Genomic DNA, 57,671 nt, shown 5'->3' with positions numbered 1-57,671 from the left:
CTGTAGTATTTAGGTAAAGGTTTTTTAGTAACACTATCCAGCGTCTTTAGATAAAATGGAATCCAGGGCTTGAACCTACCGGTATGACTGAGTGCCCGTATGATTGGAATATTTCCTTTATTTGTATTCTTTAAATCGGGAATTAATTTTTTCAATGGATCTTCAAGGGTAAAAAGACCCTGATCGTGCTGTTGCATCAACATTGGTAGCGTGGCTAAAATCTTAGTGAGCGAAGCAAGATCATATATATCATCTTTGCGAACCATGCTTTTCTTTGCGTAGGTATGATAACCAAAGGATTTATGATACACTACTTTGCCTTTCTTGGCGATTAGTAATTGAGCTCCCGGAGTCATTTTTTTGGCGATTGCCATATTTACTACGGAATCAATTTTACTAAGTTTAGCCGAATTTAATCCAACCTGCTCAGGAATACCATAAGAAAGTCTCCCATTGGCGCGTGTAATATAGCTTGTCCCCGCAGGGAATTCATCTCCAATCGATACCGGAAGAATGCCCTTAGCCTCTATTCCACCAAAAATTGCCTGTGCTGTAAGCTGCTGGGCGATGAGACTGTTTTGATATCCAATGATAATCCCATTTAAATTCGTTGTGGTTTTGAGATCAAGCATAGCATAAGGTCGCGTAAATACACTTAGAATTGTTGCGTTTAACCGTGAAATCTCATAGAGCCAGACCAATTCTTTATTAGTGAATTTAAAGTCTTTCCAGGGGTGGTCATTTGATTTATGCAGTCCCACAATTACCTGCGTGTAGTCTTTGAGCTTAGCGGTAAGTTCATTTAATTTATCTGCTTTGATCCAATCAACCCCAGCATATTTGTTTAGTTCTGTAAAAAAAGGAGCCCCTTCGTCATCCCCCATGCTTACATAGGCTATTTTTTGTTTATCTAATCTTTTAATGGGTAGAATACCATTATTATTTTTGAGTACCGTGATAGCGTTCTCCATGATATCACGATAAATGATGTCATTTTGAGTCGTATTGAGCTCTTCATAGAGGTTTTCTATATCTACGGGTTGGTAGTCATGCAGTCCAACCTTATACTTTGCCATTAAAATTTTCTTGACTGATCGGGCCAAACGATCTTCTGTAATGATACCTGTACCAACGGCTGTTTTTATTTTCTCGATGCCTACAGGAATATTTTCAGAAATTAATATTACATCATTCCCCGCCATGAAAGCTGATAAATCGGCCTCTCCCGGTCCTTTCACGTCAGCAATTCCTTTCATTTCCATCGCATCTGTAAAGACCAACCCTTTAAAGTTTAATTTATCCTGAAGCAATCGAGTAACAATCCGTGGTGAAATTGAAGAAGGGTTTTGAGCTCCTGCTCCCAACGCCGGAATATTTAAATGCGCTACCATGACACTGCTCACTCCTGCCTCTATTAACTTTCTGTATGGGTATAATTCTACGCTATCTATACGATCTGCCGTAAAGTCAATGATGGGTAACGTTAAATGAGAATCGCTGCTGGTATCGCCATGTCCTGGGAAGTGCTTTGCACTACTCAGCACGCCTTGGCTGTGCATGCCCTGCATAAAGGCTAGGGCTTTATTCGTTACGTTCTCTTTTTCTTCGCCAAAAGAACGGTTCCCAATAATGGGATTTAGAGGGTTGGTATTAATATCCACCACAGGGCCAAAATTCATGTGCATCCCTATGCGTTTGACATGTTTACCTATCTGCTCCCCGGCTCTTTTGATCAAGGTGTCATTGCGAACGGCTCCCATGGTCATATTCCACGGGAAAGCAAACGTACTATCCAAACGCATGCTTAATCCCCACTCGGCGTCCATCGCCATCATCAAGGGTATGTCTGCAGTTTCTTGCAGTCTGTTATTCATTTTAGCCTGGCGAACAGGCCCTCCCTTTGAAAATATGATTCCGCCAATATGATACTTTTGTACCAGTTGTTTAATGTTTTGCTCATGACTGCGTCCTTCATTTGAAAAACCTTGCGCCATAAAAAGCTGCCCAACTTTTTGATCAACACTCATTGCGGCGTATAGGCTATCTACCCATCGTATTTGAGCAATGGAGTCTGTCGTTTTAAGCGGATGAATTTGAGCGTAGCTATAAGAGCAACAACTACTTAATACGAGTAGCGTAAGATAAAAGCGTTGAAACATAAAACGGCCGAAAATTTTTATTGAATATACAAGAATCAAACCATTACCAACCGCAAGAAAAAAAGAAATAATCAAGGGGTTATTAACGGAGTGAAATTGAAGATGAAGATGAAGTTGAAGACGATATTAAACTTGAAAACGTCATTATCAACTAAATGCTTTAAAGTTATTTGTTATTACGTTATTAGGTGATTGGTTGTTACATACTGAGGACTGCAACTAAAGACTTAAGACTGTCCTTCGACTGCGCTCAGGGTGACAAGTTATTCGTGATTAAGTTTTTATTATTGCCTACTTAGAACTTCTCTTCAGCAAGCCCAAAATTTAGTTAATTGAAAGACTACGCTAAAAACTACTAACTACTATCTACTTCTTCTTTCGGCGGTTAAAATTCTTATCTCCTTTGGTCTTTGGTTTCTTATACTTCTCCTTGACTTTTCTGCGATAAGAGCCTCCCTTATTGGTTTTTTGATTTTTGGCTTTCTTCTCGTGAAAACTTGCTCCTACCTCGTCTTCATTTCGTTTATGAGGATTATCGCGCTCTTTGATTCTGGTGCGTTCTGAAGGTAATAGCTGAGTGGAGATTTCAACTTCTTCAGGAAATGCAAGCTTTTCAATCTGCATATCCATCAATGTTTCAATGGCTTCTTTGGCTTCGATTTCCTTTCGGGTGAACATAAGGATCGAAGTTCCCGGCTGCTCTGCCCTACCCGTTCTCCCGATACGGTGCATATAATTTTCCGCGAAAGCTGGCGTATTTATATTAATCACATGAGAGATCTTATCCAAATCCAGTCCCCTTGCCATAATATCTGTAGTTACTAAGATGCGGTGCTCTCCTTGTTCAAACTCTTCAATTGATCTTAAGCGGTAATTCTGGGTTTTATTTGAATGAATTACAGATACATCATTAACAAACTGCCCGTCCAACGCATCAAACACGCGATCAGCATTGCGTTTATTATCTACAAACACCAATACCTTAGTATATTCATTTTTATCTTGAAGTAAATGACCCAGCAGGTTCACTTTGGTATAAAAGTTTTGAACCCTGTAGCAGTATTGGGTGATATTATCCAGCGGAGTTCCACTACTAGCGATCGAAATGGTGGTGGTGCCTCTAAAGAAATCCTGAATGAGTTCATCAATCTCTTCAGTCATGGTAGCCGAAAACATAATATGTTGACGACGCTCTGGTAGCAACTCAAAAATATTGACCAACTGAAACCTAAATCCCAAATCAAGCATTACATCTACTTCGTCAATCACTACTTTCTTGACCGATTTAAGCTGAAGGGCTCTGCTAATCACCAAATCGTACAACCGCCCCGGAGTAGCCACAATAATGTCTGCACCTTGCGCTACCGCTTCTTTATGTCGATTAAGATTGACTCCGCCAAAAACACCTACCGTACGCACATTTTGATATTTAGTAAATTTTTCGATCTCCTCTACTACCTGCACCACCAATTCACGAGTTGGTACCAGCACCAAGATTCTGGGATTGATTTGTTTTGAATACGAAAGATTTTGAAGTAACGGCAGCATATACGCCAGCGTTTTACCTGTACCGGTTTGTGAAATACCAATGACATCCTTACCTGAAGCAACTACAGGAAACGCCTGTACCTGGATAGGAGTTGGTATCGTAAAACCAAGATCATCCAGGGCATACTGAAGCTGTTTGGAAATAGGAAAATCCTGGAATGAAGCCATAAGTGAAATTTAAAGGTGCGAACGAAGAACGCCGGGTTGTTAATTTGAGAAAGTAAAGGTAAACTTTAACACACGCATATATTGGAGTCTCCTTTTACTGGTAATTGTGACTACTCCCTGTTTGCTAAAATACTACTTCACAAACCGGCTATGCCAGCTTTCACTTGCGGGTACTTCCCAATGATCTAAGTATTCTTCTTTAGTATTCACAAGATTATTGAAAACGATCGTTTTACCGGACACAGACTTACTTTGCGCCATTTTTTTGAAGTCAAGAAGTGGTTTATGCGCGATAAATTCACCTGTTTTGTAGGTGACGTTCATTTTATCCAACAAATCCACGTTGTACTCTTTCTCTAATTGTTGAATAAATCGCACAGAGGCGTCAATGGAACATCCACTGGCACTCGCGTGTTGCTGATCGATGGCCAGCACAATAAATCGACGATATTTTAGCTCAAAACTTCCCTTTAATTCGGCGCCATGGGCTGTCCACTGCTGCATAAAGTCGGCAACTTTTTGTTCTACTTCTTTTGCTTCAGCTTCGGTAAAGGGGCGATTGGATTGGTAGATCCAAACACGCGCAGAATTTGGTAAGCTTTCAAAGGGGACCAACATGCTTATAAATCTTCCGCGTTAGCAATTAATTCAGCTACATCCAGCACCTCAATGCTATCTTCTTTCTCTTTATTTTTGACTCCGTCGCTCATCATGGTATTACAAAACGGGCAGGCCGCAGCAATGATATTGGGTTTTGTCTCCAAGGCTTGCTCTGTACGCAGGATATTGACATCCATATTGCCGGGCTCTGGTTCTTTGAACATTTGAGCACCACCAGCGCCACAGCAAAGTCCTTGTTTTTTGCATTTACGCATTTCGACTACCTCGGCTTCCAATTTTTCCAGTAACTCACGCGGAGCTTCATAAATGTTATTGGCTCTGGCCAAGTAGCACGGATCGTGGTAGGTAATGCGTTTTCCTTTGAATTTACCGCCTTCAACAGTGAGTCGCCCTTCTTCTAAGAGCGCTTTTAGAAAGTTCGTGTGGTGCATAACCTCATAGTCGCCACCTAGACCCGGATATTCGTTTTTGATGGTATTAAAGCAATGCGGACAGGTAGTGACAATTTTCTTCACTCCGTAACCGTTCATAACTTCAATATTTGTTACGGCCTGCATTTGAAATAAAAATTCGTTCCCGGCGCGTTTTGCCGGGTCCCCGGTACAGCTTTCTTCGGTTCCCAGCACCGCAAAGTCAACGTTTGCTTTATGTAAAAGTTTTACAAAGGCTTTAGTGATCTTTTTTGCTCTATCGTCAAAACTACCGGCGCATCCTACCCAAAAAAGAACTTCAGGCATTTTATCCTGCGCCATATATTCTGCCATGGTAGGCACTTTAACTGCTTCTGTCATATTAAACTGTCTTATTAAAACACCCCTCTTTATCTCCCCTCAAGGGGAGAAATGAAGGAAGACTTTTATTTTCTTTTCTTGATACTAGTTGACTTCGCTGGTCCTGGTAAGTTTATTAGATAGTGACTTCGACAGGCTCAGTCACCAAAACGAAAGGCTCAGTCACAAGTATTACTCGTCTTTAAAGACTTCTATTTTTACTTCTTTTTCAATTAAATCTGTAAAATTACCTTTATAACGTGTTGCGCGTACCATATGGTTATCAATCCAATGATAATTTCCGCCGCGTGGTTTTCCCATCAACAAACTGTGGTAATTGAATCCGTGCTCTGCTAACCACTTTTCAGTCACTGCTCTGTGTTCTTCGGTTCTTGACGTAAAAAAACAGATCACATGCCCTTCACTATACCATTTGTTTAGTATTTCCAGTGCATCAGGAAAAGGCTTACAGGTCGCCATACGCTCTGGCTCTTCATTAGGAACATCTTCAGTAATGGTTCCGTCAATATCTATAAGGTAGTTTTTTACATGATCAGGTAATATAGGACTGAGTGTAACCCCCGTCTCATCCTTTATTTGTAGAAATTCTCTGGTTTTTTCAGCTTTGGTCATTCTTTTATTCTTGAAGCGTTTTTATAGTAGATGACTAATGGAATTATGCATTTTCTTTAGCCCAATTCAAGCGGTCCATTTGATTAAACGGCCAGGGTGCCCCATTATTCTCTATATTGGTCATGGCATTATTTAAATCTGTAGGAGCAGCGCTCTGCTCCATCACTAAATATTGACGCATATCCAAAATAATTGATAATGGATTAATGCTTACCGGGCAAGCTTCAACACAAGCGTTACAGGTTGTACACGCCCATAGTTCTTCTTTAGTAATGTAGTCGTCCAGTAATTGTTTGCCATCATCGACAAACTTTCCATTCTTATTGATATTCTCTCCCACTTCTTCTAATCGATCGCGGGTATCCATCATTATTTTACGTGGAGAAAGCTTTTTTCCGGTTTGGTTTGCCGGACATTCACTGGTACAACGTCCACACTCGGTGCAGGTATATGCACCTAGTAAATTTTTCCAGGAAAGATCCATGACATCACTGGCGCCAAATTTTGCAGGCTCTTCTTCGGCTTGACCTGCATCTGGAGCAGCAAAAGGATCTGCGCTTGGATCCATCATAAGCTTGACTTCATTCGTCACAGACTCCAAATTATCTAACTGACCTTGTGGAGTTAAATCACCATAATAGGTATTTGGAAAAGCAAGCAAGATGTGCAAATGCTTAGACCAGTACAGGTAATTAAGAAATATCAAAATTCCTACAATGTGTAACCACCAAGCCAAACGTTCAATAATTATAAGTGAACTGTTGCTCATGCCGTCAAAAATAGGAAGTAAGAATTGGCTAACAGGGAAAGAGCCCATTATTCCTGCTTCATTAGCATAGTGATCAGCTCCATTGAGTTGAAGTTGGTGATCTGTCGCATTCATAGTTAAAAATAAAACCATCAATACAACCTCAAAATAAAGAATGAAATTAGCGTCATTCTTTGGCCAGCCCTTAAGTTCTGGCATTTTAAATCTGCGAATATCAAGACCGTTTCTTCGTATCCAAAAGATCACTACAGTAATAAGTACTAAAAGTGCCAGTATTTCAAAAGACCCGATTAAGAAATCGTACACAGGACCTAAAAAACTAAAAATACGGTGTGTTCCTGCTAATCCATCAATAATGATTTCTAACACCTCTATGTTGATAATTACAAAACCTATGTAAACGATAACGTGAAGTGCTCCGGCAATGGGGCGTTTTACCATTTTTGATTGACCTAAGGCGATCATCGCCATGTTCTTCCAACGCTGTGACGGGTTATCAGATCGATCTTCATCCCGACCCAAATTAATATTACGCTTAATACGCATAACGTTTCTGGAAAAATATCCGATACCCGCAATGAGAACCACGGCAAATGCTATTTGAGCAATAATTTGCATACCTTCTACTTTTTACTTTAGTGAATCGTTAGGTTGTATGTACGGTTTATTTTTCTTGCCAAAGACAGAAACATTAATGTAGCGCGTAGGGTTTAACTTCAAATCCTGCAGCAATGCCGCCATTTGTTTAGTCGCAATATCGAGGTTATTATATAATTCTGGATCGTTCATGAGTTTCCCCATGGTTCCCTTTTCAGAATTTAATTTACCCGAAATTTCTTTAAAATCTGCAAGTGTTCCTTCAATATTACTAATCAATGCTTTTATATCTACCTCTTTTAAATTTGCGGTAATCGCGGTAAGATCCTCTGAAGATTGTTCAAAATTGGCAACGGTGGTTTTAAGTTTACCAGAATTATCATCCATAATACGATTGATCTTACGCATGGTTAGAGTAAAATCTTTCATAATTTGATTGGTAGAAGCAATGGTTTCCCTAAGATTTGCCTGTGTATCCTCATCTAAGATATTGTTGACGGATTTAACGAGTGTATCTGCATCTACTAAAACACGATCAAGTTTGCGTTGTGTTGGTGTGAATTGATCGATCAAACCTTGTTCAATTTGTGATGAAATGGTATCCCCGGTTTCAATGACTTTGCCCTCAAATTCAGGGTAAATAGTGACGTATTTTGCTCCTATCAAATCCCCACCAATCTCTGCAATACTCTTATTTGAAAAACCTAAATCAGTATCAATATTCATTTTGATCAGTAACTCGCCTGAACCACTTATAAATTTAATATCAGTCACGGATCCTACTTGAAGACCATTTATAAAAACCCCTGATGATTTAATTAGTCCTCCTACGTTTTCGTATTTAGCATAAATGATCTTTGAATTTTCAAGGATGTTTTTGCCTTTTAGAAAACTGTAACCAAAAATAAGTAGGATTACGGCTACAATAGCCAAGAGTGCGGTTTTAACTTCTTTTGTAATTTTCAATGAGGTTGATTTAGTTATTTGAACAAAAATAGGAATAAATAAGGTACGAAAAGAGCTATTTCAATTGAGAATTTCTAGCCTCACTAATTTGTACGCGTTCTCCATTTTTATACGCGACTATATAACTAGATGGAAACCCTTTTGATTTTACCAGTTTAAGTAGCTTATTCGCTTTGTTATAACTTGTAGTTTCTCCCACATAATAACGATAAAGTGATCCGTCACTTTCTCTATTAACCCCTTTAATTCCTTTGAAATTATATGATTTGGGCTCTAGTTTAGTTCCGCTTGCCGCGATTTGTACGCGATAAAAAACATTAGCATCGTTGTCCAAACTGGCGATACCCTCTGGATCTTCATTACTTATGGTAATACCGTTCTCATCTGTAGGAACAACTACTTTAGTCGTATTTGTGGTAGTGACAGTAGCGTTTGTATCATAATCTGAATAGATTGTGATATTTTCTTGGTTTACCAGGTTAAGAGATTCCTTATATTTTATAATGGCACTAGTGATAGACTTAGCCATATCATTTTGTCCCTTTGAACTATTGAGGTATTTTCCTTCTTTATTGTTCGTTAAAAAACCTACTTCTATTAATACGCTGGGCATAACGGTTTGGTATAAAACAATGAATCCCGCTTGTTTAACGCCGCGATTGACGCGTGCCAGTTTTTTTGTAAACTGTTTCTGCACAAAATCAGCCAGCATGATACTTTGATCCAGATATTCTTCCTGCATCAAGGTAAGACCTATCGTACTCTCTGGAGAGTTGGGATCAAATCCTTCGTATTTCTCTTCGTAATTGTCTTCCAGAAAGATTACTGAATTTTCCTTCTTGGCTATTTCAAAATTGGTATTGTTACGGTGAGTACCCAGCACAAATGTTTCGGTACCTTGAGCCTGAGAATTATGTGCGTTGCAGTGAACCGAAACAAACAAGTCTGCATTGGCAGCATTGGCAATATTTCCGCGTTCTTTCAAATCAACAAAAACATCTTTGTCGCGGGTGTAGATGACTTCTACGTTTTCCATTTTTTTAAGGGCAGCACCGACCTTTAGAATAATATTGAGAGCTATTGACTTTTCCTTATATCCATTTCCCAAATTTCCATGATCTTTTCCGCCATGACCTGCATCCAACACAACGATAAATTTTTTAGGCGGATTAGGCATTTGATTTGAGGCAAAAGAAAGTGATGCTCCTGCACAAATAATAAGTAATAAAAAAATTAAAACAACTCTGTTCATCCTTCGTTTTCTATTTGGCGTAATTTTTGGTTATTGCAACCTTTTAAAATGCGTAAGGTTAAAAATTATTGTAGTTTTGAGCCTTCAAAGCACGCCACTGTTACAAAAATAGCATTAATAGTATTGCGAACCTACCACCTACATATCCTTTGTTGCTTAGTTTTCACCACGTTATTCACATCTGTTTTGACGGCTCAAGAATTAAAAACGGGACGCGAATTAAGCATTGAGGCAAAAAAGGATAGTATTGCTTCTTCCTCACAAACACCTATTCCTGCTACTGTTCAAGACTCAATCAAAAAGGATACCATAACTGAACAAAAGACTACGTTTCTCACCGATCAGGTGGTATACAAGGCTAAGGATTATATGCGCCTTTCCCGAAAAGAGAATCGCATGTACCTCTACAATGAAGCCGAAATCACTTACGGCGATGTGAACATCAAGGCGGGGCTTATTATCCTCGACAACGAAAAGAATGAAATTTATGCTTATGGCATAAGGGACACAGCAGATGTTTACACGCAATCGCCTGTATTTACTCAGGCTAATAGTGTAGTGGAACCTGATTCCATTAGATTTAATTTTGATACCGAAAAAGCGCTGGTCTACAACTCACGAACGAATGAGGGCGGATTTAATGTTAAAGGAGCAGTGACTAAGCGAGAAAACGACTCTGTATATTACATGCGAAATGTCAAGTTTACTACTGCCGAAGATGTTGATGACCCCGAGTATTATTTCTTCGCACGCCGCATCAAATTCGTTCCCGAAAAAAAAATCGTCACCGGTTTGGTCAATATGTACATTGAAGATGTACCAACGCCGCTGGGACTACCTTTTGGATATTTCCCGTTGACTGATGAGGAAGTTTCTGGTTTTATCATTCCGTCCTATGGAGAACGCCGAAACCGTGGTTACTTTCTTCAAAACGGGGGATATTATTTTGCCCTGAGCGAGTATGTAAACCTTACCGTTTTAGGAGATTATTATACCAACGGAAGCTATGGAATACGCACCCAGTCAGAATACGGAGTAAGATATCGCTTTCGCGGAAATGTAAACTTGAGGTACGAACGACTGGTAGAGGGAGAACGAGGTTTCCCGGGATTCTCTGAAGGAGATACCTACAATATCCAATGGTCACATTCTCAAGATGCTAAAGCTAATCCAACGTCCAGGTTTTCGGCTTCAGTGAATTTAGGAAGCAGTAGATTCTTCCAACAATCACTAAACCAAAGTAATACTGCTAATTTCTTAAACAACAACTTAAGCTCATCAATTTCCTATCAAAAGACCTTTGATGTAGAACCCCAAATCAATATTGCACTTACGGCAACGCACTCGCAAAACTCCAACACCGAAGAAATTAACATGACGTTACCTACGCTACAAGCAAATATCGCCAGGTTATTTCCATTTGCACCAAAAAACGGCACAAAAAAAGGACTGATTCAAAATATCAATCTCCAATATAATCTAAGGGCAGAGAATAGATTTAGCACCACCGACTCTCTTTTTTTTAAAGAAGAGATGTTCGATGATGCCATCTACGGTGCGCAGCATACTATCCCGGTAAGCACTAATTTTAAAGTAGCTAAGTACTTAAGTGTAACCGCCGGTACAAATTTTAGAGAAAACTGGGTATTTAGGACATTTAGGCAATCGTATGATGATATAAATAATGAAGTAGTGACAGATACTGTCGCTGGTTTTGAGTCTTGGCGAACCTACAACTTTAGCACCAACGTTGGTACAACCTTATACGGTAGAGTTGATTTTGACAAGAAAAATAAGATTCAGGCGCTCAGGCATGTAATCAGACCCTCCATAAGTTATACACTAACCCCCGGATTTGATCAATATTATGATGAATACGTAATTCCTGCGAATGATATACGACCAGAAGAGGAGCGCGTAAGTTATACAAGATTTCAAGGAACCCTATACGGTACTCCTAATGAAAACATGTCTAGCAACATAGGATTCTCAATAACCAATGACATTGAAGCTAAAATACGACCAAAGGATACGCTGGATGTTGAAGCCGAACCCAGAAAAATCAAACTAATCAGTAATCTGGGCTTTAGTACGTCCTATAATATAGCAGCAGATTCACTTAACCTCGCCCCTATTACCTTTAGAGGAAACATCCCCGTAGTTCAAAATAAACTAGATATCAACTTTACAGGACAGATGGATCCTTACGCGCTCAATAGTTCAAATCAACGTATTGATAAGTTAAACATCAACAATGGTGGAAGCCTGTTTAGACTAACCCGTGGTAACGTTAGTTTTGGGTATAATTTTTCCAGCAGAGATTTTGAACGAGGGGCTGTAAAAGACGAAGATCCAAATCTGGGAATAGATGAAGTCGACCAGGCCATACTAAATGGATCCCGCCCAGATGATCTTTTAGGACAAACTAGAACTTTGAACGATCGTGGACTACCAAAATCTGTTTCTGATCCTAATCTTAATAGAGATGGTAATAATGAGGATAATGATTACTATAATTACAAGATTCCTTGGAATTTGCGCATGAGTTACTCGATGAACTACACCAATAATGCCCGTCAAAATGAAATCACTGCACACTCAGTTGACTTTTCTGGCGATGTGGAGCTCTCACCCATGTGGTCTCTTGGATTTAGTTCTAGTTATGATCTCACTGATAATAGTTTTAGACCTCCTCAACTCAATTTTAGACGAGAACTTAAAAGTTGGTATATGACGTTTAACTGGACGCCGTACGGTAATCGTGCGCAATGGTTTTTCTTTATTGGGATCAAAGCCGGGGCTTTAAGAGATATTAAATACGATAAAAACAGAGAGCCGGATCGTAGGCTCTAGAGTTGAATTATTATTAAGTTAGTTATTATTGAGTTATTCGTTTTAATTGTTCAAAATGTATATGAATATCCGTAATTTGACATAAAACGAAAACTGTCACATTCAGGGAAGTCGAAATGTATTGAAAATTAACGATTTAAAATTTTCGGATGCGCTCAAATTAACAGAGGATTGTACTATATGTCAATATGCGTATTTTCAGTAAATATTTGATTGATGTACTTTTCTTTAAATTAAGATTTCAATTTGATATTAGCCTGCACACTTAGATTGAAGACTAAGAACTTTATACCAGCCCTACTTCATTAAACCACATTCATTATTAAAAACAATTTTCAGTTTGAGAATTAAGATTATCTTTCAGCTTTAAATAATAACTCTGGTTACTATGAAAAAAATCGTTGAAACCTCAAACGCTCCTGCTCCAATCGGTCCATATAATCAAGCCATACGTGCGGGAAACATGTTATTTACTTCAGGACAAATAGCTATAGATCCTAAAACAGGAGAGCTGGTTACTTCATCTATCGAAGCCGAAGCTAACCTTGTTATGAAAAATCTAAAAGCAGTCTTAGATGAAGCCGGCTTTACTTTTGAAAATGTAGTCAAATCATCTATTTTTCTTAGTAGGATGGAGCTATTCAATAAGGTAAATGAGATTTACGGCGCTTATTTTGATCCTAAAACGGCTCCAGCGCGTGAAACAGTTGCGGTACAAACCTTACCCAAACATGTTAACGTAGAGATAAGCGTGATTGCAATAAAATCATAATACGTTTACGTCTCATTAACTAAAGACCTTATGATTCTCGATACCATAGACTGGGCAATCATTATCGCATTTTTTATAGTTTCACTTGTAATAGGAATTTTAGTTTCGCGCCAAAGTAGTAAAGATGTTTCTAACTTCTTTTTATCAGGTAGAAATATGCCTTGGTGGCTCTTAGGAGTTTCTATGGTTGCCACCACGTTTGCTGCAGATACACCCAATTTTGTCGCAGGAGTAATTAGAGAAGACGGAGTTTACGGAAACTGGATTTGGTGGAGTTTTCTTCTCACCGGGATGCTCACCGTTTTCTTTTATGCCAAACTATGGCGTAAAAGTGGAATTACCACCGATCTGGAGTTTTACGAATTGAGATACGAAGGAAAAAGCGCTGCATTTTTAAGAGGTTTTAGAGCTATTTATTTAGGAGTCTTTTTCAATATAATCATCATGGCAAATGTTTGCCTTGCGGCTATCAAAATCGGGCATGTAATGTTTGGCTTTTCTGAAGGTCAAACTCTTATTATCGCTTCAATGGTAACCGTTACTTATTCTATGCTGGGCGGATTACGTGGAGTACTCATTACAGATTTTATCCAGTTTATTATTGCTATGGTAGGAAGCATATGGGCGGCGGTACATATCACTAATTTACCACAAGTGGGTGGGCTCTCTGCAATGCTACGTAATGATTTGGTGCAATCAAAAACAGCCATGTTTCCTGACTTTACAAACATGGAAATCTTAATCCCATTACTTATCATCCCTTTAGCCGTACAATGGTGGAGCGTGTGGTATCCCGGTGCAGAACCAGGTGGTGGTGGTTATATCGCTCAACGTATGTTAGCAGCAAAGAATGAAAAACATGCTACAGCGGCTACCTTATTTTTTAACGTAGCACACTACGCGTTAAGACCCTGGCCCTGGATCATTATAGGCCTAGCATCGCTCATAATGTACCCATCTTTAGAAAGTCTAAGGGCTGCATTTCCAGAATTGAATCCCAATTTTGTAAAAAATGACCTCTCTTATCCCGCGATGCTAACCTTTTTACCCGCGGGATTACTGGGGATTGTTGTTACATCCTTGATTGCCGCATTTATGAGTACTATTTCCACACATCTTAACTGGGGAAGCAGTTACGTTGTAAATGATTTTTATGTACGTTTTATCAATCCTAAAGCTTCAGAAAAGGCTAAAGTAGGAATAGGAAGAGTAGCTACTTTACTCATGATGATTTGCGCGGGCTTACTCGCACTGATTTTAGAAGAAGCGAGAGATGCTTTTAATTTATTGTTGCAAATTGGAGCAGGCACAGGACTTCTATTTATTTTACGTTGGTTTTGGCATAGAATTAATCCTTATAGTGAAATTACGGCCATGTTAGTGTCGTTTTTAATTGCGATACTCTTTTTTATTAATGATAAACAAGAAATTCCCTGGATTAGTATAGCTGGACATTGGCAACTGGTTCTTGGGGTTGTGATTACCACAATTTCCTGGATTGTTGTGAGCTTGCTTACTACTCCCATTTCACGTCAAAAAAGAGATGAATTTAATGCGCTTATTTTTGATGGGAAATCTAAGTTTAAGCACATTGGCGCCAAGGTCATTTCCTTCTTTTGTGGTGTTATTGGAGTATATTGCTTATTATTTGGAACCGGATACTACCTGTACAGTTCTTATGCATATGCCTGGATAAGTTTAACCATATCAGGACTTTGCGCCTACATTATTTATCGCCTATGGAACAAGATTATCTAATGTTTTCATCTCCTGGAAAACGTATATAGTCTGGCACCAGATTTTTTTGTTCTAATGTTTGCTGTGTCTCTTGAACACTGTTTAGTTCTTTTTTGAGAATTTTAGTTAAAAATTCTTCGAAGGTATTGAAGTCAACAGAATAAGACAATCCTGAACCTTGGGTAAAACCAAGCTGTTCTCCTATGTATTGAATATTATTCTCCCTATTGAATAAGGTAAACTGTAATGTACCTGATTCATTAAGTAAAAAAGCAATTTCAACATCTCCCACCACAGAGGTTTGTTGTATACCACCAACTGGCACACCTACTTTTCCATTAATAAGAATACGGTTATTGATCTGTGTGGATAACGTGAGTCCAAATCTATCGTCTGTACGTTGGTCCTGTGTCGTTACGCCCTGCTGATAATTTAGGCCTACTTTGAACTTTCCATCCTCATCTGCAAAAATACCGTCTACTAAACTGGAGGCACGCTCTAATAAATTTCCTACTAACGGGTTATTACCAATATTTTGTAATCCCATATAAAAATCTCCCTGAGTAATAATAGAAAGAGCCTGAATTTCTTTGGTTTCATTATCGTTAATCCTATAATCCAACTCTGATTGTACTACAGAGCTTAAATTAGGATAACGCAGATCAAAATTTATATTTGGCTGGATTAGATCTCCCTGCAAATTGATAATTACATCCACAGGTATTTGGCGATTAAAGGATGGGTTTTCAAGTAATAATGCCGGGTTAACCTGTTCTTTATATATGGCACTTACATTGAGGTCTGCACGTAAGGGACTACCGTCCCAATTTATCGTTCCGCCATTTTCAACTTGAAATACCTTATTAACTAGTTGACCATACTTGAAATTATATGTCCCATCCAGCACAATAAAATCTCCCCACATATTAAATTTACCAGTAGTACTAATTTCAATTAACAAGGTTCCTGCTCCGCGACCTTTTAGCGTGCTTCCGCTTTCTACATCTACTACTACTTCTACTTCGGCATCATCATCGATGTCTAAATCAAAGTTTAAGTCGAGTCCTTTCAAATCCTCAAATTGAACCTCTCCAGTTATTGCTCGCAGTTCTTTTTCTTCGGGACTTAAAAAATAAATAAAAGAATTATCTCCAAAAGATGCGGTATCGTCTAAAGGAATTTTAAATACTGTACCAGGCTCAGTCTCTGCAATAACGTTAATAGTGAGGTTGTCAGTTGGGCCCACAATATTAGCTTCTCCTGCGATAAAGGCGGTGCCGTAATATAATTCCCCGGGGTTGTATTCAGTATCCAGCACTACCAAACGATCCGTATCTAAATCCAGATCTAATTGCCAGTTAGAAAAATTTGTATGCGTAATGGTCCCATCAAGTACTCCCCGAGTTTTATATTTTACATCTGTAATATTAATATTGTTGAAATAAAATTGCTGATTGGTTAAATCTACTCTTGCCCGTTGTTCAAAATCAAGATCTACATTGAGATAAGGTATTTTCAATCCGCCATTATTAATGAGCAACTGCCCTGTCATGCTGGGACTTTTAGCATTACCAGTGATCTTAGCTCTGCCTGATACCAGTCCTCTAATATCAGTCAACACATCGCCCCCTAATGCACTAAAGGCTGAAAGGTCTAATTTATTGAGTGAAGCGTCCAAATCAAAAATAGCATCATCTCCCTCAATCATTATTTCCCCATTTGCACTCAAGGCGTTTATTTTTTCCTCTCTTAGAATAGCATCTACGTCAAATTTGGTGAGATCACTATTTCCGGCTATATCTAAGGCGAGTTTACCGTATTGAAAATCATTTATTTTTACATCTTCAATGGTAAGATTTGCAGTGGGAGTGTATACTCCTTCCTGCTGTATGATGTTCAATCGACCGTTCACTAAACCATCCAGCGCCAGGCTATCGATACTAGGTGTTATTTTCTTTAAATCAACTTGATCAAAGGTTAATTCAAAATCTTTGTTATTAGCATCTTTCATAGAACCATTGAGAAAGATTTTCTCGTTCTCATGGCTGATTAGTATAGAATCAATTTTTAGTTTAGTGAGTTTGCGATCGAATAGGATTTTGTTTTGTTCAGGGTTTTTTTCCTCATTGATGTACCAGGTATTATTCTTAAAATTCACGGTAGATTTTCTCAATCCTATGACGGATCTGCTGGTAGAATCAATGGTATGATAAAATGTTATGTCATAATCATCTCGATCTTCCTTGCCTCCATTAAATTCTGCCTGCACAAATAAGGTATCTCTTAGTGTTACATTAATAAGGTTAAAATTAGAAATGTTGTAAATAGAATTTTCTAACTTTTTTACATCAATAAAAGTATTAAAGAGCGGATTTGTATTATCAACCTGCACATTTACCCCATCAAACGTATTGTCCTCAATAGTGAGGGAGGGAGATTTGAAACTCAGGTTAAATTCTGAAACATCAGATTCAACACTACCGCGAATAAATGTATTGGCGGCTATTTCTACATTAGGTAGAAATGCTTCTACAATTTTGCTGTAAATATCAAAGTCAAATTGCAGGTATTGATTTTCTGTAGTAGTGTTTGGTCGATAATTAGTGTATAAACTACCAACTGCATTTTCAAAAAGTGCCGGGAGTTCTCTAATTTGATACACTCCCGTAAGCTTTCCATCAATTACATCTGGAGAACTTATTTCCAGCGTGTGTACATTCCCTTGATAGGAAGAAATAATAGAAAGATCTGCAAATTCGTATTGATCCTGTTCATTCTCATAGACAGCATTTTGAATTACGACAGCGCCTTCGGCATTGTCAATATTGCTGCCGGTGATGTCCATGATTAAATCTCCGCTAAAAATTGAAATGCTATCACGAAGATTGAGATTTAGCGCGACCAAGTTTAATCTTTTAATACGTGCTGTAAAATCGAAATCACTTTTTTCTTCGGAAACATCCACAAAACCTTCAAAATCTAAGTTTGCATTGACATCTTTACTATTTAGATATCCATTAAAAATAGGGTATGTTAACCTTCCTGAAGCAGTTATACCTTGATACGTATAATCATTATACTCAAGTGATTGTATCTCGCCTTTTATATTTGTATTGAGTGTTTCGGCTAATAGACCACTTCCATCCACATTTAAATTAAATGTAGTGATACCCAACGAATTTCGATCCAAAAACTGACCAAGGTTAAACTCTGTGGCGGCAAGTTTACCCGTATACGTTGCATCCTGAATATTATTGATCTCATTAATTTCAATATCTGCCAATAGATCTCCTAGCTGACTATTTAAAGCTCCATCTACAGTTAATCGCTTTTGGGTTACACTGGTTTGCCCTGTAAATTTAACGTTTCCAAAAGAAATCAAATTCTTAGGCAGACTCTCTCGCAAAATATTTGGTAATAAATTCACCAGGTCGTAATAATTTGTAGTAAGATTGGAGAGGTTTCCGGTGAGTTTGAAATTATTTTTATCCTTGGCAAATGATTCTTCAATCCTAATATCGCCATAGATCACACTGCGATTCATTCCGCGTAAGCGAACATTCATTAAATCAAAATCGTTTAGTGTCCCTGTAAGTTTCGTAGTAAAGTTGATGGATTCTCCTGTCCCAAATTCTTTATAAAAGCCTTTAAGATCAGTAGTTGACAGGGAGGAATCTTCAAAATTTGCCTCTACCCTAACCTTATTAAGAAAATCCTGAAAATCTTCAAGCTCATACAAAAAATTAATTTCACCCTTAAGGTTAGAGTGTGGTGTCTCCAAACTAAGATTTTTTAGGCTCATGCGCTGGGGAGAATAGTAAAACTCTGTAGCTAAACTATTTATAGTAATTCCACGACCCTCTTTACCGGCAAGTCTTTCGACATCTACACTTACTTCTTTTCCTAACACCAAAAGATCTGACGCATTAATCGCTAAATCATCAATAAGAACGACTTGCGGAGTCTCAAGGTTCTCATCTATGTATTCATAATGACTATTGGTAAATATAATGTTCTTAGAGGTGAGCTTGAATGGTTTAGTGCTGGTAGATTCTTTTGAAGAAAGTTTATCTATAAAAATGGAAAAATTATCGGTTTCTTCGTCTTTATACCGCTTCATGTTAAACAATAGTCCGTCTGCATAGACATCACCAAGAGCAGGTTTATTATTGTAAGCACCTTTTAGGCTGAGTAATGATGTATTAAGTTCTTTGGCATAAATGAGCGTATCCCCGTGATGATCTTTTATCAAAATTCCTTTTAATTCTGCTTCTCCAAGGTAGCTAATGCCTACACGATCCACTGTAATATCAACACCTGTTCGCGTTTTTAAATCCTTAGTTAATTTACGCGCGACACCTGTTTGAACAGCTGGGATAGAAAATATAATGAAAATAAGAAGGAACAGTAATAGCAAAGCTATTAAGATTCGTTTCAATATTTTCCAAAATCGTCTAATGGCGTTAGGCTTAAATGTTAGTGATCGGTTTATTTGAGATAGGGTAAAATTAATTAATATTTAGAATAATCTTACCTTTGTAAAAGAGGTTATGCTGGTACTTGTTAACTAACATTTTTCTCTTTTTTTAGCTTAATTAGAATACAATTGTTATGCCTAATTCATCCTAATGCAAGATAAACCTATATACATCCTGGCAATCGAATCTTCATGCGATGATACCGCCGCAGCCGTTTTAAAAAACGATTTTGTTTTGAGCAATGTGATCGCCACCCAAAAAATTCACGAGAACTATGGTGGAGTTGTACCAGAACTAGCATCAAGAGCTCACCAACAAAATATTGTTCCTGTCATTCATGAGGCCTTGTCAAAGGCTCAAATTTCAAAGGAACAGTTAGATGCCATCGCTTTCACCCGAGGTCCCGGGTTAATGGGTTCACTTTTAGTGGGGACATCATTTGCAAAATCCCTGTCGCTTGGTCTTTCCATTCCGCTAATCGAAGTTAACCACATGCAAGGCCATATTTTGGCTCATTTTATTGCTGAAGAAAATTTTGAAAAGCCCACCTTTCCTTTTATTGCTATGACTATTAGTGGAGGGCATACACAGATTATTCTTATCAACGATTATTTTGATATGGATGTGATAGGCGAGACCTTGGATGATGCTATTGGTGAAGCGTATGATAAATGTGGAAAAATGATGGGATTACCTTATCCCGCCGGACCGCATTTGGATAAACTTGCTCAAAAAGGCGATCCGGATCGTTTTGCATTTCCTGTTCCAAATGTAAGCGGATTGGATTTTAGTTTTAGCGGATTAAAAACTGCGGTGCGGTATTTTATACAAAAACAAGAAAAAACTGAAGCTGGTTTTGTCGAAAAAAATCTTGAGGATATTTGCGCTTCCTTTCAAAAAACGGTGATTACAATTGTCATGAATAAGCTAAAGAAAGCTGTAAAAGAAACCGGAGTATCGCGCGTGGCAATTGGCGGAGGGGTTTCTGCCAATAGCGGAATCAGAGGCGCACTACGACAGGCCGAAGCTAATTACGGTTGGAAAACATTTATACCAAAGTTTGAATATACAACAGATAATGCTGCAATGATCGGAATAACAGGTTACTATAAGTTTTTAGAGAATGATATTACTAGTATAGATGTGAGCTCTAAGTCGAGATATACGTTCTAACATGCAGCTATTTTACCAGCCCGATACGACCGCGCAAGATCAAATTGTCAAATTTGATAGGGAAGAGAGTAAACACATTGCTAAAGTACTTAGAAAAAACAGTGGTGATCATGTTTACGTTACCAATGGAAAAGGAAAATTATTTCAAGTTGAGATAACATTTTCAACTTTAAATCGTGTGGAGGGAAAAATTATTTCGACTCAATCAGAACCACAGCGTACTGTTAAACTTCATCTCGCTGTTGCTCCAACAAAGAGTAATGACAGGTTCGAGTGGTTTTTAGAAAAAGCGGTTGAAATTGGCATTGATGAAATTACTCCTATCATTTGTGAACGCAGTGAACGAAAGCATATTAAAAAAACTCGATTTGAACGGATCATTCAAAGCGCAATGAAACAATCTTTACGACTATCTCTACCTAAAATAAATGACGCTGTTAGTTTTAAAGATTTTATCCCACAAGCAGATACATCAATTGGATTTAAGGGAATTGCACATTGCGAAGAATTCACTAAAACACCGCTGAAGGAAATTGCTGCCGGAAAGACTGATTTTATATTACTGATTGGCCCCGAAGGTGATTTCTCTATTTCAGAAATTGAACTAGCTAAACATCACGGTTTTCATGAAATTTCTTTATCTGGTAGCAGATTAAGAACAGAGACTGCTGCTATTGTAGCTTGCCACACGGTAAGCCTTTTAGCTTGAATTTAAGAAGGAATTGTTATATTAGCTATTGGCTGTTCCTCTTTCGCGGCTTCAATGAAATCTTCAACCGTATCTTTTTCATCCTCTTGCAGTTCTTTTGAATTGTCGACATACATTTCTGTATTGATTCCAATTTGATAAAACATTGCGAAGTGATCTGACCCGTAATAAGGCAAACTTTTTATTTTATGTGTAGAGCAATCCTTAGAGTGAAATAAATGATCTAACGGAAAACGCAAAAACCAATATTTAGCATGAAACGTAGGATAAAACCCTCTACCCTCCCTGGGATCAATTAAATTGGTGAGCTTTTTAAATAATCGCGTTGTTTTTGACCACACCACATCATTCATATCACCACAAACTACGATAGTGTCATTTGTATCTCTTAACTCCTTGCCCTTTATCATTAATTCTGCATCACGCGGTTTAGAGTTTTCATGTTCAGATGGACTGGGTGGTTCGGGATGTAAGCATACGAGGCGTAATTTATGACCTGAAGGTAAATTTACTTTAGTATCTATAGAGGGTATTCCTTCTTTAACGATATAATAAACATCGTGATTATCTAATTCATGCTTAGAATATAGGTGTATACCATAGTAATTTTCTAACGCATGATTTATTTGGTGAGGATAGGATGAATTAAAATAGGTCAACGCATTTTCCCAGGTCTGATCAGATTCCATCGTCACGAAAACATCTGGATTATATTTGTGTACTAAGGCTAAAAAATCTTCTTTGCGGTTGTTATCTTGAAAGACATTTGCTGTGAGTAAAGTAAAACCATCGTGAACTTTTTCTAATTTATCTTTTCTTGAAGATAGTACAGTATAAGGGAAAATAAACCACGCCTGATAAATCATTGATACGAATAGAAAGCCAAGAGAAAGTTGATTTATCAAAACTCCCAAATCCAGAATAAATAATCCTGCTATTAGAAGTATAGTCTGTATAATAAATGTTTGAACACGAACAAAATCCCACCAGCGTATTATCCAGTGTTGATTTGGTAACGCAGGTAAGTAAGATACCAATGCAAAAAAAAGTATAGCGTAAACCATATAATTAAAATTAATCAAAAAAGCCTGTGTGACCACAGGCTTAACGTTATCTTTAGATTAAGCTACATCATTGTGAATCCTTCTTCATGAAAATAATCAACATTGGAGGTATCTGCATCATACCTTCCCTCATCCACGAGTTGTACCTTATTATGATTTTCAACAACAACCATAAAAATATACTTGTCTTGTTTTAATTCAAAGCTATCTAGTGGAAATTTTTTATAACGAAGAACGATAAAATAATCAGTTTCATTGTCATTTTTATTATCAACGAGGATAACTTTAGTAATCGCAGGGTCGTCAAGACCATTTTTTGATAAATTTTATTGATATCCTCTTGAGCTAATTTGACCTTTCTCTTTGGATTTTAATAAACTAAGTGTATGGATCTTACTTTCTCCCCATCGGTATATGTAAATAACTGTTTAGTAACCCTTGTTCTATATTTATAATGTCGGTCTGAGCGTTTGTTGATACACAAATGTTGCTAACATTAAAAGCAAGAACTTCTTTTTCATTAAATTCACATTATTTAAATAATTTTCTGTAGATATAGTGAACAGCAAGTTTCTTAGTAAGTCCACTTAACAAATTCATTGTTGCACTTCCCAAAGCTGAACTGCCAGAAGTATTATTATAATGAAACTTAATTTCTTCAAAAGCAATCTCTTTTTCGAGTTTAAGCTTTCTTAAGTCTCTCTTGACTTCTAAAAGTGTAGTGTAATGATTAATGTCCATCTTTAAAAAATGATTTTGAAAATTTTTCTACCACTTTTCGCTCTACAGTATGACGAAATGCATAGCTAATAATGGCGATTATGACATAAACAATTCCAGTAATGATATAACCCAAAAATTTGTGATCTAGCCATTGATTTAATCCGAGACTAAGCGCTATAGACAAAAATAAAATCGCTACAAATATACATATACCTATCGATAAAGATTTAATTAAGACAATAGCACTACTGGTAACGTGATAAAAGATTTTGAGCTTCGTATAATCAATTTGTTTCTCAAGATAAATTTTGGAACTATCCTTAATATTGGTCGCTCTTTCTTCTAGATTTTCAAACATTCTATACTTTTTGAGTCTTTGCAGCAATATTATCACCTGCTGTTTTAGTCACAACGACATCTTTGGTTTTAGTATGAAACTTTTTATTCTTTAGCCTCAATTCTTCTAATTTTTTTTCTAAGGTCAATATGACATCATCTGCTTTTTCACTTACATTTTGTACGACATCATCCAAATTCGATTTAAAATCTTGTTTTTTTGAAGAATATTTCTGCGAAACTTCTTGTGAAACATTCTGTGCTCTTGAACTAATCTCATTCGTTAAGTCCTGCGCTTTATGAGCAAGTTCGTCTCTTGCCTCTTCTGCTTTTTTCTTTATCTTCTTCCTCGTTTTATCACCTTTATCTGGAGCATATAATACGCCAAGAGTTAATCCTAATGCTACTCCTGCGATTGCTCCTATGACTGAATTTCCTGCTTTTGACATGTTTTTTTTATTTACGTGTTAGTAATCTATATATTAATCTTCAATTTCATCTGCGGCATCCTCAACACCATCTCCTATATCTTCTGCGGCTTCTTCAACATTCTCACCCGCAGTTTGTTCTCTACATGATGTTGATAATATTGTTCCGCTTAGTGTTAGTACAAATAATAATATGGTTGCAAATTTTTTCATGACTTTGATTTTAAATGGTTACGCTCTCCTAAAAAGAGAAATTATAAATAATACTAGAAATACAAAAAATAGAATTTTAGCTATTAGTGCAGCTGTTCCAGAAATTGCTCCAAAACCTAGTATACCTGCTATAATAGCGATAACTACGAAAATAATGGTCCATTTTAACATGATGTTTAAATTTTAAGGTTGATAATAGTTTAATTTGATTGTTTTTGTTTGTTTTCGGTTTCTTCCGTTTGCTTCATTGTTCCATTTAATGATAACTTATTATCAAATTGTAACGTTCTTATAGGGAACGGTATATTGATATTTTCTCTATCAAACGTTTTTTTCAGTTCTATGATTCCCTTGCTTTTTGCTCTAAATTTCTCTAAGGCATTCTCAGAATCTATCCAGTAGCGTATGGTAAAGTTGATGGAACTTCCACCAAATTCAGTAAAATAAAATTCGACGTCATCTGGAGAATCAATGTGGTCAAACGTGTCCACTATAGTTTGTCTTGAAAGCTTTTCCACCTGTTCTAAATCAGACTCGTACCCTACTCCGCAATCCAAGAGTACACGCATTTTTGTCGTTAATGCATAATTCTTTAATGGATTGTCAATGATCGTTTTGTTGGGAATAATTACAATATTGTTGTCCACCTCTTTGAGAACAAAATTACTTAGATTTATCTCAAGAACTTCTCCGGCAAAGCCTGTCGTTTCCACCCAGTCACCTATGCGTATTCTTTTCCTAAAAGATAATGCAATACCAGAGATTGTATTGGCCAAGGCACCTTGCATCGCTAAACCAATCACTAAACCAGAAATTCCTGCACCTGCCAGTAAAGACTTAATCGTACCACTAAGATTCATGACACTAAGCGCTAGAATAATTCCTGCGATAACAATTATGGTAGACGCTGTTCTTGCAATAAGTCGAGCAATGGATACTTGATCAACTTTCTTTTTTGCCAATTTTAAGACCCCTCGATATATCCATTTTGAAAGAAAATAAGATACAATCAGGAAAATTAGTCCGATAGCAAAGTTTGGTAAATTTGTGACAATAGCATCTATCCATGAATCTATTCTATCAGTGGCCTTTTTTGTTACGCTTGGAACATCAAGGTTCTGTAACATAATCATATAGATAATATTTTAGTTTATTTTATTAAAGTACCAATCTATTCTAAATTTAACTTTTGTCAATCGTTTTAACAGGGTTTAACTGTGGTTGGGAATTATTAACTTATCAAGATGTTAAAGCAGTTAATTTTTGTTAAGTTATAGTGATCAACTGAGTAAATCATCTTGGAAATATTTAACATTACAGGAATGAAAAAAATCTTTAAAAAAACGTACATCGCGCTTTTCAATAATATTTGGTTCTATCCTTCATTTATTGCGATTTTGGGATTAGTGATTGCTGTTGGGATCTCGTATGCTGAGACTAGGGGCTTGTCTTCGTACGTTATGGAGCGTATCCCGCAAATAATTATTGATAATAAGGATACTTCCCTTACTGTATTGAGTACGCTCATTGGCAGTCTTATTTCTATAATGGTTTTTAGTTTCTCTATGGTTATGATATTACTTAATCAGGCGTCAAGTAATTTTTCTCCACGTCTACTCCCCGGACTGGTATCAGATAGGAAACATCAAATTGTATTAGGGGTCTATTTAGCAACAATTATTTATTGTCTTTTTATAATGGTTTCTATTAAAGATATAAATTCAAAAACAGATCTTCCAGGATTTTCCGTTTTGTTAGCTATTTTCTTTATGATCGTATGTCTTTTCGCATTTATTTATTTCATACATACTATATCCCAAACCATTCAAGTAGGAAATATTTTGGAGAAAGTATTTCATACCGGCTGTTCTCGACTAAATAGTCTAATTGAAAATGAACGAAAACATGATTTCACAAAAGATACTCTTCCACAATTTGACCAATGGAAAACGTATCCTTCGAAGAAATCCGGATATTTCCAGCAACTATTCCTGGAGGATCTTCTTGAGATCCTAAAAGAGCATGATATTCAGCTTAGAATGTTGGCGTTCAAAGGAAAATTTGTTCTGGAGGGATCAAATCTCTTTCAATTATCTAAAGAAGCTTCAGAAGAAATCATCGAGAAAATCTACGCCTCCATGATATATTCTAACAGTGAACTTATAAAAGAGAATTATCTACACTCTTTCAAGCAAATCACCGAAATCGGCATCAAAGCTATGTCGCCAGGAATTAACGATCCAGGTACAATGCTCAACAGTCTTGATTATTTGGCTCAATTATTTGAACGAAGGATGAAAAAAAACGATATTGAAATTCATTTTGAAGAAGAAAATCCACTGATTTTCTACAATAGCATCTCTTTTAACACATTGCTTCACAATATCTTAATTTCAATTAGAACCTATTGTAGTCATGATTTGTTAGTGATTAAAAAAACCAGTAATATGCTGAATGAGCTTTTGACACTCACCTCAGAAAAAGATAGTTATTATAAAGATATTAAAGCTGAAATAGAGTCTCTACGGAAGAATTTTACATTAAACGATAACGTACTGGAAGATGATAAAAATGAACTGGATAATTTAATTTCTATTGATTAAAGATCATCAAGTTTTCTTACTTTCTCCAACATTTCATTGATTATTACCTTTTGATTTTCAAGAATTTTCTGAAGCATCTTGTTAGAATTTTTCTCACTTAGATGTTTCGTGTACTCCACTAAGCTATTATGCTCTCCTTTTAAAAATGATTCGAGAATAACTTCAGATGAAGAAAAAAGTGTCTGTTTATCAATATTCATCCAATACACTGGAGTTAAATTATTTTTGGTCGTGGTGGAAACGCTGGATTTAGATTGTTCAAATTTATACGAACTGCTATTTAATTGGTCTTGCAATTCAATGAGAAATGCACTACGCTGTAAGGCCTGACTCAATAAAAATTTTTTTAAACCTTTATGGGTTGCGAATTGTAATGCATGGCGATATTGATGTTCAATATGCTGATTATTGTCGATTAACGATTGAAGTTGTTCGGAACTCATAAAAAATTTCTTCATTTAAGTAGTTATCAAATTTATATCCCTAAATCATAGCTATTAATATAAATATTTTTTATAACTAAAAAAAATATGTTTAAAGCACATATTAATTTTATGGTTTGAGATATAGCTGTAACTTTAATGTGATAAAATGAGATTATGGAAAAGTCACAGAAATCAATAACGACAAGACTTAAAAAGCTAAGAGAAAATTATCAATTTTCTCAAAAAGAGATAGCCCATAAATTAGACATTACTCAGGGAGCCTACTCCCTTATTGAAAAGGGTCAAAATTCATTGACCACAGAACGTTTAATGCAATTATGTAAAATCTATGATGTTACCCCGGATCATATTCTAATAAGCGAAAATAATTTTGTTCGCCTAAATACTACAAATGGATTTGTACCCCTAATAAAAGTAGATGCGAGAGCCGGTTTTATTGAAAACAGAGATAACTATACGTGGCTAGAAACACAAGAAATGTTTAAAATCCCTGGGTTTGAACCGGCAGAAGGTCAAATGCTATTTGAGGTTGAGGGCGATAGTATGATGCCCACATTGCTCAATGGAGATATTCTCATAACACAGGAAAACACAAATTTGAGTAACATTTTGGACGGTTCTATCGTTGTTGTGGTGACAGAGGATGCAGTGTATACTAAGCGACTAAAAAAAGATCTTAATAATGATGCGGTAATTCTTATAAGTGATAATAGTAAGTACGATAATCAAACCATGACCGTCAATAAAATCCAACGAATTTTGGTTGTTAGAGGAAAGATTACTTCTTCACTAAATGTGGTTGATCTGGATTCAAATATTCGCGTTAGAAAACTAGAATCTGAAGTGGATCACCTCAAAAACAGGCTAAATGAAGTCATTAAGAAGATAGATCAATTATAATTTTTAATTATATCTTTATCTCATAGATAGTCAAATGAAAATAAATTGGTATTTAGTGGCTTTAATAATGATCGGATTTTTTGGTCGGTCACAAGAAATTGCTGTCTTAAAATATAGTGGCGGAGGCGATTGGTATTCTAATCCTACTGCACTCCCAAATCTCATCCAATATTGCAATACACATATACAAACTGCCATAAGCGATAAACCAAAAACAGTAGAACCAGGTAGCACAGATTTATATCAGTATCCCTTTATCCACATGACCGGTCATGGGAATGTCTTTTTTACTGCCCAAGAAGCTGATAACCTTAGGGAATATCTCTTGAGTGGAGGATTCTTACATATCGATGATAATTATGGAATGAATACGTATGTTCGCCGCGAGTTAAAAAAGGTGTTTCCAGATAAAGAATTAGAAGAGTTACCCGCAGACCATCCTATATTTTCAAAAGCATATACCTTTAAACAGGGAATTCCAAAAATTCATGAGCATGATGGTAAACGCCCGCAAGCGTTTGGTATTAACATTAACGACAAACTTGTCCTACTCTTTACCTATGAAGTAGATTTAGGTGACGGGTGGGAAAATCCAGAAGTTCATAATGATCCTCCCCAAGTGCGAGAAAAAGCATTAAAAATGGGAGCAAATATTATCAAATACGCCTTTGAGCTTTGATACTGTAATGAACGATCAGTTGTCCCATAAACAAGTTTTGTTTAAGAAAGTGACTTATTCACTCTCGTTACTTACAGATCGCATTTCAAGCCCTTCAAACCTTGGAGGTATTTTTAGATCTTCAGATGCATTTGGTATTGATAAGCTTTATCTCTTTAGCGAAAACATTAATTTGTCCACACCAAGATTTCTAAAGGCTTCACGAAATACAGAAAGAGCAGTAAATTATCAATGCATTAAGGATCCTCTAATTGTAATCAACGACCATAAAGACGAGGGTTATCTTATTCTGGGACTAGAAATTACACGTAAAAGTATTCCCATTCAAGATTTAACCTTACCACCTAACCAAAAAGTATTGCTTGTTGCAGGGTCAGAACAATATGGTGTTTCACCTGAAATTCTTGCGCTGGTCGATCACACGATCCATATTGAAATGATGGGGCAAAATAGCAGTATGAATGTTACCAATGCACTATCTGTGGCATTTTATTCAATTACTCAAAAATTAGCGTATGAATAGTAAGCAAATAAGTTATGGTATTATAAGAGCGGTACTTATTTTAGGACTCATTGTATTACTTGGATATGTTATTTTTCAAATAAGAGTCATATTTCTATACATTCTATTTTCAAGTGTCATTAGCTTACTGGGTAGACCCCTGGTCATTTTTCTTCGGAATAAATTAAAATTCCCTCGTGATCTGGCTGTGCTTTTCGTATTATCCATCATTTTTGGATTGCTCATTGGACTGTTTTATATCCTAACGCCGCTGATCGTTGAACAAGGCAAACAACTTACAGAGATTGATGTCGAGACCTATAAATATAATCTTCAAAATTTTGTCTTGGAAATCGGTGAATTTTTCGGCGTAAGCAAATTAGAAATGTATAATTACATTTCAGAATCTGAATACGTTAAAGAATTCGATATGAATGTCATCTACAAGTTTATAAGAAATGTATTTGGATCTATTGGTAATCTACTCATTGGTTTTTTCTCTGTCTTATTTATATCGTTCTTTCTATTAAGGGATAGCTCCATACTGATCAATAGTATTTTGGTATTTGTTAATAAAGGAGAAGAAGTTAAAGTGAGACTAGTATTTGACCGAATCAAAAATCTACTCTCTCGCTATTTTTTAGGAGTCTTTACGCAGTTGGGAATTATTTTTTCACTTAACAGCATTCTATTGCTTTTCATTGGTGTTGACAATGCAGTAACGATTGCGCTCATTTGTGCTATTCTTAATATTATACCCTATCTAGGACCGATTATGGGATACAGTTTAATGGTCCTTTTTGTTATATCAAATAATTTAGGACTAAATTTTAGTATAATAGTTTTTCCTCAATTGGTAAGCATAACCTTAGGATTTTTGATAATTCAGCTCATTGATAATCTCCTAAATCAACCCATCATATTTGGTAAAAGTGTGAAAGCACATCCTTTGGAGATTTTCGTCGTAATCATAGCATCAGGCTTTTTGTTTGGTGTTTTAGGAATGATTATCGCTGTTCCTACCTACACTGCAATTAAAGTTATTGCTAGTCAATTTTGGAGTGATTATAAAATTGTAGATCGATTAACCCGAAATTTCAAATCAAATTAACATGAATATGGAGAACCTTCTTGCAAAAGATGTTCAACAATATATCCATGCCAATCGTGAAACAGATATAGTACTATTTAGTCTTAAAAAAAGTCCGTTTGCAAATATCTCCTCAATCGATTTAACCAATCAAATCCAAGGCTGGCAAAAGATCAAAACTAAAGTCCCTTCCTGGTATACAGCCGCTCCTCTGCTCTTTCCTCCTAAATTAAATTTGGAGCAAACCTCTTCGCAAATGTCATCAGAATATAAAGCCCAACTCATCAATGGTAAAACCCTGGTTGATTTAACCGGCGGCTTTGGAGTAGATACGTTTTTCATAGGCAAGTCATTTCAAAAAACCATTCATATTGAACAAAACGAATCACTATCTGCGATTGTCAAACATAATTTTGATATACTGAAGAGAGACGACATTACTTGTATTTCATCCAACAGCATAGCATGGCTCCAAACTAGAAAAGAGCGGTATGATTGGATATATGTGGATCCTGCAAGACGAGGTCGGGATGGTAAAAAATTAGTTCAACTGATCGATTATGAACCCAATCTGACTCAGCAACTACCCCTGCTTTTTGAACATACGAACTGCATAATGATAAAAACCTCGCCTATGTATGATATTAATGCAGGGATCAAAGAGCTAAGTCATGTCTCACAAATTCATATCCTTGCTATAAATAATGAAGTTAAAGAGCTTATTTTTATACTTGAAAAGAATGGTACAGGAACTCCTAAGGTAAAAGCTGTAAATTTCACAAAGCGTACAATGGAGCAGTTTGAGATTACGCTTAACTTGGAAGATGAAGCCCAAGTATCATATGGTGAACCCGAGAAGTATCTCTACGAACCTAATGCGGCAATCATGAAAAGCGGAAGATTCAAAAGTCTTGCTGAAGCTTACCAACTCAAAAAAATACATCCTAATACGCACTTATATACCAATTCTAGTTTGATCAACTTCCCCGGACGAAGATTCAAAATACAAACAGTACTCCCCTATTCCCCTAAAAACATCAAAAAACAACTCGCTGGTCAAAAAGCTAACGTTGCCACTCGTAATTTTCAAAATTCTGTGAAAGAACTAAAACAAAAGTTCTTCATTAAAGATGGCGGGGAGGAATATCTTTTCTTTACAACAACCTTAAATGATCAAAGAATTTTGATCAAAACAATCAAAGCATAAGGTTTTCGTCATTCACCGACAAAATGCATTTTCGTCAAAGAAATACATTCATCAACTCGTTTAACTGTTTATTTAGTTATTATAATGCTGATATCATGATAGTTATAAAACTATTTTAGCGCGATTTACGATCATCTTTAACCCCGCTTGATCATTCTATTTGTTAATTTATTGTTAAATATATATGCATTTTGTCGTTTACATGTGTTCCATGTCGTATGTTTGTCTTGTCAATACGAAATAACAATACCAAAATCCTACTATTATGAAAAAGTTTGTTTACACCTCCGCTCTAGTTTTCGCCTTCGCTCTTGCTCTTGTTGCCTTTAAAGGAAACTCTAACAGTGAAGCTACAACTGCTAACGCCATGCACATGACAAATATCAATAATATGGCCTTATACATGACTATTGAAACAAACTTCTCTCCTATCATCACTGAGGTAGCCTCTGTATCTGCCTATAAAGATTATGATGATAATTCATTCTTTTACTTAGTAGAGGGATTTAAAAACGATACTCCTACTACCTTTATGCTTAAGATTGATGAGCAGGATTATGTAAACCAAACCTATACCTACATCGACTTCTCTAACATAACTATCAACGATAATACCCAATTCTGTACCACAAGAGGTGCGAGCAGTAAGTTCTTACCTGCTAAAGAATGTTCTCCCCAAGATAATACATTAGCTAAAATCTGTGCAGTGTTTCAAGATGGAAACTGCTTGTAATAGAACTGCTGTTGACGCACTAAGTCCCCATTTTAAAATTCCCTTTGTGGGATTTACGGGGCGCTTAACCTACTATTGGGATTAAAAAAACCTTCACATCTTGTGAAGGTTTTTTTTCTTTTATTATGAAGGAGTACCAGTTAAAGCCACGTCTTAAAATGTATTTAAAAACGTCCTAAAGCACGTTAATATTAATCTCCAATATATTTCTTCCTCGTATTTTTAAATAAAAAATCATCCATGACAATATTTGAAGCACTTAGAAAGGACCATGACATTCAAAGAGAACTTTGTGATAAACTAGTCAATACTTCTGGTAAGAATGACCTACGTAAGAACATGTTCCATAAACTTAAACGAGAATTACAGTATCACGCCGATGCCGAAGAGCGCTTTTTTTACGCTCCTCTTATTAAAGAAGACTTAACCCAGGATAAAGCCAGACACAGTATCAGCGAACACAAAGATATTGATGATCTTATTGAAAAGCTGGAGGAAACCGATATGGATAGTTCTGCCTGGCTTACTTACATGAAACAGCTGCAGCATCAGGTTGTTCATCATCTGGATGAAGAAGAACATGAAGTTTTTCAACTTGCGGGAAAAGCCCTCAATGAATCTGAAAAGTCATCGTTATCCAAAAAATACAACACTTACATGGAAGACGTCAGAGATGAGTAGCTTTTTTTCACTAAAAAAGCCTCCAAATCATTCAGATGATGGAGGCTCTTTTTATCGATATTACTGATTAGTTGTTTCCTAAGATAATCGGTAATCCACTATCCCCAGAACCAATCACGATGACCTTAGCATTGGGAGATTCTGCTAACTTCATCGTAGCATCTACTCCTTTATCCTGTAAAATTTTGTCGGTTAGTGATGCGCTTAATATTCGGTTAGCATCTGCTTTACCCTGCGCTTCAATACGTACTTTTTGCGCTTCTTTTTCTGCTGTCACTAGTCTAAACTCATACTCTAATGATTCTTGTTCTTGCTTTAATTTGCGCTCAATAGCCTGCTTGATGGTAGGTGGCAAGGTTACGTCTCTAATTAAAATATCATTTATTTGTATGTATTGAGGTTCAACAATTTTTTTTGTTTCTTCTAAGATTTCATCTTGAATAGCATCCCGTTTACTGGAGTACAATTGCTCTGGTGTATAACGTCCTACGACACTTCTAGCAGCACTTCGAATGGCTGGTTGTAAAACTCTACTGCTGTACTCAAGTCCTTTTTGGTTATGTAATTTCCCTAAGTTTGCATATTCAGGCTCATACAAAACTGATGCATCTAACTTTATATCCAGCCCGTTTGAGGATAATACAGACATTTTCTCTGGCATTTCCTGTTGGCGTGTTTCGTAATCAATTACTCTATTCCATGGTGCGACTAAGTGAAAACCTGGACCCATCGGTCCTTTTTCTGGATCAACACCATCTCCTAAAGTTTCGTATAATACTCCTGCATGACCTGAGTCTATGGTGACCGTAGACTTAGCAAGAATAATCACAAGTATGATAATCCCTATAATAATTGGTAATCCTATTTTTGGTAATCTTTCCATTCTCTTATATTTATATTAAACCGTTATATTTTCTTAAAAACCACTCGATGGAAAATAACGTTACAATCAAAGCAAGTAGATATTTCCAATCGATCAAAGGTACAACCTTATCCTGACCTATTTGTACAGGAGTATATTTCTCATCTGCCATCAGTCTGTTTATCATTTCTTCCACTTGATAGGGATAAAAAACCGTTCCATTCGTATTAGTAGCTAATGCCTTAAGCTTTGTTACATCTGCGCGTAAAAATTGCGCTTCAGCATTAAAAGGAATTAAGGTGAAACTACCTGAAGCTGATATATTCTTATCGGCAACCTTTACTGTAAAATCATACTCTCCAGGTGGCATATCACTCAGTTTTACTTGAAAATTGTTCGCTTTAAGCAACATTGGTCGATTGATCTTTTCATTCGTTTCTTTATGTGAAAGTGAAATTGTTAACGATGCTCCCGGATCAAATTGATAGTTCTTATCTACATAAGTAGCTCCAATGATCAGATTTTCTCCTCCATTATAAAACGAGGTGTAATCTAAACTTAGTCGGCTTCGTTTTTTAGTTGATGATAAAAACTGAACCAAACTATTTACAAACCCGTCAAAAGACTCAAAACTCTCTGTATCCCGATAACTCTTAGCTCTCCATTTCCAACTATTCTCACCCAATAAGAAAACCATACGTCGTGAATTTTCTTCTACAGAAAAAAGCAGCGGATCTGTAGTATTAAAACTACTGATCTGGCGATAAAGTAGCACCTCATGGGGTTTGGTAATCGATATTTTCCCGAAGCTATCGTTTAATGGTGGAAAATCACGAAACCCTATATCTTCAAATTGAAATACTGAATAATTAGGATTGAAAACCGGCAAATAATCTTCGGTTTGCGTTGTGTTTTGTTTTTCAATTCCGTACTCAGTTAACAATGTGTAATCAGTCTGGGTACCCGTGATGACTAAAGAATTTATGCCGATTGCTTTACTCTTATCCAGGTACAACTTGAGTCCAGCATTTGGTTGATAAAATACCAGCATTTGATAATCTTCTACTGAAATATCCCCGGTAGGATTAATTTTAATTTCAGCTTCACGCTGTTCATTCCCTTCTATAGCAGTCTTTATAGCTCCTAAATCAGGATGAACAAAAGAGGAAAGTATAAGCACTTTAGTGCGTTCATCGATCACTTCAATTCCAAAATAAGCCGAATTATTCTCAATATTTTTTTCATCCTGTAATGGACTCAATCCAGCAACATAGGTTTGGACACCAGTCTGAGTTGCCTTTACATTAAAACTAATGATTTGAGTGCTATTCTCATTAGAAAAACGCACCTCTCTCGTATAAACCGTTTGTCCATTTTTACGTAAACTAAAAGTGGTTTCAATATCTCCTTCACCACTATACCCTAAAATTGCTTCAACAGGGAACTCATTGTTCAAATAAGAATAACGATTAACATTAAGGTGTTTTATATACACATCATTATAATGCGTTGTATCCCCAACGATTAAAGGATAAACCACATGCTCTTTTGGTAAATTTACATATTGATAATCGCGTCCGTATGTTTGATTGCCATCAGTGACGACTATTATTGGAGCGGTGGATTCATTATGAATACGAGCAACATCGCTTAAGGCTTTTTCTACATTGGTTTCTCCTTGCGCAAACGAAAGCTTATTTGACAAACTCAATTCTGATCCAAAACGATATTGTTTCACTTCAAACCGTTCATTAATCTCTTCATTTGCGCTTAACGCGGAAACTAATTTCTTTACTTGAGTTGTGTCTGCAATACTGGTGAGAGAGGATGAATCATCCGTCAAAATTGCCAAAACAGGTTTTACAATAGTATAAGTAGTTTGCTTGATACTTGGATTAATCAGAAGAAGCAACAGTAAAAAAACCGAAGCAAATCTTAAACCAAGATACCACCACCGCAGTTTTAGGGCTTTTTTCCTCGCTCCATATTGAAACCATGCTAATCCCGCCGCAAGAATTACAGCAAGTACAATAAGAAAAATGGTCAAAGTGGACATAGATTTCTTCTACATGATAGAATTAATAAACGCGCTGAAATTATCACGTTCAAAACGCTAAACTAAAATTACTATACTTCTCTAGGTTAACATCCCGCCATCCACGTTCAACACCTGTCCTGTTATATAACTACTTAAATCACTAGCTAGAAAAACACATGCATTTGCAATATCTTCAGGTGATCCTCCACGTTTCAATGGAATAGCATCTCTCCAACCTTGCACGGTTTTCTCATCCAGTTTTCCGGTCATCTCGGTTTCAATAAATCCCGGTGCGATCACATTTGTACGAATGTTTCGGGAACCTAATTCCAGTGCAAGCGATTTTGAAAAGCCAATCATCCCTGCCTTAGAAGCGGCATAGTTCGCCTGACCGGCATTTCCTTTTACACCAACCACAGAACTCATGTTCACAATACTACCATGTTTCTGCTTAAGCATGGGACGTAAGATAGCCTTAGACATATTGTAAATGGATTTTAAATTTACCTCTATGACCTTATCAAAATCTTCTTCACTCATGCGCATCAACAAATTGTCTTTGGTTATACCCGCATTATTAATCAGCACATCAATTGACCCAAAATCCTTAAGCACATCTTCAACCAGAGTTTGCGCTTCATCAAAATTAGCTGCATTAGATTGATATCCCCTAGCTTTCACGCCAAGATCTTCAAGCTCTTTTTCCAATTGATCAGCCGCTTCTTTTGAGGAATTATAGGTAAAAGCCACATTAGCGCCATGCTGAGCAAATACCGTTGCAATACCTTTACCTATCCCCCTACTCGCCCCTGTAATGATAGCGTTCTTTCCTTCAAGTAATTTCATATAACTGTAATTTTATAGTCTGTTCTGGTTTCCCTCAAATATAACAAACGCAAATTCGATTTCAATAAAAAACCCCTTGAATAATTAGCGTAGCAAAATTCAAAGGGTTGATATATTGAACTAGGACGATTACCCCATAACTTCTGCTACTTTCTTACCAATTTCTGCTGGAGAGTCCACCACATGGATACCGCAGTCTCTCATGATCGCTTTTTTAGCCTGAGCTGTATCTTCACTACCACCAACAATAGCACCGGCATGACCCATAGTTCGTCCAGCAGGAGCCGTCTCACCTGCAATAAATCCGACTACAGGCTTGGTACCATGTTCTTTCACCCATTTAGCAGCATCTGCTTCTAACTGACCTCCAATTTCACCAATCATCACAATACATTTTGTCTCCTCATCATTCATAAAAAGTTCAACCGCTTCTTTTGTCGTAGTTCCAATGATTGGATCTCCGCCAATACCAATTGCAGTAGAAATTCCTAAGCCTTGTTTTACCACTTGGTCTGCAGCCTCATAGGTTAAGGTTCCAGATTTTGAAACGATCCCGATATTTCCTTTCTTGAAAACAAAGCCGGGCATGATACCCACTTTAGCTTCCTCTGGAGTAATAACTCCGGGACAATTAGGACCGATAAGTCGGCAATCTCTATCCTTTATGTAAGCTGCAGCTTTGACCATATCACCTACAGGAATACCTTCTGTAATAGTTATAATCACTTTTATACCGGCATCTGCTGCTTCCATAATTGCATCACCGGCGAATGCGGGAGGCACAAAAATGATGGTTACATCTGCTCCGGTTTCTTTCACCGCTTCAGAAACTGTATTAAAAACAGGCTTATCCAAATGTTTTTGTCCTCCTTTACCCGGAGTGACACCACCAACTACATTCGTACCGTACTCGATCATCTGGCCGGCGTGAAAGGTTCCTTCACTACCAGTAAAACCTTGAACTATAATTTTTGAATCTTTATTTACTAGAACACTCATGCGTTAAATTTTTCGCCACAAATGTAGGCGTTTATTGGTTAATTATTTGTTGAAATTATGCTTAATTTAAGGAAGGAAGGACCGAATATTTTCAGGTTCGTCGCTATACGGCTGACTGATTTGAAATCCTTTTCTCATTCGATTCTCTTCAATCTCCCAAATGGCGATGTAATGACCAAGAGCAACCTCTTCATCAGGGTTTTCTATCATTCTAACATAATCAGTATATCGAATCGTTACTTTATTTCCTTCCTGAATAAGATGAGATATGTTGGACCGGATTGATTCATAAGATTTTCCCATCTCTTTGACAAGATTTGAAATATCGCTGTACGTTAGTTTGTTAAATCCTTCACTGCTATTCCAGTACAGTTCAAGTTCTGGGTGTAAATATTTTGCCAGAGTATCTATAGAACCAATAAAATCTGATTCATAAAAAGATTTGACCAATTCTTTTGCGTTTGTCATGAGGGATTAACCTTTATGTGTTTTATAACATTGGGCAGCGCTTTAATAGCAGCTGCTTCTTTAAACTTGATTCTAAATTCATCTGCAGGAGAACCAAAATAACGTTGATTACCTGCCAAACTCTTACCTACACCAGATTGTGCCAAAATTACTGACTTTGGTCCAATCGTAATGCCGCTGATCACACCTACCTGCCCCCATATCGTGACTTCATCTTCAATGACAACACATCCTGCGATTCCTGTTTGAGAAGCGATAAGGCATTTTTTTCCTATGACCGTGTCGTGACCTACTTGTACCTGATTGTCAATCTTAGTTCCCTCACCAATCGTTGTATCGCCTGTAACTCCACGATCAATGGTACAGGCAGCTCCTATATCCACATGATCTTTAATCACTACGCGCCCACCGGATTTTAGCTGATCGTATCCCTCTGGTCGATTTTTATAGTAAAAACCAGCAGCACCTAGCACCGTATTGGCATGTATCGTCACATGATCTCCAAGCACGCAGTGGTCATAGATGGTTACATTAGGATGAATGATACAATTTTCGCCAATTATAACATTATTTCCAATAAACGCATTAGGTTGAATGATGGTGCCCTTCCCTATTTTTGCAGAGTCTGCTATTGAGGTCTTCGCCGAAGTAAAAGGTCGAAAGTAAGTGGTAAGTTTATTAAAATCTCTAAAAGGATCATCTGAGATTAACAGTGCTTTTCCCGTAGGACAGTCCACTGTCTTATTGATAAGAACAACCGAAGCTTCACTTTGTAATGCCTTATCATAATATTTAGGATGATCTACAAATACAATATCTCCCGCAGTGACCACATGGATTTCGTTCATTCCAAGAACTTCAAAATCTTTATCTCCTACAAAATCACAATCGATTAGTTCGGCAATTTCTTCAATATTATATGTGCGCGGAAACTTCATTTAGATTCTATTCCTTAACACGTTCCTTATAGGTACCTTTGTCTGTTTCTACTTTAATTTTATCTCCTTCATTAATGAATAAAGGTACATTGACGCGCGCTCCTGTTTCTAGAACAGCAGGCTTTGTCGCATTCGTTGCTGTATTCCCTTTAACACCTGGTTCAGTAGACGTTACTTCAAGCTCAACGGTAGCAGGCATCTCTACAGAAAGTGGCATGTTATCTTCTGTATTGATCAACACGGTAACTACTTCACCTTCTTTTAAAAGGTCTGGCATATCTAACGCCTGCTCCTGTAATACAATTTGCGTGTAATCATCTGTATTCATAAAATGATATCCGGTTGGATCACTGTATAAAAATTGAAATTTATGCGTTTCAACACGCACATCCTCAATTTTATGTCCCGCAGAAAAAGTATTATCAATTACCTTACCCGTAGTTACACTTTTTAATTTAGTTCTTACAAACGCCGGTCCTTTACCCGGTTTTACATGTAAAAACTCAATAATTTTAAATATATCGTGGTTATACTTTATGCATAATCCTTTGCGAATATCGCTTGTACTTGCCATACGTTTTTTCTAATTAATTTGAAAAATATCCTTTCATGATTCCACGTTGTGAGCCTTTGATAAACTCTAAAATGTCATCACGTTCAGGAGTTGCAGCCATTTCAGCTTCGATGATCGAAGCTGCCTGCGAATTATTGTAATTTTGTTGATATAGAATTCTGTAGATGTTTTGAATCTCCCTGATTTTATCGGTGGTGAACCCTCTGCGGCGTAGACCGACAGAATTAATTCCAACATAAGAGAGCGGTTCTCGGCCTGCTTTTACATACGGTGGAACATCTTTACGCACTAAAGAACCTCCCGTCACAAAGGCATGAGATCCTATGCTGCAAAATTGCTGTACTGCAGCCATCCCGGCCAGTACGACGTGATCGCCCACAGTAATATGACCTGCTAAGGTACTGTTGTTAGAAAAAACACAGTTATCACCTACAATACAGTCATGAGCAATATGGCAATACGCCATGATCCAACAGTTCTTGCCGATTTGGGTCTTCATACGATCATTGGTACCTTTATTAACGGTAACGCATTCTCTAAGCGTAGTACCGTCACCAATGATGGTTAAGGTATCCTCATCCTGATACTTAAGATCTTGAGGTACTGCAGAAATTACTGCTCCCGGAAAAATATTTACGTTTTTCCCTATACGTGCCCCTTCCATGATGGTAACATGAGGACCAATCCATGATCCCTCGCCAATCTCAACATTGTTGTGAATGACAGAGAAGGGTTCAATGACCACATTTTTGGCAATTTTTGCCCCGGGATGAACGTATGCTAAGGGTTGATTCATAGACTATTGATCTTTTACTTTTACAATTTGCGCCATTAACTCTGCCTCTGTTGCAAGTTTACCATTGGCGTAGGCGTATGCCTGCATGTGGCAAATCCCCCTGCGAATAGGAGATAATAACTCTGCTTTAAAGATAAGCGTATCCCCGGGAACAACTTGTTGTTTGAACTTAACCTTATCAATTTTCATAAAGTAGGTAAGGTAATTTTCAGGATCAGGGACGGTGCTTAGTACTAATATTCCGCCGGTTTGCGCCATGGCTTCAATCTGTAATACCCCCGGCATAACCGGTGCACCGGGAAAGTGACCTTGAAAAAAGGGCTCATTCATGGTTACATTCTTTACACCTATGACCATTTTTTCAGTTAACTCATAAATCTTATCCAGCAGTAAAAATGGCGGACGGTGAGGCAACATATTCATGATCTGTACCACATCCATTAAAGGGGGTTGATTTAAATCAACCGTAGGAACGTTATTCCTTTTTTCGATCTTAATGATCTTAGCCATTTTTTTGGCAAACTGAGTATTGACAAAATGCCCTGGTTTGTTGGCGATTACTTTTCCGCGAATGCGGGTGCCGATTAATGCTAAATCACCGATTACGTCCAACAGTTTGTGACGTGCAGCTTCATTAGGATGATGCAAGGTAAGGTTGTCTAAAATTCCATTCGGCTTGACCGAAATATTATCCTTATTAAAAGCAACCCTTAGTTTATCCATTGTCTCTGGCGAAAGCTCTTTATCTACATAGACAATAGCATTGTTGAGATCACCGCCTTTAATGAGGCCGTGTTCCAGTAACGCTTCAATTTCATGGAGAAAGCTAAAGGTTCTGGAGTCTGAAATTTCGTCTTTAAACTCTGATAAATGCTTGATAGAGGCATTTTGAGTCCCGAGTACTTTCGTCCCAAAATCTACCATAGTAGTTACCTGGTACTCATTAGAAGGCATCACGATAATTTCACTGCCAGACTCTTCATCTGTGTAAGAAATCACTTCTTTGACCACATATTCTTCGCGATCAACATCTTGTTCTTCTATTCCCGCCTTCTCAAGTGCCTCTACAAAGTACTTGGATGATCCATCCATAATGGGAGGCTCTGCAGCATCTAACTCAAGTAAAATATTATCTACTTCTAATCCTACACAGGCTGCAAGAACATGCTCAGATGTTTGTATGGTGACTCCGCGTTTTTCAAGGTTAGTACCGCGATTGGTATTTACCACATACGTTGCATCTGCCTCTACAATCGGCTGGCCTTCTAAATCTACACGCTTAAAGGCGTATCCATGATTAGGTGGTGCAGGTTTAAAGGTTAAGGTTACTTCTTTGCCGGTATGAAGTCCCACTCCCTTAAGTGTGACTTCTTTTTTTATGGTACGTTGTTTTGTAGATGTTGAAATCATTTCAAATCCATTTTACGTTGTATATCGTTTAATTCTTTGACGGTTTGAGGCAGGTTTTTAAAGAGTACATAGGATTTATTATAATCCCCGTAATTAAGTGCCGGTGAGCCCTGCAGGACTTCATCATCTTTTACATTTCTCCCAATGCCTGATTGTGCCTGGATTTTAACGCGGTTACCTATGGTAATATGCCCAACTATTCCTACCTGACCACCAATAAGACAGTGTTTTCCAATTTTTGTGGAACCCGCAATGCCAGATTGTGCTGCGATTACAGTATGTGCTCCAATTTCAACATTATGAGCAATCTGGATTTGATTATCCAATTTGACTCCTTCTCGTATTATGGTTGATCCCAGCGTTGCTCTGTCAATCGTTGTACCGGCACCCACATCGACGTGATCCTCAATGATCACATTGCCGGTTTGCGGAATTTTCTCGTATTGTCCATTTTCATTAGGCGCAAAACCAAAACCATCTGCGCCAACGATTGCTCCGCTGTGAATGACACAGTTATTTCCAATAATACTTTCTGAATAAATCTTCGCTCCTGCAAAAACGACTACATTATCACCCATCGTTACGTTATCTCCAATGTATACGTTTGGATAAATTTTTACGTCCTTTCCAAGTGTGACATTATCTCCCAAATAACTAAACGCACCTACGTACAGGTCATCCCCGTAGGAAACATTTTCTGATACAAAACTAGGCTGTTCTATTCCAATCTTGTTTAGTTTCACTTTGTTATAGTACTCAAGCAAGGTAGAAAAAGCCGTGTACGCATCTTGAACCTTAATTAAGGTCGTAGTAATATCCTTCTCTGGTATAAAATCATCATTTACAATGCAAACACTGGCATCTGTATCGTAGATAAAGGATGTGTACTTGGGATTAGCGAGAAAAGTTAACGAACCCTTTTTACCCTCTTCAATCTTTGCCAATTGAGAAACCTCTACTTCAGGATTACCTTCTACTTCACCTTGAAGAATTGAGGCAATTTGGGCGGCTGTAAATTTCATCTTGACAAAAATAGAAAAATTGAACTAATCTTTAGGATAGCAAGCGTAATATTTGGTTACGGTAGAACTAAGTGCCTCCAGATTAAGCTGATCTGAAGCTTTAGCCACATCTGTAATTTTTCCGTTTTTACGTAAAATCAAAATGTTCTCTTTATCAGCCTGATATGCGAGGTTAGAAATTTTACCGCTAAAAACAAAATAGTTTGCTTCCGCAGCAGTAATAGTAAGCTGCTTTACTACTGCCTCCTTATGTCGTACTAGCTTTTGTTGATCTATGGGCTTATTTTTTAGCTTGACCTTTAATAAATCACGATGAATGATCATTGCTGAAAGTTTAGATAATACAACATCCTCATGGTGCTGCCAATCTTTCATGGCCATGACCAGATCATAATCATCCAACTGAGAAAATGTGGTTAAGGCTTTCGCCGAAAAATCTTGCTGCCTAACAGAATGCTGTAAAAAATACCATAAGGCTTCACTGCATTTGAGTGATACTCCCTGCGCCACCAATTCCTTGGCTCTTTTAAGCATACGTATGAGTAATTGCTCTGCTACCAAACTTGTTTTATGAAGATACACTTGCCAGTACATGAGCCTTCTTGCAACTAAAAATTTTTCGACCGAATAAATTCCTTTTTCTTCAATCACCAACGTGTCGTCTACTACGTTAAGCATGGTAATGAGACGTTCACTGTTGATATTGCCTTCGGCTACGCCGGTATAAAAACTATCCCGCTTGAGATAATCCAGCCGATCCATATCCAACTGACTTGAAATTAACTGACACATAAATGAACGCTTGTACGAACCTGTGAAAATTTCAATCGCGAGATCTAACTTACCGCCGAATTCTATGTTTAGCTCACGCATGAATTGTAAGGAAATCCACTCATGGGAAATCCCATCCACGATGCTATGCTCCATAGCGTGTGAGAATGGACCGTGGCCTATGTCGTGCAGTAAAATGGCCAGTTGTAACGCCTCGGCTTCAGCTTCAGAAATTTCTACGCCTTTAAATCTCAGTACGCTAATGGCTTTTTGCATGAGATGCATTCCGCCAAGAGCGTGATGAAATCTGGTGTGATGTGCACCGGGATACACCAGGTAAGACATCCCCATTTGTGAGATTCTGCGTAAGCGCTGAAAGTAACGATGCTCAATCACATCAAAAATAAGTTCATTAGGAATAGTAATAAACCCATAAATTGGATCGTTTAATATTTTAAGTTTGTTGCGCTTTCTCACAGATTGCTTTTTCGGAATAATAGTTGAGTAAAAATAGTAAGATTACGATGAATGGATGGTGGGATAGTGTACAATTTATAGGATTCTAGTTTTTTGATTGTGAATGATACGTTAGAAAGTTGAAAGACGAAAGACGAAAACTATTTTCCAAAAAAACTAAGTACTATATACTGATGATTGCAACTTAAGAATCAGGAATCAGTACTCAGGACTAACGACTAGCAGCTAATAACTAAAGACTAAGGACTCCGGAATCAGGAATCAAGACTCAGGACAAGGACTAGCAGCTAAGAGCTAATAACTAACGACTAAAAATAAAGACTAATAGCTAAAAACTAATGACTAAGTACTAATAACAAACAATGAATAACTACTTATGAACAATATTAATATACTTTGGGTCGATGATGAAATTGATTTATTAAAACCACACATTCTTTTCTTAGAAGGTAAAGATTATGCGGTTACCACATGTCAAAGCGGCATGGAAGCGCTTGAAGAGGTCGATCAAAAACGTTTTGATATTGTCTTTTTAGATGAAAACATGCCCGGATTGACGGGATTAGAAACTCTATCAGAACTTAAGGAAAAGCAGGCGAACCTTCCTGTGGTTATGATCACCAAAAGTGAGGAAGAATACATCATGGAAGAGGCCATTGGCTCTAAAATCGCTGACTACCTGATCAAACCGGTAAACCCCAATCAGATTTTACTTAGTTTAAAGAAAAACCTGGATCACTCGCGCTTGATTTCAGAAAAAACTACATCTGATTATCAGCAGGAATTTAGAAAGATTGCCATGGATATGGCAATGATCAATGATATAGAAGGCTGGGTTGAGCTATACCAAAAATTGATTTACTGGGAACTTGCGCTTGAAAGCGTGGAGGACCCCGGAATGTTCGAAATCCTCACCTCACAAAAGTCTGAAGCCAACATGCAGTTTGGAAAGTTTATCGACAAAAACTATCCTGATTGGTTTAATGGCGGTGAAGCCCCGGTGATGTCGCATACGCTGTTGAAAGAGAAGGTTTTTCCACATTTGAAGCAAAAAGATCCTACCCTACTCATTGTGATTGACAATTTGCGTTATGATCAGTGGCGTGCCTTTGAACCTTTGCTAAATCCCTACTATAAAAAAATAGAAGAAGAAGCTTATTTTAGTATTTTACCTACGGCAACGCAGTACGCCCGAAATGCCATTTTTAGTGGATTGATGCCTGCCGATATGGAAAAATTGCATCCTGATCTTTGGCTCAATGATACCGAAGACGGCGGTAAAAATATGCACGAAAATGAATTCTTACAGGCCAACCTTAAACGGTCTGGATTAAACCACCTCAAAACCGAATACCACAAAATCCTCAACGCCAAAAATGGGAAGAAAATGGTAGATCAAATCAGGTCGTTTAAAAATAATGACCTGACTGTTATTGTGTATAATTTTGTAGATATGCTCTCTCATTCCAAGACCGAAATGGATATGATCAAGGAGCTTGCTTCTAATGATAAATCCTATCGTTCACTGGCAGAAAGCTGGTTTAAAAATTCGCCTTTGTTTGAATTGATTCAGCAGGCACAGCAACTCGGGTTTAAATTAATGATTACCACAGATCACGGTACGATCAATGTAAAAAACCCGTCTAAAGTTATTGGTGATCGCAATACCAGCTTGAATTTACGTTATAAAACAGGTAAAAGCTTAACGTACGAAGAAAAAGAAGTGCTGGCTGCCACAAACCCTAAGAAAATTCATTTACCCAGCATCAACATGAGCAGCAGTTTTATTTTTGCGAAGAATGATTACTTTTTTGCCTACCCTAATAACTACAATCACTATGTAAGTTATTATAGAAATACATACCAACACGGTGGTGTATCGCTGGAAGAAATGATCATTCCTTTTGTGCGGCTGGAGCCGAAGTAAAGTCCCCTCTTAATCTCCCCTAAGGGGAGAATATACTCATGGATTTGTCATGACTGCGATTTTCATGTCATACCTGCGCAGGCAGGTATCTTAATTGATTATTGGGCTTAAGGCGAAGAAAATTCTTTACTATGAAAAGATGATAAACAACCTCACCCTCTTTCCCTCCCCCAGAGGGAGAGGGAAGCCAGTGATTACAAGTAAAAAAAAAGTATAAGAGTACTCCAAAACACTGTGATATAAGCAAAAAGACTATGGTTAAATCTTAACGCTATTTTTTGGTATATTGCTTGATGATTTATGTGTTTAAATGAATGTTCAGCAAATAAAATATGAAATACAGCATATCATTTCAGGAAAGAGCAGCGCAAGCTATGATGCACTTATCCAAACAATTGCCGGTTACCTTAGAAGAGGCACGAAAGCAAGCCCAATGGCTCAAAAAAAACACCAGTACAAGGCACAGGAAACAAAAGATTTAATTGAGTTCGCCAGGTCGAATAATATTTTAATTGACACTATACCTCTTCATGATTTTGTATCTAGTGGAGCAGAACAAAAAGTTTATATCAAAGATACAGCACATGTTGTTAAATTGAACGATTGTGTATATTATGTTTCTTGGGAAGATTATTTCTATAGTCTTTTGCTTCACAACTATTTCTTTACAGATACTGCTTATGAATTCAAAGGCTTTTATTTACTTGATGACGTTCTGCACGCCGTTGTTCAACAACCTTACGTCAAGGCAAATTAATTAACAAATCTTGATAACGTTAATAAATTCATGATAAATAATGGATTTATTAATACCAGACGTCATGACTATCACCATCCACAACTGGGAATTATTATTGAAGACCTACATGATGAAAATGCTCTTACATCTGATGACTTGTTGTATTTTATTGATACTGTGTTCTATATTCTTCCCGAAGAATTTTGGTGAAATACACTTATATTGCCTCTAGAATATTTTAACCACTACCTAGCTAAGCTGCTGAGCTACTTTAGGTTTATATTCCGATTTAGCTTTTCACCCTTCGTAAGTAATTTAACGTCGACATTGTTAGCTGGCACACCTGCGCAGGCAGGTATCTCATATTGATTATTCCGCTTAGGGCAAAGTAAATTCTTTATAATGAAAGAATGATAAGCACCCTATGTGGAGAAGGAAGCCTACAATGCCTATGTTTGCAATATTCGTGTCCGTCCTACTTCGTCAAGCTCAGCATGAAGGAAGGAAGGAAAGTCTCGTCTAAAAGACAAGGTTGGGAGGTGTTATACATATAACAGTCATTTCGATCCGCCGGCTGGCGGAGAGAGAAGGGCGTACAGCTAAAAAGCCTCACGTAAAATTTCTAAAGATTCCCATATTGCTCCACCGCTAGTCTACTTCGCCAAAGTGGCTATTGCTACGAAGGCCGAGAAGTTATGGCGACACGCGGGCACAGGAATGACAATAAAAATCTAAAATAAGCTTCTCTCCCTTCCTGCCTTCGACGATCCGCCGGCTGGCGGAGAGAGAAAGGCACTATTAAAAGAACTATAAAATTTCCATCATTCTGGCAATCACTAATCTTACGGATTATCTTTACCCAAAAAAAGTGAAACCGCTCTACTCCACTACATACACCTTAAATCAACTTGACCAAGTAGCAGATGATGTTGCACAAATTATTTGCCAGCATAAATCATTAACCACAACCGTACTTTTTCGCGGAGATCTGGGTGCAGGTAAGACCACCTTGATCAAGGCATTATGCCGAAAATTAGGTGTAACCGATCGAATTTCCAGTCCAACATTTTCTCTCGTCAATGAATATAAAGCTGCAAACGGGTTGATTTATCATTTTGACTTTTACCGCATTGAAGATGAAACAGAAGCCTATGACATAGGATTTGAAGAATATGTAGCTACTTCTCATTGGAAATTTATCGAATGGCCGGATCAAATAAAGGGGCTTTTACCGGCAACATCTATCCAACTCGCGCTTAGCGAATTATCGCAGGATAACCGAGAAATTAACCTCTTTATCTAAAATACACCCAAAATCCTTGTTTTTATTGAATATGCAGTAGATTTAGCAATCCTCTACACATAATCAGGCAAAAATTCAATTTCACCAAAAAATCGCTAAAGATACGGCGAAGATAGTTCCTATGCCTAACTATTTTCATAGTAGGTTTGTACCATTAATACGAACAAACAAAACAACCTACGATTATGAAAACCAAGAATTTTATATTTACTTTAGCGGCAGTAGCAACCCTATCTATAACGACTATAAGTTTTGCACAACAACAACCACAGGAAAAATCTGAAACAAAAACCACAAAACAACTCCCAAAAGTTGAGAAAGCGGAAATCAAAATACCTACTAAAGGGTAGCCTGATCTCTTTTTTAATATTAGTTTCTCCATCAATATTTTATTTATATGAGAGTCTTCCGCGTGAAAGCGAATGGAAGACTTTTCTATTTACATATAATAGCGGGTACTTTCAAAATGTTCAGGTCGCATTTTGGACTTATATGAGTAAAATAGTTCCAATATACCTATTAACTATATGGTTTGTTACCTGTCGTAATTGGTGGTACCATGTTATTCTTGTTCCATTAATTATGTTTCTCTTTCAATTGTTTAATGCCATAAATGATGACGTTAGTTACTTTGACGTTATCGAAATTTGGTATATAATACCAGTTATAATAATCATAGTTCCTCTTGTTTATTTCATAAGAGTTAAAGTTTTTAATCCATTAGATAATATGTCATCTGAAGAATTAGAGAAAGAATTATCAGTCAGAAATACTATATGGGATTCGTTTAAAGATTTATTTCGATAGGGTCATTTCGATCCGCCGGATGGCGGAGAGAAATCTTACTGTCGCTAGCACTAATACGCTTGATAGGCATCGTGTAAAATACATTAGGATTTTCCTCTGTCGCTAGCGCTTATACTGTAGATAGGCTATGTGCAAAATACATTAAGATTTCTCTCTCTCCGCCAGCAGGCGGATCGTTCGAAATGACTAATTCTCTTCATTTACAATTAGGACATATGAGCCTCAGTCCCTACTTTTGCACTGCTATGGAAAAACTAAAAGAGCGTTGGGGAATTTCTTCCAATTGGCAATTGGTTATCATCTTTATTGTCTTTGGGATCACAGGATCACTCTCGGCCAAACTAGCTGAGCCACTCACACATCTCATAGGTTTGGATCAAGAACATATTAGCGGTTGGATTTACTGGCCGGTTAGAATACTCCTCATTTTTCCTATTTATCAATTATTATTGGTCTTTTTTGGCTGGATGTTTGGTCAATTCAATTTTTTTTGGACCTTTGAAAAGAAAATGTTTCGCAGACTTGGATTTGCGCGTTTTTTCCCAGATGAAGAACATTAAGATACATATCCTTACCAGTTGGTTGCTTGTTGCGGTATTCGCTTTACCTACGCTTCAGCAGGCACTTCATGCACTTGAGGGTCATACACACACGGTGTGTACAGATGCTTCGGTACATCTTCATCAAGGAGAAGCAGAGTGTGACTTACACGACTTTCAGCTTAATCCTGTCACCTATTTTCCGCAGGAAAATAGTACCATACGGGTAACAGCGCTATTTTCAACTACACACTGGAACTACTTATCAACACGTCTTGTTCCGCCATTCTCCACCAATCCACTTAGAGGTCCACCACAGGCATAATTCTTTAGCCGCCCTTATTTCTAAGTTTCACGTTAATTCACTTTTGTTGAAAAACATTTTGATCATTTGTTGCTGCTTATGCAGTAGCATATTCTATTCACAGTCCTGTTTATTTACGCTACAAGGACAGGTGATTGATTTTCATAATCAAGAACCACTAGCAAATGCACAGGTGTATCTCCCAGTCCTCAATCGTTCTACGATAACAGATCAGAAGGGTGAATTTGTCATTGATAACTTGTGCAATCTTAACATATACCTAGAAATTTATCATATCTCCTGTGAACCTTATCAAAAAGAGATCAGTTTTGAAACCAATAAACCTATCGTGTTCTACATGGAGCACCATTTGGAAGAATTAGAAGAAGTAGCTATGAAAACCAGTACTGTCGCCAGAGAAACCGTGTCTGCTCAAGAACAAACCTTAAGCGCTCAAGAGCTTACAGTGTTGAGCAGCGGCACGCTTGCAGATGCAATTAGTACAATGGGAGGAGTTTCAACCATTAGTACGGGTGGTGGTATTGTCAAACCTGTGATTAGAGGATTGACCGGTAGCCGGATCATTACTATGAACAATGGAGTGCGCATGCAAGATATGGAATGGGGTGATGAACATGCTCCGGCGCTGGATCTTAATAGTGCAACTTCTGTCAAAGTAGTGAAGGGAGCTTCGTCTTTACGCTATGGTAGTGATGCCATAGCAGGTATTATCGTACTAGATGCTAAATTTCCTAAACTTATAGATACGATTTCAGGCAACGTCAATCTAAGTGGTCAAACAAATGGCAGAGGTGGAAGTGTCTCTGCGACTATAGCAAAATCTACTGCCAAAGGATGGTTTTTTAATAGCCAGGGCTCTTACAAACGATTAGGAGATTTTGAAGCACCAGAATATGTATTATCTAATACAGGCTTACGCCAGGTAGGCTTTAATGCTCATGGTGGATTCAATAATTTTGAAAAAGGATTTGAGATACACTATAGTTTCTTTGATACGTCACTAGGTATTTTGCGGGCGGCTCATATTGGTAATAGTGATGATTTGATCACAGCAATCAATTCGCAAGAACCTAATGTAGTAAACCCATTTACCTATGAGATTGATAATCCATTTCAAGAAGTACAGCACCATCTTGTAAAAGCAGAATTTTTCAAACGATTTGCTGGTCTGGGAAAGTTAGATGTTCAATATGATTTTCAATTTAATGATCGCAAGGAGTATGATATTAGACGTGGAGGACGTAGTGAAATCCCTGCGATGGATCTTGATCTAACTACGCATACTGCTACAGCTAATTTTACCTGGGATTCGCTGGATGATTTTGTTATTGAAACCGGACTCTTAGGGAGGTATCAAATAAATTTTCCAAATCCTGATACTGGTGTACGCCGATTTATTCCAGACTACGATAAATATGAAGCAGGAGCATACGCTACGGGAAGAATGGATTTTTCTGAGAAAATATCTGTTGAAGCCGGCCTACGCTATGATCTGCATTATATTAACGCAAAAAAGTTTTATTTAGACACCAGATGGGAAGAAAGAAACTATGATGAGGACTTTTTTGATATTATAGTTGGTGATGACGAATTTGGTATAGAGTTGTTAACCAATCCAGAATTTACGTTCCATAATTGGGCTTTCTCTGGAGGGATGCAGTACCAACCAAATCCCGAAAATTCACTTTCGTTTAATTACAGTCTGGCACAGCGTCCTCCCAATCCGGCAGAATTATTTAGTGATGGCCTGCATCACTCTGCGGCACGAATAGAACTGGGCGATTTACGCAACGGCCAAGAGACTGCTCATCGATTGAGTCTGACGTATGTGTTGAGAAAAGACCGTTTTAAATTAAAAGTGGAACCTTTTTTCAATCCTATTGAAGATTTTATTCAACTTGAAACTGTTGGTTTGCAACTATCGATTAGAGGAGCGTTTCCAGTTTGGGAATATCAACAAGTTGACGCAACGTGGTATGGTGCTGACGTAAGTTCATCTGTACAATGGAATGATCAGCTATCGTCAGATCACATTTTTTCTTTTATTAAAGGATACAATCGTACTGAAGATTTACCACTTTTTGACATTCCTCAAATTAACATAACTCAAACTTTGCGATATAACGTACCATCTATTAATGCCAGTGCATCTATAGGTTCGCGCTTATTTTTGCAACAAAATGAAACACCACCAAACTTTTTTGTGTTTTCACAGTTAGCACAAGAAGAAGTTTTACTGCGAATCAATGATGCCCCTAAAGGATACCATTTACTGGACTTTACTTTTAGTAAGCATTTTACATTATCAAATAGAAATAATCTAATATTAAACGCATTGGGTACAAATGTACTCGATACCGCATTTCGAAACTATACCAGCAGATTAAGATACTTTGCTGATGGGATAGGCCGAAATATTTCACTTCAATTAATTTATAATTTTTAACCTTAATTCAAACACTCATGAAAACGTTCAAACTTTCTTTATTAGTAATCGCTACAGCTTTATTTTTTAGTTGTGATGACGATGATGACAATCCTGTACAAATAAATCCGGAAGAGTTAATAACCAGTGTAACCTTGGTTCTTGAAAGTCCAAGTGGAAATGTCACCCTATCTGCAACTGATGTAGATGGATTCGAAGGGCCCTCTCCTGTAGTTACTACAACGAATGGCGGTAATTTACAGGCAAATACTACCTACACAGTGACATCAATTTCACTTTTAGACAGCTCAGATCCTAATGATATTGAAAATATCACTGATGAGATCGAAGAAGAAGCCGATGAACACCAATTCTTTTATCAGATTAGCGGTCTTGATGCCACTGCATCTTACACAGATAGTGAAGCAGACTATGATGACGATAGCGACAGCGATTTGCCGGTAGGACTTTCTTTTACGTTAGTAACTGGGGATGCTAGTTCTGGCACGTTTACGCTTACATTAAGACATGAACTTGATAAAGAAGCCGCAGGTGTAGATGAAGGTGATATTACCAATGCCGGTGGAGAGACAGATACTTCTGTAACCTGGAATTTAGTAATTGAATAATTACAACGTTCTCAATATTAGCCAAAAAAAGCGCCGATCCCGGCGCTTTTTATATTATCCAACTATTATTTCTTTAGGTTTTTCTTTAGCAAATACATACATGTACAGCCAGGTGATCGTGAATGTGGGTATGATATCTAATCCAGGTAAAGCTTCTTCTACAAAAGCAATTTTACTTGCTATGCTTCCTACTTTGCCTTTATAGAGTTTTGTCATTGCCCAGGCAGAAATAGGTGCCCAGATGATATCAGATAATTCTCCTACAAATGGAATGGTAAAAGACAACATACCAATCGCGTCTAAGATCAATCCAATAAAGAGCTTTGTATATTTTTTTTCTAACATAGTGATGTTAATTAATTCACTATTCTTAAGCAAATAGTATTCCAAAAATACCAATTAATATTCTAATTTTAGGTTAGAGATGCGAAGTTTCATTTACAGAAGGCGAAGCTATAACTTCTTTGCATAGCCTAAGTTATGGCAAGAAGCTACAATGAAGCATCCTTTAAAATGAACAAGTATTCGAGACTAAAATTAGAATATTAATTGGTATTATCTTAAATCAGAACTAATCAGCTTCAGGAATTCTGTGCGGGTCTCCTGGCGTTCAAATTCGCCTCTAAATCCGGAGGTGGTAGTAGTAGAATTCTGCTTTTGCACTCCGCGCATCATCATACACATATGTGAAGCTTCAATCACTACTGCAACTCCTTTAGGCTTTAAGGTATTATTGATACATTCTAAAATATCGTGTGTAAGCCGCTCCTGTACTTGTAATCTTCGGGCAAAAACATTTACTATCCGCGGTAATTTACTCAATCCAACGATATGACCGTTTGGAATATAAGCAATGTGCGCCTTTCCAAAAAAAGGAAGCATATGGTGCTCACATAAGGAATATAACTCTATGTTCTTTACAATAACCATATCATTGTAATCTTCTTTGAACATCGCTCCATTCAAAATTTCTGCGGCATCTATCTCATAACCTGAGGTTAAAAATTGCATTGCTTTTGCGGCACGCTCTGGTGTTTTTAATAAACCTTCACGAGACGAGTCTTCGCCAAGGTCTGCTATGATGGATTTAAATTTATCTTTTACATCGTTCGTAACCTCGATGTTGTACTCTTCAAACTTTCGGTAAGGCATGTAATATGAAATTAATTAACCGGCAATGCGGTTGGATTTAAGCTTGTCGCTAAATGAATTACGCAGCTTTTCTAATTTTGGGTTAATGACAACACGGCAATAGGGTTGATTAGGATTAGACGTGTAAAAATCCTGATGATCTTCTTCGGCTACGTAAAAAACATCCAGTGGAGTTACTTCGGTGACAATAGGATCATCAAAAATTCCACGATCATTTAGTTCTTCTATCTTAGCTTCAGCCAATTGTTTTTGTTCTTCACTAGTATAAAATATAGCCGATCTGTATTGCGTACCACGATCATGCCCCTGTTGATTTAGAGTAGTTGGATCATGCGTTGTAAAAAATATGTCTAATAAGGTATTATAGGAAATAACCTGAGGATCAAACGCAAATTGAATTCCTTCGGCATGACCTGTTCTGCCGGTACAGATTTCGCGATAGGCAGGATTTTTAATTTGTCCACCGGTATAGCCCGATAGAACATTATAAACTCCTTCTACCCGTTCAAAAACTGCTTCTGTACACCAAAAACATCCTGCGGCAAATACGGCGGTCTCTTTAGTTGAACTCATGAATTATCAAACGTTAATTTTGTTTAAGCCAAAGGTAGATAATGTAAAACAAAACAAATTTTCATTTAACGTTTCGTTAGTATGTGCTTTCTAGTGAACAATGTTAGCTTTGCAATCTTACGATGTGGGCTAACTATTTATGACATTTTTACGCATTTGCACTTATTTTATTTTCTTTTCCTGTTTTTTAGGAATAGCCCAAACCACTACTAAACAAAAAGAGCTTAAAGCAACCCGAATCACTAATCCTCCTAAAATCGACGGTATTTTAGATGATGATGTGTGGGATAAGCTTCCCTCCTACGGTGATTTTTTTAATTTTGAACCCGAAAATCAGGGCATGGCGCCAGATACTCATTTATCTGAAGTCAAATTAGGATATGATGACAAGGCCGTGTACATCGCCGCCTATCTATACGATGAAAACCCAGATGAAATCCTGAAGCAATTTAGCCAGCGGGATGAAATTTTTGTACAGGCAGATCATTTTATGGTGGCAATCAATAGCTATAATGATGGAATCAACGAAACGCGCTTTTGGGTAACCAGTGCCGGAACGATTGGAGATAGCAGGGTTACACAAAATGATCAGGACTTTGGATTTAATGTGGTTTTTCAAGCAGAAATCTCTTACGATGAAAAAGGCTGGTATGTAGAATATAAGATCCCGTACAATACCTTACGTTTTCCCGAAATTGACATACAAGACTGGAGCATTAATTTTTACCGTCGTGTAATTCATAAAAATGAAGGTTACAGCTGGAATTATATTGATCGTGAAGTAGGCAGAGAAACCCAATACAACGGGTTGTTGACTAATATTAAGAATGTTGATCCCCCTACCCGACTTTTATTTTTTCCATTTGGTCAGGTCCAAAGCAGATTTTCAAAAGGTGCTGCGCCAGAAACAAGTTTTAGTGCGGGTATGGATATTAAATACGGGTTAAGTGATAGTTTTACCCTTGATGCCCAGCTTATTCCAGACTTTGGCCAGGTGGCCTTTGATGAAGTTGTACTTAACCTTGGACCCTTTGAACAAACTTTTAATGAAAACCGTGCATTTTTTACAGAGGGTATTGACCTGTTTAATCGCGGTAATATTTTTTTCTCCCGAAGAATTGGCGGCGAACCAACCGGCAGCGTGTTCCTTAGGGACAACGAACAAATCATTGAAGTCCCCGGAACCATTAACTTACTCAACAGCATTAAAGTTACCGGAAGAACCAAAGATAACCTGGGTATAGGAATTCTCAATTCTATTACCGAGGATACATTTGCTACTGTAGAAGATACTATCACAGGTAATCGCAGAAAAGAACTTGCAGAACCATTAACAAATTATAATGTGTTTGTTCTAGACCAACAGTTTAATGGTAACTCTTCGATTTCAATTGTTAATAGCAGTGTTATAAGATCTGGAAGTGAGTTTAGAGATGCAAATACCTCTGCCTTTGTGTTTGATGTTGCCGATAAGAAAAATACCATCCGATCTTCAGGTAGAGCCGTTGTGAGTAATGTGCGCGATAATGGATTAACGACCGGTTTGAGAACCGAGTTAGATATTTATAAGATTACCGGGAATTGGCGCTATCGATTTGGTCATGACTTTTCAAACACAGATTATGACATCAATGATCTAGGACTTAACTTTAGGAATAACTTTAATAGTTTTGTGGTAGGCGGTTCCTATCAAATTTTTGAACCTAATAAAATCTTTAATCGTTATCGCATAGAACTTACTGCGCGCCATCGACGATTATATCAACCCGATGTTCAAACCAGTAATCGTTTTTCATTGGATAGTTTCTTTGTTTTACCATCCCGAACCGCATTTGGTGGTGATTTGAATTTTGAAACAGATGAGGATGATTATTTTGAACCCAGGTTAGACGGCCGATTTGTAACCTTTAGCAGTAATCTGGGCGGAAGGACCTGGATATCTACCGATTACAGAAGAAAATTTGCATTTGATGCCGGCATCTCCTACCGTGAATTTTTTGATGATGAAGTAACGCGATACAGTGTAGATTTCTCTCCGCGTTATCGCTTTTCCGATCGATTTTTATTGGTGCTTTCGTCAGAATATGGCCTTCGTGACAACGAATTTGGCTGGGTGGATAATACAGAAACAGATGTATTTTTAGGACAGCGAAATGTAACAACCATAGAAAATTCATTAAATGCCAGTTTTAATTTTGACCCGTTTAAAGCAATCAACCTTCGCTTTAGAAACTTTTGGAGTACCGCAGATTATTCTAATGATGTGTTCTACCTCCTCAATCAAGACGGCACCAGATCCCAGATAGACTTTTATGACTTTGAGAATACAGACCTTAATAACCCTAACCGCAATTTTAATATCTGGAACCTGGACATTAGCTTTCAATGGAGGTTTGCTCCGGGTAGTTTTGCAACTCTACTCTATCGCCACCAACTTTCACAAAACGATAATGAATCTACTCTTGGCTATCAAGAAAGCCTTAATAAATTGTTTGAACAATCATTGCAAAATACCTTGTCTCTGCGAGTAAGTTATTTTATCGATTACAATAATTTATCCGGTTTATTTTCTAAGAAAACCTCTTGAGGTCAACATTGCTCATTAGTTCGTAAAGTAGTATTTTCACACTTTAAACGTATATGATTAAAGCCACCGGTATCCACAAACATTATGGGGATTTACATGTCCTAAAAGGGGTAGATTTACATATTAAACAAGGGGAGATTGTATCCATTGTGGGAGCTTCGGGTGCAGGAAAGACAACACTTCTTCAGATTTTGGGGACATTAGATCATTTTGATCCAATGCCTGATGCTACATTGGAGATAAATCAAACGAATATTGCTTCGCTTTCGCGGAAGATGCTTGCCAGATTTAGAAATCAACACATTGGTTTTATTTTTCAGTTTCATCAATTATTACCAGAGTTTACTGCACTGGAGAACATTTGCATTCCCGCATTTATTGCAAAAACAAGTAAAACCGAAGCCGAAACCAGAGCCAGGGAATTACTTCATTTTTTAGGACTTTCTCAAAGAGAGGATCATAAACCGGCTGAACTCAGTGGCGGAGAGCAACAACGCGTTGCAGTCGCCAGGGCGTTGATTAATAATCCGGCGGTAATATTTGCCGATGAACCTTCGGGCAATTTAGACAGCGAATCTGCTGAAAGTTTGCATAACCTATTTTTTGAATTACGCGAACAGTTTAATCAAACCTTTGTTATCGTTACTCACAACA

At 37.3% G+C, this 57,671-nt stretch carries 52 protein-coding genes and 1 pseudogene (2 of these 53 cut by a window edge); 23 read left to right on the top strand and 30 right to left on the bottom strand.

The features are described 5' to 3' along the window. From ABD000_RS00705 to ABD000_RS00670, 8 genes are all read right to left on the bottom strand, one after another. A protein-coding gene (locus ABD000_RS00705) for a serine hydrolase domain-containing protein (RefSeq protein ID WP_343762524.1) crosses the window boundary here: on the bottom strand, positions 1-2,159 show its 5' portion. The gene continues 760 nt to the left of window position 1, outside the view; 2,159 of the gene's 2,919 nt are visible here — the first part of the coding sequence; its start codon is at positions 2,157-2,159; its stop codon lies off the left edge, out of view. Positions 2,160-2,525: 366 nt separating this feature from the next. Next, entirely contained in the window at positions 2,526-3,875 is a 1,350-nt protein-coding gene (locus ABD000_RS00700; protein ID WP_343762522.1) for a DEAD/DEAH box helicase, read from the bottom strand. Between the two features lie 132 nt (positions 3,876-4,007). Continuing rightward, positions 4,008-4,493: an ABC transporter ATPase gene (locus tag ABD000_RS00695; RefSeq protein ID WP_343762520.1), complete on the bottom strand. Its 486-nt coding sequence runs from the start codon at positions 4,491-4,493 to the stop codon at positions 4,008-4,010. Between the two features lie 2 nt (positions 4,494-4,495). Next, the gene (locus ABD000_RS00690) at positions 4,496-5,287 is read right to left on the bottom strand and encodes a (Fe-S)-binding protein (RefSeq protein ID WP_343762518.1); all 792 of its coding nucleotides are present in this window, start codon (positions 5,285-5,287) and stop codon (positions 4,496-4,498) included. Positions 5,288-5,458: 171 nt separating this feature from the next. Beyond that, positions 5,459-5,899: an LNS2 domain-containing protein gene (locus ABD000_RS00685; RefSeq protein ID WP_343762516.1), complete on the bottom strand. Its 441-nt coding sequence runs from the start codon at positions 5,897-5,899 to the stop codon at positions 5,459-5,461. 43 nt (positions 5,900-5,942) lie between these two features. Next, a complete protein-coding gene (locus ABD000_RS00680) occupies positions 5,943-7,286 on the bottom strand; it encodes a 4Fe-4S dicluster domain-containing protein (RefSeq protein ID WP_343762512.1) in 1,344 nt (447 codons plus the stop codon). Between the two features lie 12 nt (positions 7,287-7,298). After that, positions 7,299-8,231 (bottom strand): MlaD family protein, encoded by a 933-nt coding sequence (locus tag ABD000_RS00675; protein ID WP_343762508.1) that lies wholly within the window; start codon positions 8,229-8,231, stop codon positions 7,299-7,301. A 55-nt stretch (positions 8,232-8,286) separates the two neighbouring features. Beyond that, positions 8,287-9,483 carry an N-acetylmuramoyl-L-alanine amidase gene (locus ABD000_RS00670; RefSeq protein ID WP_343762504.1) on the bottom strand — a complete coding sequence of 399 codons (1,197 nt, stop codon included), beginning with the start codon at positions 9,481-9,483 and terminating at the stop codon, positions 8,287-8,289. A gap of 48 nt (positions 9,484-9,531) precedes the next feature. Here ABD000_RS00670 and ABD000_RS00665 point away from each other — a divergent pair, with 48 nt between their 5' ends. The 3 genes from ABD000_RS00665 to ABD000_RS00655 all read left to right on the top strand — a co-directional run bounded on the left by ABD000_RS00665 (position 9,532) and on the right by ABD000_RS00655 (position 14,866). Then, positions 9,532-12,336, top strand: a complete 2,805-nt coding sequence (locus tag ABD000_RS00665; protein WP_343762500.1) for a putative LPS assembly protein LptD — start codon at positions 9,532-9,534, stop codon at positions 12,334-12,336. A gap of 388 nt (positions 12,337-12,724) precedes the next feature. Then, a complete protein-coding gene (locus ABD000_RS00660) occupies positions 12,725-13,108 on the top strand; it encodes a RidA family protein (RefSeq protein WP_343762498.1) in 384 nt (127 codons plus the stop codon). A gap of 30 nt (positions 13,109-13,138) precedes the next feature. Beyond that, a complete protein-coding gene (locus tag ABD000_RS00655; protein ID WP_343762496.1) occupies positions 13,139-14,866 on the top strand; it encodes a sodium:solute symporter family protein in 1,728 nt (575 codons plus the stop codon). Here the strand turns inward: ABD000_RS00655 and ABD000_RS00650 are convergent. Further along, entirely contained in the window at positions 14,859-19,283 is a 4,425-nt protein-coding gene (locus ABD000_RS00650; protein WP_343762494.1) for a translocation/assembly module TamB domain-containing protein, read from the bottom strand. The genes ABD000_RS00655 and ABD000_RS00650 overlap by 8 nt on opposite strands. Positions 19,284-19,473: 190 nt before the next feature. Between ABD000_RS00650 and tsaD the strand changes: the two genes are divergently transcribed. Both tsaD and ABD000_RS00640 read left to right on the top strand, forming a co-directional pair. Further along, complete coding sequence (tsaD, locus tag ABD000_RS00645) at positions 19,474-20,496, top strand: tRNA (adenosine(37)-N6)-threonylcarbamoyltransferase complex transferase subunit TsaD (RefSeq protein WP_343762492.1); 1,023 nt, start codon at positions 19,474-19,476, stop codon at positions 20,494-20,496. A gap of 1 nt (position 20,497) precedes the next feature. Continuing rightward, positions 20,498-21,205, top strand: coding sequence for a 16S rRNA (uracil(1498)-N(3))-methyltransferase (locus ABD000_RS00640; RefSeq protein WP_343762489.1), 708 nt, complete (start codon positions 20,498-20,500; stop codon positions 21,203-21,205). A 2-nt stretch (positions 21,206-21,207) separates the two neighbouring features. Here ABD000_RS00640 and ABD000_RS00635 read toward each other — a convergent pair whose 3' ends face one another. The 6 genes from ABD000_RS00635 to ABD000_RS00610 all read right to left on the bottom strand — a co-directional run bounded on the left by ABD000_RS00635 (position 21,208) and on the right by ABD000_RS00610 (position 25,102). Continuing rightward, the gene (locus ABD000_RS00635; protein WP_343762487.1) at positions 21,208-22,269 is read right to left on the bottom strand and encodes an endonuclease/exonuclease/phosphatase family protein; all 1,062 of its coding nucleotides are present in this window, start codon (positions 22,267-22,269) and stop codon (positions 21,208-21,210) included. 730 nt (positions 22,270-22,999) lie between these two features. Next, entirely contained in the window at positions 23,000-23,350 is a 351-nt protein-coding gene (locus ABD000_RS00630) for a phage holin family protein (RefSeq protein WP_343762484.1), read from the bottom strand. Position 23,351: 1 nt separating this feature from the next. Next, the gene (locus tag ABD000_RS00625; protein ID WP_343762481.1) at positions 23,352-23,777 is read right to left on the bottom strand and encodes a YtxH domain-containing protein; all 426 of its coding nucleotides are present in this window, start codon (positions 23,775-23,777) and stop codon (positions 23,352-23,354) included. Positions 23,778-23,810: 33 nt separating this feature from the next. Continuing rightward, a complete protein-coding gene (locus ABD000_RS00620; RefSeq protein ID WP_343762477.1) occupies positions 23,811-23,969 on the bottom strand; it encodes a hypothetical protein in 159 nt (52 codons plus the stop codon). A gap of 18 nt (positions 23,970-23,987) precedes the next feature. Continuing rightward, entirely contained in the window at positions 23,988-24,140 is a 153-nt protein-coding gene (locus ABD000_RS00615; protein WP_343762472.1) for a DUF1328 domain-containing protein, read from the bottom strand. 29 nt (positions 24,141-24,169) lie between these two features. Beyond that, the gene (locus ABD000_RS00610) at positions 24,170-25,102 is read right to left on the bottom strand and encodes a mechanosensitive ion channel family protein (protein ID WP_343762467.1); all 933 of its coding nucleotides are present in this window, start codon (positions 25,100-25,102) and stop codon (positions 24,170-24,172) included. Positions 25,103-25,291: 189 nt separating this feature from the next. Between ABD000_RS00610 and ABD000_RS00605 the strand changes: the two genes are divergently transcribed. Beyond that, entirely contained in the window at positions 25,292-26,572 is a 1,281-nt protein-coding gene (locus ABD000_RS00605; RefSeq protein WP_343762463.1) for a DUF2254 domain-containing protein, read from the top strand. On the opposite strand, the gene ABD000_RS00600 is transcribed toward ABD000_RS00605, so the two are convergent. Beyond that, the gene (locus ABD000_RS00600; protein WP_343762460.1) at positions 26,569-27,015 is read right to left on the bottom strand and encodes a DUF2383 domain-containing protein; all 447 of its coding nucleotides are present in this window, start codon (positions 27,013-27,015) and stop codon (positions 26,569-26,571) included. The genes ABD000_RS00605 and ABD000_RS00600 overlap by 4 nt on opposite strands. Before the next feature lie 156 nt (positions 27,016-27,171). Between ABD000_RS00600 and ABD000_RS00595 the strand changes: the two genes are divergently transcribed. From ABD000_RS00595 to ABD000_RS00565, 7 genes are all read left to right on the top strand, one after another. Beyond that, the gene (locus ABD000_RS00595; RefSeq protein ID WP_343762458.1) at positions 27,172-27,918 is read left to right on the top strand and encodes an XRE family transcriptional regulator; all 747 of its coding nucleotides are present in this window, start codon (positions 27,172-27,174) and stop codon (positions 27,916-27,918) included. A gap of 67 nt (positions 27,919-27,985) precedes the next feature. Further along, positions 27,986-28,597, top strand: coding sequence for a DUF4159 domain-containing protein (locus tag ABD000_RS00590; protein WP_425545335.1), 612 nt, complete (start codon positions 27,986-27,988; stop codon positions 28,595-28,597). Further along, a complete protein-coding gene (locus ABD000_RS00585) occupies positions 28,587-29,120 on the top strand; it encodes a TrmH family RNA methyltransferase (protein WP_343762455.1) in 534 nt (177 codons plus the stop codon). The genes ABD000_RS00590 and ABD000_RS00585 overlap by 11 nt, the downstream gene beginning before the upstream one ends. Beyond that, a complete protein-coding gene (locus ABD000_RS00580) occupies positions 29,113-30,210 on the top strand; it encodes an AI-2E family transporter (RefSeq protein WP_343762453.1) in 1,098 nt (365 codons plus the stop codon). Before ABD000_RS00585 ends, ABD000_RS00580 begins: the two co-directional genes overlap by 8 nt. 7 nt (positions 30,211-30,217) lie before the next feature. Beyond that, a complete protein-coding gene (locus ABD000_RS00575) occupies positions 30,218-31,396 on the top strand; it encodes a THUMP-like domain-containing protein (protein ID WP_343762451.1) in 1,179 nt (392 codons plus the stop codon). A gap of 265 nt (positions 31,397-31,661) precedes the next feature. Beyond that, positions 31,662-32,129 (top strand): hypothetical protein, encoded by a 468-nt coding sequence (locus ABD000_RS00570; RefSeq protein WP_343762449.1) that lies wholly within the window; start codon positions 31,662-31,664, stop codon positions 32,127-32,129. A gap of 240 nt (positions 32,130-32,369) precedes the next feature. After that, complete coding sequence (locus tag ABD000_RS00565) at positions 32,370-32,810, top strand: hemerythrin domain-containing protein (protein WP_343762447.1); 441 nt, start codon at positions 32,370-32,372, stop codon at positions 32,808-32,810. 67 nt (positions 32,811-32,877) lie between these two features. On the opposite strand, the gene ABD000_RS00560 is transcribed toward ABD000_RS00565, so the two are convergent. The 11 genes from ABD000_RS00560 to ABD000_RS00510 all read right to left on the bottom strand — a co-directional run bounded on the left by ABD000_RS00560 (position 32,878) and on the right by ABD000_RS00510 (position 44,011). Continuing rightward, positions 32,878-33,693 (bottom strand): prohibitin family protein, encoded by an 816-nt coding sequence (locus ABD000_RS00560; RefSeq protein ID WP_343762445.1) that lies wholly within the window; start codon positions 33,691-33,693, stop codon positions 32,878-32,880. 10 nt (positions 33,694-33,703) lie between these two features. Continuing rightward, positions 33,704-35,728 carry a VWA domain-containing protein gene (locus ABD000_RS00555; RefSeq protein WP_343762443.1) on the bottom strand — a complete coding sequence of 675 codons (2,025 nt, stop codon included), beginning with the start codon at positions 35,726-35,728 and terminating at the stop codon, positions 33,704-33,706. Between the two features lie 81 nt (positions 35,729-35,809). Beyond that, the gene (gene fabG, locus ABD000_RS00550; protein ID WP_343762441.1) at positions 35,810-36,556 is read right to left on the bottom strand and encodes a 3-oxoacyl-[acyl-carrier-protein] reductase; all 747 of its coding nucleotides are present in this window, start codon (positions 36,554-36,556) and stop codon (positions 35,810-35,812) included. Between the two features lie 129 nt (positions 36,557-36,685). Then, positions 36,686-37,555: a succinate--CoA ligase subunit alpha gene (sucD, locus tag ABD000_RS00545; RefSeq protein WP_343762439.1), complete on the bottom strand. Its 870-nt coding sequence runs from the start codon at positions 37,553-37,555 to the stop codon at positions 36,686-36,688. Positions 37,556-37,621: 66 nt separating this feature from the next. Beyond that, complete coding sequence (locus tag ABD000_RS00540) at positions 37,622-38,023, bottom strand: nuclear transport factor 2 family protein (protein WP_343762437.1); 402 nt, start codon at positions 38,021-38,023, stop codon at positions 37,622-37,624. Then, entirely contained in the window at positions 38,020-38,961 is a 942-nt protein-coding gene (locus ABD000_RS00535) for a UDP-3-O-(3-hydroxymyristoyl)glucosamine N-acyltransferase (protein WP_343762435.1), read from the bottom strand. Before ABD000_RS00535 ends, ABD000_RS00540 begins: the two co-directional genes overlap by 4 nt. Before the next feature lie 7 nt (positions 38,962-38,968). Next, positions 38,969-39,535, bottom strand: coding sequence for an elongation factor P (gene efp / locus ABD000_RS00530; RefSeq protein ID WP_343762433.1), 567 nt, complete (start codon positions 39,533-39,535; stop codon positions 38,969-38,971). Positions 39,536-39,548: 13 nt separating this feature from the next. After that, positions 39,549-40,331 (bottom strand): acyl-ACP--UDP-N-acetylglucosamine O-acyltransferase, encoded by a 783-nt coding sequence (lpxA, locus tag ABD000_RS00525; protein WP_343762431.1) that lies wholly within the window; start codon positions 40,329-40,331, stop codon positions 39,549-39,551. A 3-nt stretch (positions 40,332-40,334) separates the two neighbouring features. Then, entirely contained in the window at positions 40,335-41,741 is a 1,407-nt protein-coding gene (locus tag ABD000_RS00520) for a bifunctional UDP-3-O-[3-hydroxymyristoyl] N-acetylglucosamine deacetylase/3-hydroxyacyl-ACP dehydratase (protein WP_343762429.1), read from the bottom strand. Next, positions 41,738-42,763 carry a UDP-3-O-(3-hydroxymyristoyl)glucosamine N-acyltransferase gene (lpxD, locus tag ABD000_RS00515; protein WP_343762427.1) on the bottom strand — a complete coding sequence of 342 codons (1,026 nt, stop codon included), beginning with the start codon at positions 42,761-42,763 and terminating at the stop codon, positions 41,738-41,740. The genes ABD000_RS00520 and lpxD overlap by 4 nt, the downstream gene beginning before the upstream one ends. A gap of 24 nt (positions 42,764-42,787) precedes the next feature. Next, positions 42,788-44,011 carry an HD domain-containing protein gene (locus ABD000_RS00510; protein ID WP_343762425.1) on the bottom strand — a complete coding sequence of 408 codons (1,224 nt, stop codon included), beginning with the start codon at positions 44,009-44,011 and terminating at the stop codon, positions 42,788-42,790. A 376-nt stretch (positions 44,012-44,387) separates the two neighbouring features. Between ABD000_RS00510 and porX the strand changes: the two genes are divergently transcribed. From porX to ABD000_RS00470, 8 genes and pseudogenes are all read left to right on the top strand, one after another. Further along, complete coding sequence (porX, locus tag ABD000_RS00505) at positions 44,388-45,938, top strand: T9SS response regulator signal transducer PorX (RefSeq protein ID WP_343762423.1); 1,551 nt, start codon at positions 44,388-44,390, stop codon at positions 45,936-45,938. Positions 45,939-46,248: 310 nt separating this feature from the next. Further along, a pseudogene (locus ABD000_RS00500) lies at positions 46,249-46,887 on the top strand (putative polyvalent protein kinase domain-containing protein). A 658-nt stretch (positions 46,888-47,545) separates the two neighbouring features. Then, positions 47,546-47,980: a tRNA (adenosine(37)-N6)-threonylcarbamoyltransferase complex ATPase subunit type 1 TsaE gene (gene tsaE / locus ABD000_RS00495; protein WP_343762420.1), complete on the top strand. Its 435-nt coding sequence runs from the start codon at positions 47,546-47,548 to the stop codon at positions 47,978-47,980. 185 nt (positions 47,981-48,165) lie between these two features. Then, positions 48,166-48,330 (top strand): hypothetical protein, encoded by a 165-nt coding sequence (locus tag ABD000_RS00490; RefSeq protein ID WP_343762417.1) that lies wholly within the window; start codon positions 48,166-48,168, stop codon positions 48,328-48,330. A 702-nt stretch (positions 48,331-49,032) separates the two neighbouring features. Further along, a complete protein-coding gene (locus ABD000_RS00485; RefSeq protein WP_343762415.1) occupies positions 49,033-49,347 on the top strand; it encodes a DUF6787 family protein in 315 nt (104 codons plus the stop codon). Beyond that, positions 49,334-49,651, top strand: coding sequence for a hypothetical protein (locus ABD000_RS00480; RefSeq protein WP_343762413.1), 318 nt, complete (start codon positions 49,334-49,336; stop codon positions 49,649-49,651). Before ABD000_RS00485 ends, ABD000_RS00480 begins: the two co-directional genes overlap by 14 nt. A 46-nt stretch (positions 49,652-49,697) precedes the next feature. Further along, entirely contained in the window at positions 49,698-52,097 is a 2,400-nt protein-coding gene (locus tag ABD000_RS00475; protein WP_343762412.1) for a TonB-dependent receptor, read from the top strand. A 17-nt stretch (positions 52,098-52,114) separates the two neighbouring features. Then, positions 52,115-52,705, top strand: a complete 591-nt coding sequence (locus ABD000_RS00470; RefSeq protein ID WP_343762410.1) for a type 1 periplasmic binding fold superfamily protein — start codon at positions 52,115-52,117, stop codon at positions 52,703-52,705. Positions 52,706-52,759: 54 nt separating this feature from the next. Here ABD000_RS00470 and ABD000_RS00465 read toward each other — a convergent pair whose 3' ends face one another. From ABD000_RS00465 to msrA, 3 genes are all read right to left on the bottom strand, one after another. Further along, on the bottom strand, positions 52,760-53,050 hold the full coding sequence (locus ABD000_RS00465; protein ID WP_343762408.1) for a hypothetical protein: 291 nt from the start codon (positions 53,048-53,050) through the stop codon (positions 52,760-52,762). A 210-nt stretch (positions 53,051-53,260) separates the two neighbouring features. Further along, positions 53,261-53,857, bottom strand: coding sequence for a GTP cyclohydrolase I FolE (gene folE / locus ABD000_RS00460; RefSeq protein WP_343762405.1), 597 nt, complete (start codon positions 53,855-53,857; stop codon positions 53,261-53,263). Between the two features lie 15 nt (positions 53,858-53,872). Then, positions 53,873-54,430 carry a peptide-methionine (S)-S-oxide reductase MsrA gene (gene msrA, locus ABD000_RS00455; protein ID WP_343762403.1) on the bottom strand — a complete coding sequence of 186 codons (558 nt, stop codon included), beginning with the start codon at positions 54,428-54,430 and terminating at the stop codon, positions 53,873-53,875. A gap of 139 nt (positions 54,431-54,569) precedes the next feature. Here msrA and ABD000_RS00450 point away from each other — a divergent pair, with 139 nt between their 5' ends. Next, the gene (locus ABD000_RS00450) at positions 54,570-57,017 is read left to right on the top strand and encodes a DUF5916 domain-containing protein (protein ID WP_343762401.1); all 2,448 of its coding nucleotides are present in this window, start codon (positions 54,570-54,572) and stop codon (positions 57,015-57,017) included. 53 nt (positions 57,018-57,070) lie between these two features. Further along, positions 57,071-57,671, top strand: the 5' portion of a protein-coding gene (locus tag ABD000_RS00445) for an ABC transporter ATP-binding protein (protein WP_343762399.1). Its footprint extends 59 nt past the window's final position; only the first 601 of its 660 coding nucleotides appear in the window; it begins with the start codon at positions 57,071-57,073; its stop codon lies beyond the right edge, outside the window.

The organism is Gangjinia marincola (assembly GCF_039523415.1).
Lineage (GTDB): Bacteria > Bacteroidota > Bacteroidia > Flavobacteriales > Flavobacteriaceae > Gangjinia > Gangjinia marincola.
This window is presented reverse-complemented; position numbering and strand designations above follow the sequence as displayed.

Coding starts and splice junctions, on each gene's coding strand:
- ABD000_RS00565 (WP_343762447.1), top strand. CDS start 32,370: ATGACAATATTTGAAGCACTTAGAAAGGACCATGACATTCAAAGAGAA.
- sucD (WP_343762439.1), bottom strand. CDS start 37,555: ATGAGTGTTCTAGTAAATAAAGATTCAAAAATTATAGTTCAAGGTTTT.
- msrA (WP_343762403.1), bottom strand. CDS start 54,430: ATGAGTTCAACTAAAGAGACCGCCGTATTTGCCGCAGGATGTTTTTGG.
- ABD000_RS00575 (WP_343762451.1), top strand. CDS start 30,218: ATGGAGAACCTTCTTGCAAAAGATGTTCAACAATATATCCATGCCAAT.
- ABD000_RS00600 (WP_343762460.1), bottom strand. CDS start 27,015: ATGAGTTCCGAACAACTTCAATCGTTAATCGACAATAATCAGCATATT.
- tsaD (WP_343762492.1), top strand. CDS start 19,474: ATGCAAGATAAACCTATATACATCCTGGCAATCGAATCTTCATGCGAT.
- ABD000_RS00520 (WP_343762429.1), bottom strand. CDS start 41,741: ATGATTTCAACATCTACAAAACAACGTACCATAAAAAAAGAAGTCACA.
- ABD000_RS00590 (WP_425545335.1), top strand. CDS start 27,986: ATGATCGGATTTTTTGGTCGGTCACAAGAAATTGCTGTCTTAAAATAT.
- ABD000_RS00450 (WP_343762401.1), top strand. CDS start 54,570: ATGACATTTTTACGCATTTGCACTTATTTTATTTTCTTTTCCTGTTTT.
- ABD000_RS00615 (WP_343762472.1), bottom strand. CDS start 24,140: ATGTTAAAATGGACCATTATTTTCGTAGTTATCGCTATTATAGCAGGT.
- ABD000_RS00610 (WP_343762467.1), bottom strand. CDS start 25,102: ATGATTATGTTACAGAACCTTGATGTTCCAAGCGTAACAAAAAAGGCC.
- ABD000_RS00695 (WP_343762520.1), bottom strand. CDS start 4,493: ATGTTGGTCCCCTTTGAAAGCTTACCAAATTCTGCGCGTGTTTGGATC.
- ABD000_RS00555 (WP_343762443.1), bottom strand. CDS start 35,728: ATGTCCACTTTGACCATTTTTCTTATTGTACTTGCTGTAATTCTTGCG.
- ABD000_RS00670 (WP_343762504.1), bottom strand. CDS start 9,483: ATGAACAGAGTTGTTTTAATTTTTTTATTACTTATTATTTGTGCAGGA.
- ABD000_RS00635 (WP_343762487.1), bottom strand. CDS start 22,269: ATGGTTTACGCTATACTTTTTTTTGCATTGGTATCTTACTTACCTGCG.
- ABD000_RS00480 (WP_343762413.1), top strand. CDS start 49,334: ATGAAGAACATTAAGATACATATCCTTACCAGTTGGTTGCTTGTTGCG.
- ABD000_RS00655 (WP_343762496.1), top strand. CDS start 13,139: ATGATTCTCGATACCATAGACTGGGCAATCATTATCGCATTTTTTATA.
- efp (WP_343762433.1), bottom strand. CDS start 39,535: ATGGCAAGTACAAGCGATATTCGCAAAGGATTATGCATAAAGTATAAC.
- ABD000_RS00470 (WP_343762410.1), top strand. CDS start 52,115: ATGAAAACGTTCAAACTTTCTTTATTAGTAATCGCTACAGCTTTATTT.
- ABD000_RS00560 (WP_343762445.1), bottom strand. CDS start 33,693: ATGGAAAGATTACCAAAAATAGGATTACCAATTATTATAGGGATTATC.
- lpxA (WP_343762431.1), bottom strand. CDS start 40,331: ATGAATCAACCCTTAGCATACGTTCATCCCGGGGCAAAAATTGCCAAA.
- fabG (WP_343762441.1), bottom strand. CDS start 36,556: ATGAAATTACTTGAAGGAAAGAACGCTATCATTACAGGGGCGAGTAGG.
- ABD000_RS00640 (WP_343762489.1), top strand. CDS start 20,498: ATGCAGCTATTTTACCAGCCCGATACGACCGCGCAAGATCAAATTGTC.
- ABD000_RS00490 (WP_343762417.1), top strand. CDS start 48,166: ATGAAAACCAAGAATTTTATATTTACTTTAGCGGCAGTAGCAACCCTA.
- ABD000_RS00665 (WP_343762500.1), top strand. CDS start 9,532: ATGCGTAAGGTTAAAAATTATTGTAGTTTTGAGCCTTCAAAGCACGCC.
- ABD000_RS00485 (WP_343762415.1), top strand. CDS start 49,033: ATGGAAAAACTAAAAGAGCGTTGGGGAATTTCTTCCAATTGGCAATTG.
- lpxD (WP_343762427.1), bottom strand. CDS start 42,763: ATGAAATTTACAGCCGCCCAAATTGCCTCAATTCTTCAAGGTGAAGTA.
- ABD000_RS00700 (WP_343762522.1), bottom strand. CDS start 3,875: ATGGCTTCATTCCAGGATTTTCCTATTTCCAAACAGCTTCAGTATGCC.
- ABD000_RS00685 (WP_343762516.1), bottom strand. CDS start 5,899: ATGACCAAAGCTGAAAAAACCAGAGAATTTCTACAAATAAAGGATGAG.
- ABD000_RS00465 (WP_343762408.1), bottom strand. CDS start 53,050: ATGTTAGAAAAAAAATATACAAAGCTCTTTATTGGATTGATCTTAGAC.
- ABD000_RS00580 (WP_343762453.1), top strand. CDS start 29,113: ATGAATAGTAAGCAAATAAGTTATGGTATTATAAGAGCGGTACTTATT.
- ABD000_RS00570 (WP_343762449.1), top strand. CDS start 31,662: ATGAAAAAGTTTGTTTACACCTCCGCTCTAGTTTTCGCCTTCGCTCTT.
- ABD000_RS00625 (WP_343762481.1), bottom strand. CDS start 23,777: ATGTCAAAAGCAGGAAATTCAGTCATAGGAGCAATCGCAGGAGTAGCA.
- ABD000_RS00540 (WP_343762437.1), bottom strand. CDS start 38,023: ATGACAAACGCAAAAGAATTGGTCAAATCTTTTTATGAATCAGATTTT.
- folE (WP_343762405.1), bottom strand. CDS start 53,857: ATGCCTTACCGAAAGTTTGAAGAGTACAACATCGAGGTTACGAACGAT.
- ABD000_RS00690 (WP_343762518.1), bottom strand. CDS start 5,287: ATGACAGAAGCAGTTAAAGTGCCTACCATGGCAGAATATATGGCGCAG.
- ABD000_RS00535 (WP_343762435.1), bottom strand. CDS start 38,961: ATGAAGTTTCCGCGCACATATAATATTGAAGAAATTGCCGAACTAATC.
- ABD000_RS00630 (WP_343762484.1), bottom strand. CDS start 23,350: ATGTTTGAAAATCTAGAAGAAAGAGCGACCAATATTAAGGATAGTTCC.
- ABD000_RS00680 (WP_343762512.1), bottom strand. CDS start 7,286: ATGCAAATTATTGCTCAAATAGCATTTGCCGTGGTTCTCATTGCGGGT.
- ABD000_RS00620 (WP_343762477.1), bottom strand. CDS start 23,969: ATGAAAAAATTTGCAACCATATTATTATTTGTACTAACACTAAGCGGA.
- ABD000_RS00605 (WP_343762463.1), top strand. CDS start 25,292: ATGAAAAAAATCTTTAAAAAAACGTACATCGCGCTTTTCAATAATATT.
- ABD000_RS00660 (WP_343762498.1), top strand. CDS start 12,725: ATGAAAAAAATCGTTGAAACCTCAAACGCTCCTGCTCCAATCGGTCCA.
- porX (WP_343762423.1), top strand. CDS start 44,388: ATGAACAATATTAATATACTTTGGGTCGATGATGAAATTGATTTATTA.
- ABD000_RS00595 (WP_343762458.1), top strand. CDS start 27,172: ATGGAAAAGTCACAGAAATCAATAACGACAAGACTTAAAAAGCTAAGA.